Annotated in this window: 33 protein-coding genes and 1 pseudogene (2 of these 34 only partly in view); 7 read left to right on the forward strand and 27 right to left on the reverse strand. The window is 24.7% G+C overall.

The genetic code is table 4. From position 1 onward, the window contains the following. From GE118_RS01835 to metK, 4 genes are all read right to left on the reverse strand, one after another. Positions 1–259, reverse strand: partial view of a DNA integrity scanning protein DisA nucleotide-binding domain protein gene (locus GE118_RS01835; protein WP_158763754.1) — the 5' portion only. Its footprint begins 326 nt before the window's first position; the window shows 259 of its 585 coding nt (coding positions 1–259); its start codon is at positions 257–259; its stop codon lies beyond the left edge, outside the window. Further along, positions 259–495 (reverse strand): hypothetical protein, encoded by a 237-nt coding sequence (locus GE118_RS01840; protein WP_158763755.1) that lies wholly within the window; start codon positions 493–495, stop codon positions 259–261. The genes GE118_RS01835 and GE118_RS01840 overlap by 1 nt, the downstream gene beginning before the upstream one ends. A 71-nt stretch (positions 496–566) precedes the next feature. Continuing rightward, the gene (locus GE118_RS01845) at positions 567–983 is read right to left on the reverse strand and encodes an NUDIX domain-containing protein (RefSeq protein WP_158763756.1); all 417 of its coding nucleotides are present in this window, start codon (positions 981–983) and stop codon (positions 567–569) included. A 36-nt stretch (positions 984–1,019) separates the two neighbouring features. Further along, positions 1,020–2,162: a methionine adenosyltransferase gene (gene metK / locus GE118_RS01850; RefSeq protein WP_158763757.1), complete on the reverse strand. Its 1,143-nt coding sequence runs from the start codon at positions 2,160–2,162 to the stop codon at positions 1,020–1,022. A gap of 677 nt (positions 2,163–2,839) precedes the next feature. Here metK and efp point away from each other — a divergent pair. From efp to GE118_RS01870, 4 genes are read left to right on the forward strand one after another with little or no spacing between them, the layout of a single operon-like run. Next, a complete protein-coding gene (efp, locus tag GE118_RS01855; protein ID WP_158763758.1) occupies positions 2,840–3,403 on the forward strand; it encodes an elongation factor P in 564 nt (187 codons plus the stop codon). Positions 3,404–3,405: 2 nt separating this feature from the next. Continuing rightward, positions 3,406–3,711, forward strand: a complete 306-nt coding sequence (locus GE118_RS01860) for an MMB_0454 family protein (protein ID WP_158763759.1) — start codon at positions 3,406–3,408, stop codon at positions 3,709–3,711. A 2-nt stretch (positions 3,712–3,713) separates the two neighbouring features. Further along, positions 3,714–4,034 carry a hypothetical protein gene (locus GE118_RS01865; RefSeq protein WP_158763760.1) on the forward strand — a complete coding sequence of 107 codons (321 nt, stop codon included), beginning with the start codon at positions 3,714–3,716 and terminating at the stop codon, positions 4,032–4,034. Positions 4,035–4,037: 3 nt separating this feature from the next. Then, the gene (locus GE118_RS01870) at positions 4,038–5,078 is read left to right on the forward strand and encodes an MAGa3780 family membrane protein (RefSeq protein WP_158763761.1); all 1,041 of its coding nucleotides are present in this window, start codon (positions 4,038–4,040) and stop codon (positions 5,076–5,078) included. Between the two features lie 19 nt (positions 5,079–5,097). Here the strand turns inward: GE118_RS01870 and GE118_RS01875 are convergent, their stop codons facing one another. The 9 genes and pseudogenes from GE118_RS01875 to GE118_RS04360 form a co-directional block, all read right to left on the reverse strand. After that, entirely contained in the window at positions 5,098–15,579 is a 10,482-nt protein-coding gene (locus GE118_RS01875; RefSeq protein WP_158763762.1) for an FIVAR domain-containing protein, read from the reverse strand. A gap of 205 nt (positions 15,580–15,784) precedes the next feature. Beyond that, entirely contained in the window at positions 15,785–26,743 is a 10,959-nt protein-coding gene (locus GE118_RS01880; RefSeq protein ID WP_158763763.1) for a GA module-containing protein, read from the reverse strand. 301 nt (positions 26,744–27,044) lie between these two features. Continuing rightward, positions 27,045–28,703, reverse strand: a complete 1,659-nt coding sequence (locus GE118_RS01885) for an IS1634 family transposase (RefSeq protein WP_158763764.1) — start codon at positions 28,701–28,703, stop codon at positions 27,045–27,047. Between the two features lie 282 nt (positions 28,704–28,985). Then, the gene (locus GE118_RS01890) at positions 28,986–30,095 is read right to left on the reverse strand and encodes a hypothetical protein (RefSeq protein ID WP_158763765.1); all 1,110 of its coding nucleotides are present in this window, start codon (positions 30,093–30,095) and stop codon (positions 28,986–28,988) included. Between the two features lie 90 nt (positions 30,096–30,185). Continuing rightward, complete coding sequence (locus tag GE118_RS01895) at positions 30,186–30,737, reverse strand: restriction endonuclease subunit S (protein ID WP_370452055.1); 552 nt, start codon at positions 30,735–30,737, stop codon at positions 30,186–30,188. 5 nt (positions 30,738–30,742) lie between these two features. After that, entirely contained in the window at positions 30,743–31,981 is a 1,239-nt protein-coding gene (locus tag GE118_RS01900; RefSeq protein ID WP_158763767.1) for a restriction endonuclease subunit S, read from the reverse strand. Further along, positions 31,981–33,573 carry a type I restriction-modification system subunit M gene (locus GE118_RS01905; protein WP_158763768.1) on the reverse strand — a complete coding sequence of 531 codons (1,593 nt, stop codon included), beginning with the start codon at positions 33,571–33,573 and terminating at the stop codon, positions 31,981–31,983. Before GE118_RS01905 ends, GE118_RS01900 begins: the two co-directional genes overlap by 1 nt. A gap of 8 nt (positions 33,574–33,581) precedes the next feature. Further along, entirely contained in the window at positions 33,582–34,463 is an 882-nt protein-coding gene (locus tag GE118_RS04355) for a hypothetical protein (RefSeq protein WP_255473583.1), read from the reverse strand. Then, positions 34,449–36,737: pseudogene (locus GE118_RS04360) on the reverse strand (type I restriction endonuclease subunit R); the annotation flags it as partial. The gene GE118_RS04355 and the pseudogene GE118_RS04360, both read right to left, overlap by 15 nt. A 1,308-nt stretch (positions 36,738–38,045) precedes the next feature. On the opposite strand from GE118_RS04360, the gene GE118_RS01925 reads away from it, so the two are divergent. From GE118_RS01925 to GE118_RS01935, 3 genes are all read left to right on the forward strand, one after another. Then, positions 38,046–39,806, forward strand: a complete 1,761-nt coding sequence (locus tag GE118_RS01925; protein WP_158763771.1) for a S8 family serine peptidase — start codon at positions 38,046–38,048, stop codon at positions 39,804–39,806. Next, positions 39,806–40,774 carry a hypothetical protein gene (locus GE118_RS01930; RefSeq protein ID WP_158763772.1) on the forward strand — a complete coding sequence of 323 codons (969 nt, stop codon included), beginning with the start codon at positions 39,806–39,808 and terminating at the stop codon, positions 40,772–40,774. Before GE118_RS01925 ends, GE118_RS01930 begins: the two co-directional genes overlap by 1 nt. Before the next feature lie 427 nt (positions 40,775–41,201). After that, entirely contained in the window at positions 41,202–43,067 is a 1,866-nt protein-coding gene (locus tag GE118_RS01935) for a hypothetical protein (protein ID WP_158763773.1), read from the forward strand. Positions 43,068–43,213: 146 nt separating this feature from the next. On the opposite strand, the gene GE118_RS01940 is transcribed toward GE118_RS01935, so the two are convergent. The 14 genes from GE118_RS01940 to GE118_RS02005 all read right to left on the reverse strand — a co-directional run. Further along, positions 43,214–44,872 carry an IS1634 family transposase gene (locus tag GE118_RS01940; protein ID WP_158763774.1) on the reverse strand — a complete coding sequence of 553 codons (1,659 nt, stop codon included), beginning with the start codon at positions 44,870–44,872 and terminating at the stop codon, positions 43,214–43,216. A gap of 225 nt (positions 44,873–45,097) precedes the next feature. Next, on the reverse strand, positions 45,098–46,585 hold the full coding sequence (locus GE118_RS01945) for a hypothetical protein (protein ID WP_158763775.1): 1,488 nt from the start codon (positions 46,583–46,585) through the stop codon (positions 45,098–45,100). Positions 46,586–46,639: 54 nt separating this feature from the next. Next, positions 46,640–47,728, reverse strand: coding sequence for a ZIP family metal transporter (locus GE118_RS01950; protein ID WP_233262762.1), 1,089 nt, complete (start codon positions 47,726–47,728; stop codon positions 46,640–46,642). After that, the gene (locus GE118_RS01955; protein WP_158763776.1) at positions 47,728–48,459 is read right to left on the reverse strand and encodes a YebC/PmpR family DNA-binding transcriptional regulator; all 732 of its coding nucleotides are present in this window, start codon (positions 48,457–48,459) and stop codon (positions 47,728–47,730) included. Before GE118_RS01955 ends, GE118_RS01950 begins: the two co-directional genes overlap by 1 nt. A 23-nt stretch (positions 48,460–48,482) precedes the next feature. Next, positions 48,483–49,274, reverse strand: a complete 792-nt coding sequence (gene nadE, locus GE118_RS01960; RefSeq protein ID WP_158763777.1) for an NAD(+) synthase — start codon at positions 49,272–49,274, stop codon at positions 48,483–48,485. 85 nt (positions 49,275–49,359) lie between these two features. After that, a complete protein-coding gene (locus GE118_RS01965; protein WP_158763778.1) occupies positions 49,360–50,214 on the reverse strand; it encodes a PTS glucose transporter subunit IIA in 855 nt (284 codons plus the stop codon). Between the two features lie 210 nt (positions 50,215–50,424). Beyond that, positions 50,425–51,882 (reverse strand): cell division protein FtsZ, encoded by a 1,458-nt coding sequence (gene ftsZ, locus GE118_RS01970; protein WP_158763779.1) that lies wholly within the window; start codon positions 51,880–51,882, stop codon positions 50,425–50,427. 1 nt (position 51,883) lies between these two features. Next, complete coding sequence (locus GE118_RS01975; RefSeq protein WP_158763780.1) at positions 51,884–53,122, reverse strand: MAG3720 family protein; 1,239 nt, start codon at positions 53,120–53,122, stop codon at positions 51,884–51,886. Positions 53,123–53,131: 9 nt separating this feature from the next. Then, positions 53,132–54,037, reverse strand: a complete 906-nt coding sequence (gene rsmH, locus GE118_RS01980) for a 16S rRNA (cytosine(1402)-N(4))-methyltransferase RsmH (RefSeq protein WP_158763781.1) — start codon at positions 54,035–54,037, stop codon at positions 53,132–53,134. Between the two features lies 1 nt (position 54,038). Further along, positions 54,039–54,464 carry a division/cell wall cluster transcriptional repressor MraZ gene (locus GE118_RS01985; RefSeq protein ID WP_158763782.1) on the reverse strand — a complete coding sequence of 142 codons (426 nt, stop codon included), beginning with the start codon at positions 54,462–54,464 and terminating at the stop codon, positions 54,039–54,041. Between the two features lie 157 nt (positions 54,465–54,621). Beyond that, positions 54,622–55,302, reverse strand: a complete 681-nt coding sequence (locus tag GE118_RS01990) for a TrkA family potassium uptake protein (protein WP_158763783.1) — start codon at positions 55,300–55,302, stop codon at positions 54,622–54,624. Positions 55,303–55,311: 9 nt separating this feature from the next. Next, positions 55,312–57,039, reverse strand: a complete 1,728-nt coding sequence (locus tag GE118_RS01995) for a potassium transporter TrkG (protein ID WP_158763784.1) — start codon at positions 57,037–57,039, stop codon at positions 55,312–55,314. Between the two features lie 51 nt (positions 57,040–57,090). Beyond that, a complete protein-coding gene (locus GE118_RS02000) occupies positions 57,091–57,384 on the reverse strand; it encodes a YneF family protein (protein ID WP_158763785.1) in 294 nt (97 codons plus the stop codon). 74 nt (positions 57,385–57,458) lie between these two features. Then, positions 57,459–57,671 carry the final stretch of a M20/M25/M40 family metallo-hydrolase gene (locus tag GE118_RS02005; protein ID WP_158763786.1) on the reverse strand. 873 nt of this gene lie beyond the right edge of the window, so the window shows 213 of its 1,086 coding nt (coding positions 874–1,086); the start codon falls outside the window, past its right edge — the gene reads right to left on this strand; the stop codon is at positions 57,459–57,461.

Genomic DNA, 57,671 nt, shown 5'->3' on the forward strand with positions numbered 1-57,671 from the left:
CATCAGTACGTAAGTTATCAATATTATCACTATTTTCAATAGTGATTAATGCACCGATGTTGTTTTTTGATAAATATTCAACACTTTCACGTAATTGATTAATTAAACGAATTTGACTACTTTTACCGAGTTTGTCGTATTTTGATTTTTTAAATTTAAATTTAATTAAGTTGTTTAAATATGATCCTAGATTAACAGATAAAATTACAATAGCTAAGACTAAAATTAAACAACATAATACAATAACAGCAGTTAGCATTAAGCGTTAGCACCTATAAAATAAGCAATTAAAATCAATGATACAACAACTAACAAGGAAATAATAGCACCCATTACATTGCTAAAAATATCTTTTTTATATCAAGGTAATAAAGCTTGTTGTGCCTTATATTCTTGTTTTTGGTTTAATGATTTCTCTTTTAAAATTGCGTGTTCAATTTCTTGCTTACGAAACTCAATTAAATCCACTTTAATTTTTTGGTTTTCATTTGCCATTATCCCTCCTTTTAATATATGTAATTCATTACATATATTTTAGTTTTTTTTATCTTAAATCCAAACAATATCTATGATATTGTGCATTTTTTAAAATCAATTCAAGCATTTTTTAGTATTTGTTTGCTTGTTTTAAAAGTTAAGACATTAATCGCTCTAGAAATTGGATAATATCTTAATTTTAAAAGTTCACTTTCTTGCTTTCTTGGTTGTTTTTTACCATAATCATAAGCTAAAAAATATTTAACATTTTTATTATTACCATTAGCTAATTGGTAATTTGATTCATAACTATAATCAAATAATTTCACTTCAGTTAATGATGTTTCTTCAAAGATTTCTCTTTTAGCTGTATCATAATCTGTTTCATTATCTTCCATATGACCTTTAGGAAATCCTCAATTACCATTAATTTGTTTGATTAATAAAACTTTATAACCTGATTTAAATTTTTTAAAAATAACTGCTCCACGTGAGTATTCTTGCATAATTTTCCTTTAATAAAAAACTTTTAAGACTATAGCTTAAAAGTTTTTTGTATATTTTTGAGCCAATGCTTTAATTTCGCTTACTTTAGATAATGATTCTCAAGGTAGATTTAAATCATCTCTACCAAAATGACCATAATAAGCAGTTTTTTCATAAATTGGTTTTCTTAAATCTAATGATTCAATAATACCTTTTGGTGTTAAATCAAATACTTCATTAATGATTTGTTCAATAATGTTTTTGTCAATGGTTTCAGTATCAAATGTTTCAACCATGATTGATACAGGTTGAGCAACACCTATAGAATAAGCAATTTGAACTTCTAATCTTTTAGCTAATTTTGCAGCAACTATGTTTTTAGCAATTCATCTTGCAGCATAAGCAGCTGAACGATCAACTTTAGTTGCGTCTTTACCACTAAAAGCTCCTCCACCATGTCTTGCAGCTCCACCATAGGTATCTACAATAATTTTTCTTCCAGTTAAACCAGTATCTCCAATAGGACCACCAATAACAAATTTACCTGTTGGATTAATTAAAATATTTGATGGTAAATCTAAATGATATTTAGCTAATACTGGAGTAATGATTTTATCTTTAATGTAACTTTTAAATAATGTTTCATCATACTTTTCTGAATGTTGAATACTAATTAAAATAGTATCAACTTTAACATTATTTGAATCAGTATAATCTAAAGTTACTTGACTTTTCATATCAGATTTAGCATATTTAAATTCATTATTTTGTCTTAAATGCTCAGCTTGTTTTACTAAAGAATGAGCTAAAGTAATAGCTAAAGGCATATATTCAGGTGTTTCATCAGTGGCATAACCAAACATAATACCTTGATCACCTGCTCCAATTTCTTCACCTTGTTCTACACCTTGAGCAATATCTGGACTTTGTTTTTTAATATCAACTAAAAAACTAGTTTTTGGTGTGTAGTACCCTAATTCTTTTAATATGTTAATTGCTATTTCTACTACATTAACTTCAACAATAGAGTTAACTTCTCCAGCAATAATAACATTATGACCACTAGCTAATACTTCTACAGCTACTTTAGCATATGGGTCTAAACGTAGGTATTCATCTAAGATAGCATCAGATAATTGATCACATAATTTATCTGGATGACCTCTACCTACTGATTCACTTGTAAATAATTTTTTCATAATTCTCCTTGTTGCTTTTTGCTTTTTAAAGGAGTGTCGGATATTTTGCATGTTAGTTAACACCCTGACTTTCCACCTTGCACGATTGTGTAGGTTGGCAATGGTTATAGCTGTCAAGCTACCATACTCTTTATGCAATAAAGCCTTTTTATTATAGTAAAAAACTTCAAAAATAAAAGCACTTTTTATTGTTAAAAAGTGCTTGTTTTAATTAGTTAAATTATTAAATTAATATATATTAAATAACTTATTTTAAAATAAAAAAAGCCCAATAGAGCTTCCACTTACCGCTCCCGAATTTACAAATCGGTTAATCGCTATGATGAGTACGGTGTAGTGATTTTTCAATTAGTTTCTAACTGCTTAATTATTATAACAAAAACAATAAATTTTATTTATGTTAAAACTTTAAAAGTTAATCATTTATGAATAAAGATGTTGATTAATTAATCATTTTAAAATATCATTATATAGCTTTAATATTATTTATAATATAAGAGACTTTTGGTATATTATTAAGTAATAACAGTGATATATAACAAAATATAAGCAAAATAAAATCAAAAATATTATGATTTTATTAAATAAAAATAGGTTAATATTGATTTATTCTATATAATAAAATATATTTTATTATATTTATAGTCATAAATTTAGCAATATTTAAAGGAGAAATAATGATTAATGTAAATGAATTCAAACCAGGAATTACATTCCAAGATAATGGTGATATTTTTGTTGTGCTTGAAGCCCAACACTCAAAACAAGGTAGAGGACAAGCTAACGTTAAAGCTAAAGTTAAAAACTTAAGAACAGGTTCTACAACTATTAAATCATATACAGGTGGAGATAAAGTTAAAAAAGCTCACATCGATAAAAGAAGAATGAACTATTTATACAATGATGGAGAAAATATTGTATTAATGGATAATGAAACATATGAACAAGTAGAAATCCCAGTTTCATTAGTAGAATGAGAACTAAACTTCTTAAAAGAAGGAAATGAAGTTTTAATTAGAAAATTTGAAGAAGAAGTTTTAGATGTTGAATTGCCTGCAAGTGTTGATTTAGTAGTTACTGTAGCTCCAGATGCAGTAAAAGGAAACACAACAACTAACCCTCAAAAGAAAATTGAGGTTGAAACAGGTTATGAATTAGAAACACCTATGTTCATTAAAGAAGGAGATGTTATTTCTATTTCTACTGAAACAGGAAAATACGTAGGAAAAGCAAATAAATAAAAATGAATTGATTAAATGTTTCATTTGATTCAAATCAAAATTATGTTGTTTTAGAACAAGCAGTAAATAACGCATTAGATATAGCTTTAAAAAATTACAATATGGTTAGAGTTGTATCAAATAAAGTATATTTTGATGAAAATCATTCAAATGTTCAAATTATTACTCAAATTAAAATCAAAAATAAATATCAAGATAAATGCTTTAATCTTATTAAAGAATTATCTCAAGAATTAGAAGAAGCAATTAAGAGATTAATTGATAAAAAACCTGATAATGTTGAAATTGTACTTAAAGGTTTTTATTAAAAATGGCTAAACAAAATCAAAATATTGATACTTCAACATTTAGAATAATATTTATTGATAGTGTAAAAAAAGAATTAAATAGAAATTTTTGATTTTTAATATTATCAAGCAAAGCAAAACAAGATTATCGTTTGAAATTAAATAATTTATTAATTGAATTAGAAAGCAATAAAATAAAAAATAGTAATTTAGTAAAAAATAAACAGACATTTGATAAAGCTAAAGTTGATTTTTTACTTAGTGGATTAAAGTGATATTTCATTATTTTTGGAATTTTAATCCTTGTTGGTTTATCTATTATTATTTTATTTACCAGAAAATAGATCATGAAAAAAAATAAGAAGTTACTTTTTTGGAATAATTTTAAAGAAATATCTACCTCAAGTAAAATAACCTTCATCTTTGGGGTTATTTTAATATCACTTTATGTTTCAATCACTATAGTAGAATGATACTATCAGTCTTGAAGAACTTTTAATGCATTTAATGTAATAAAAGGCGATATAGATAAAACTTTAACCAACAAGATGGATCAAAATGTGGTTTATCCTAGTGGAGTTAGGTTATTATGAGGTGGTTCTACTTATTGATTTACTTTTATGTGTAATGTTTTTATGGGTGTAATGTTATTAGTTTATCCATTACACAAAAAATCTAAAAAAATTCAAAAGTTTTATTTTGCTTCTATTGTTTATATTTTAATTGTAGTATCTGCTTATTGAACTGGAATAATGATAGTTCCTAGCACTTTTACAGAATTAGTTTTTGATCAAAAAATTAAATCAATTATAATGCATGTTATTGCACCTGTAATTGGAGTAAGTACTATTTTTTGAGAAAGAAAGAGTATTAAAATTTCAAATAAAGATATTTGAATGTATGCTATTTTCCCAAGTTCTTATATGATTTTTATCATTATTAACTATGTGATGTCATATAAATTTATTAAATTTGGTGGTACAGAATTAGATAGAGGAATTGTTATTTATGAACTTGTTAGTTTCAAATATCCTTTAGGATATAAAGGTGAAATTACTTTTATTATAGTAGTTTTAGATTTAATAATGATTAGTTTATCAATATTAACAGCTCCAATTTATGGATTTTTAATGCGTAAATTACTAAGAATTTTAAAACCGCATCAAAGATCATTACCAAAACTGGTATTTAATGCTAATAAAACTAAACCTAAAGAAGATGATTCTAAGAAATTTAAGCTTTTAGATTTACCATTTAACGATACTCAAGAAATTGATTTCCAAAAAGAAATGGAAAGCAAAAACACTACTGAAGAATATCGTAAAATCAATAAGAAGTTACTTAAACAATTTATTAATAGCAAATCAAATAATAATAAAAAAATGTAGTAATTTAATTACTACATTTTTATTTTTTCTTTTTGTGTTTAAAGATTCATAGACCAATTAAGAAGAATAATGAACTAGCAAGTGCTATAGGAGCAAAATATCAATAAGATTTAGCGGTTTTTTGATCACCCTTAACATCATTTATAGCTTTATTTAACATATCAATAGCATTATTAATATCTGTATTATTGCTTGAAAGACCTTTGTTGGTCTTACCTAAGATTTTATTTTGTTTAATAAAGCTAATTGCTTTAGTTAATTTATCTTGCTTATCTTTAGAAACTTTAGCAAATAAATTACTATTAGCTAAGTCATTTGCTTGTTTAAATTTATTAATCAATGTACCATGATGATCATTTAAAGTATCAGTATTATCTTTAAATTTATTTAAACTTGATTGACTATTGAATGATTTAGCTTTATTAGCTAAATCATTAATTAATTCTGGTTCAAGATTTTCTAAGTTATTAATGTGATTAATAGTTTGATCAATTAAATCTTTGATAGATTTAATTGCTTTATTAGCTTTAGTTAATTGTTCTTTAACTTTGTTATTTAATGTGTCTATTTGATCTCTAGCTTGATCTGGTTGATTATTTAAAATATTAACCGCTTGATTTATAGCATCAGTAATATCTTTAATAATAGGATCTTTAATTTCGTTTGGTAAGAAATTAAAGTCATTATTGCTAATTAAATTATTTTTATCAGTATTAGCTTTAGCTATAGCATCTTCTAGCTTAATTTTATCTACTAAATTATTAATATCATCTTTGGCTTTGATGTAATCAGTTGCTTCAGGATCAATAATTGAATTTAAATTAGTATCAATTTGATCTAATGATTGATTAAATTTATCTTTTAAATCACTGGATAAATTAGAATTATCAATAATTAATTTTGAATTTTGTTTAGTATCTAAATATTGTGTTTTAGCTATAGCGTCTTTAGTTTGATTGATTTTGTTATCTAATTGATTAATCAAGTTTGAAATATCAGCTATTTTTGCATTTGGATCATTGATTAAATTATCAATTTGATTAATTAAATCATTAATATCATTAGATAAATTACTTTTATCTAATGAATTAACTGATGAATTATTTAAATCATTTAAAACCGCTTTAGCTTGATCAATAATTACTTTAGCTTTAGTATTAACAATCTCTTTAACTAATTGTTTTGTAGTTTCTTCTACTAATTTAGTATTAGATTTATCAATATTATTAGCTTGATTAATGAGATCTTTGATCTTATTAATTTGATTTGGATATTTATTACTATATTTAGATACTAAATCATTAGCATCAATGATAGCTTTGTCCAATTTAGCATTAGCTAAATCATTAAGTAATTTATTATTGTTATCAAAGATATCTGTTGAATTGTTAATATTTGAAGCATCAGTAGCATTATTAATTGCTTGATTTAAATTATCAACTATAGGTTGATATTTATTATCATCTTTAATTGAATTAATATAATCTTTAACTTTTTTAATAGTTTGATCAATTACAGCATCATTAATAGCTTTATCAACTTTTTCTTTAGCATCTATATAATCTTTTTCACTAGGTTTGGTTTTATTATTTAATTCTTTTTCAATTTGATCAACCTCATTATTTAAAGTGTCTTTAATCAAAGGATCTAAAGATGATTCATCTTTAGATAAATCTTTAGCAATATTAATACTATTATCATATTCAGCTTTTTTAATTTCTTTTCTTGCATCCTTATTTGCTTGAATTAAATCATTAGTTGTATTAACAATATCATTAGAATTATTATTTGCTAAAGCTTCATTAGTTTTATTAATTAAGTTATTTAACTTATTTGTAAGCTGATTTTTTAGATTATTATCTAATGAAGAATAATTAATATTATTAATAATTTCTGTTGCATCTTTAATTACTGCTTTAGCTTTAATTTCTATAAGAGCTTTATTAAGCTCTTTAGTAGCTTCAATTACATCATTGATATTATTTGGATCAATATTATTATTGTTTTGAATACTGTTGTTTAATTGATCTATTAGATCCTGATTTTTTGTAGGATCTTTAGTTAATTTATCTAATAAATCATTAGCATCGATCATAGTTTTATCAAACTTAGCTTTAGCTATTTCATTAATTAACTTATTGTTATCTTGAATGATTTCGCTAGCTGATTTAATATCGTTATCAATTAAACTATTTGTAATTGCATTATTTAAATTATCTAAAATATCTTTATATTTATCATCATTAATTCCATTAATTAATTTCTTAGCATCAACAATAGTTTTATTTAATTTAGCATTAGCAATAGCTTTTTCTAAATTATTAATAGCTTCTTTTTGTTTATTTTTAAGGTCTAAACTAATAGGATCAGTAATTTGATTTGATATTTCTTTTGCATTAGTGATTGCTTTATCTAAAGCATTAACCACTTCTAGATAAGCATTATCATTCATTAATTGATCTTTTAAAGCTTTAGCTTTAATTAGCTCATTGTTTAATTTAGTGTTATCTAAAACATTTTCTAAATCTTTTGCTGCTTGAATAATATCATTTGTTAAATCAGTATTTAACTTATCATTAGCTTTATTTATAGCATTTGAAAGCTTTTGATTAATACCAGAATCTTCAACTGTATTTAGATAGTTTTCTGCTAAATTAATAATATTAGTTAATTGATCTTTTGCATCAGTTAAACTATTTAACCTATTATTTGCATTATTTAATGATTCATTTAACTTATTAATTTCATTATTAATTGATTCTATAGTAGCATTAGCATCATTTAAATGATTTGTTGCATTAGAAGTAGTTGATGGTAAATTACCTTTTAAGTTAGTATCTGTAGCTTTAGTATTGTTATTTAATCAATTATTAGCTTGATTGATTAAATCTTGTAATTGACTTTTAGCTCTAGTTAAAGCTAAATTAGCATTATCTTTTTCAGATTTTGCTACTTGATCACCAATAAGATTATTTCAAGCATCATTTAAGTTATTTTTATAAGTATCTAATTTTGATAAGTAATTATTAAAACTATCAATATTATTAATTAAATCACTATTAGCATTTACAATTGCAGATTTAATATATTGATATAAATCATTCAACTTATCTTTTGCATTAGTAAATGCATTTTTTAATTCTAAAGGACTTAAAAGATAATTATCAGTAGTTTTAGCATCTATATATTTATCTAATGTTGCTTTAACTTCTATATCTCTAGCATTTAATTGATTTAATTTATTAAATGCTAATAATTTATTTTCAAAAGTATGATTTGGATCTTTGATATAGCTATCAAAGATTGAAATTAAACTTGAAGGAACTGCAGTTTTATTGGTAATAGCTTTAGTTAATGCAGCTAAAGCATTAGCTAATTTAGTTGATAATTCATTAACTTTTGCATCAATATTATCTGCAGTATTACCAACTGCTATTAAATTATGAACTTGATTTTTAACGTCATTTAATTCATTGATACTATTAGTTAAAGCTAAATTAGATTGATCATTAATGATGTTATTTAAATCATTGTTATAAGCATTAGTGATCTTATTTAATACTTTAGCAGCATCGATTTTCTTTTGATCAATATTAGTTCATTTATCTAAATCATCTAATTTTTCATTAATCTCTTGAATTTTAACTGCTGTTTGTAAACTAGCTTGGACATTAGCCAATTTCGCTTCCAATTCATTAGCTAAATCATTTAAATTTAATCTTTTAAGCTCTTGAATTACTTTTTTAGCATTAGCAATATATTGATTAGATTTAACTTCAATTAATATTCTATTTAAATCATTAATCGCATTATTTAGCTCATTAACTGTATTAGCAGTATTTTTAGCTGCTTCTGCAGTAGCTATAGCATTAGTTAATTTAACTAAATTATTGTCTTTGATCTTATTAGTATTTTTAATTCCTTTAGCTAAAGTGATTAATTTAGTTAATTCATCTTTAACTAAATTAACTTTAGCATTAGCTTTTAAATTACTTATTGCTTGATTTAAATTATTTTTAGCATCATTAATATCACTAGTATTTAAACCATTGTAATTAGAATTTAAAATTTGATTTACCTTAGCTAATGCATTATCAAATTGATCTTGAGATGCTTTATTAGCATCAATATAGCTTGAAGCAGTTTTGTCAATTAAATCATTAGCTACTTTAGCTAAAGTATTTCTTAAATCACCCATTGTATTATTTAAGATTTTAGCTTTAATTAAAATAGTATTATTAGATGAAGCGTTTGCATTATTAACTGAATTAATTTCACTTAATAATGAAGCATTTTGAACTTCATTTTTTAAAGCAGTTTTTTGACCAATAGTTAAATTAGACAACTGATCAATTTCGCTATTAGTAGTATTTTTTAAACTATTTAAACGATTATTACCATCTAAATTATCTAAAGCAGTTTTTAAATTGATTATTAAGATTGAAATGTTATCTAAATCAATAGATTTACCTTTTAAATGATTAATATCATTAATATTTTCAACTTTAGAAGTATTATTAACTGCATTATAAGCTCGTTTTAAAGCGTTTTTAGTTGATTCTGAAGAGTTAATAAACTCTTTAGAATCAAAATTATTTCCAGCTATAGTATTTAAATTATTTAATACATCAATTAACTTTTTATATTCTTTATTTAAAGTATTTGCTTTAGTTGTTATATGAGCTATTTGATCTTCTTTTGCGTTATTAATTGCTTCTTTTAATTCATCCTTAGCAGAAGTAGCTAAATAATTTAATTGATCAATTTGATCTTTTGCCATAGCTTTAATATTATTTAATCTTGCTTGAATAGCATCTGATTTAGCTTGTTTAATTGCATTATCTAACTCTATTGCTGCTTGCACTTTTGCTAAATCAGTAATATCTGCTTGAGTTTGTTTAGCTTTGGCAGTAGCTATAGCTTGATCTAAAGAGTTTTTAATGTTATTAGAGAAACTAGATTTATATTGATCATTATCATATTCTACATTTGTATTTCATTTATTTAATTCAGCTTCAGCATTCGCTATAGCTTCAGCTAAAGCAGCATCTGCTGCAGCTTTAGTTTTAATAGGTAATTGATTATTAAATGATTCAATTTTAGTTAATTTATCTTTAGTATTAATATTAACTATTAAATTAGTATCTACTGAATCTTTAGAATTAATACTTCCATTAACTATTACTGAAGGATTGGTACTTACAGATATAGCATTAGTAATTTCAGTATCTAATGAATCGTTTTTAGTTAAATCATTATTAAGATCTTTGATTAAATTATTAATTTCAATTGCTTTTTTAAGTTCTTGAATAAATAGATTTTTAGCATTTTCTACATCAGCCAAATTATTTAACTTATTATATTCAGTAGAAAGTTTATTTAATTTAGTTTCTATATTACTTAAATAACCTGAAGCATCAGTAACTACATTATTATTAAATCCGCTATTAGCTGAATTAGCTTTATCATCTAAAGAAATTAAATTCTTAACTGCAGATAATGCTGTTTTATATTCTTCTCCTGAAGAAGATAATTTAATTTTTTCTTCATCATTTTCAGTATAAATAGGAATACTGGTTTTGATTTTACTAAATACTTTATCAATGGTAGTAGCATTACTATAAGCTTTAACTACTAGGGTTAAATTATGATTTGGATCTTGAATATAGTTTTTAAAAGCATTAGACATAGTAGTATCTAAATTAGTTAAAGAATCTATTTCTTTAACTAATTGTGCTCTAGCATCATTTACTTTAGTAGTTAATAAATTAGCTTTTTGATTAATAGTTTGATAAATATCTTTAGTAGTACTTCAATAAATAGCATCTAATTGACTTCTAGCTTCATCTACTAAATTTAAAAGATTTTTTAGGATATTATTGCTTGGAAATTCATTAACTAATGATGAAACTCTATTGTTAATACCATCTCCCATTTTATCTTTAGCTAATTTAGCGTTTAATCTAGCTTCTTGAAGTTGCATTTCTTTAACTAAAACATTATTTTTTATCTCTTTGATTGAATTTGCTGTAGATCCAGCTCTATTAATTTCATCTTTAACTCTATTAATCATTCTTAATAAAGTAGATGATTCTACAGTTAAATTATTAGCATCTAATTTAGTTTTTAAAGCTTGTGCTTCATAAATTTTTACTAAAGCTTGGTTAATTGCATCTTGCTTTCAGTCAGCAATATTAATTACTGATACTAAAGCATTTATATCATTAGTTAAATCATTTGCACTATTAGCATGAGCTATTTTATTAGCTTTTGCAGTATTTACTGATGATTGAAGGTAAGCATTTACATTATTATTGAATTTACCTGTAGCAATTGATTTTTCTACTAAACTAATTATGTGATCCAGTTCATTAATTTTATTACTTAAAATTAAATTACCATCTAATGCATTAATTGCATTAGATATTCTAGTAGCATGAGCTTCTAAATCTAATCTTGCACCATCTAAAGCACCATTTGATGTTATAGTAGTAATATTATTAGTTAAATTTCGTTTAATATTTCCACTATCATCCATATTTGATAATAATGCAGCTTTAGCATTTCTAAGTTCTTGTTTTAAATTAGATGAAGCGTTATTATAGTTATTTCTTTGATTTTGATCTAATACAACATTGGTAATTAAATGATTAGCTTTAGTCATTAAATTAAAAGTTGTGGTTGCTTGAGCATCTATTGCTTGAAGTTTAGCTACATAGTTATTAATATCGCTTACACTATCATTATCATTAATTCGTCTTTTAAAGTTATATTTTTGAATTTCATCAAAGTGAATTAAAGCATCTATTTCAGCTTTTTTATTATTAATAAATACTTCTTTACCATTTAATCCATCAATATAACCTTTTAAACTTTTGACTAAAGGTTCAAAAGTTCTTTTGCCTAAATCTTGATTAATAATAAAATCATTTATTGATCTTAAATCATTGATGTTAGTAGTTAATCAAGAATTAATTCTATTAATAGTATTATTTAACTCAGTTTTAGCAACATTATTAGCTAAAGTATATACAACATCATTTTTTATTGCCATATATCTTGCAATTTGTTCTTTAGCTTCATTTGCAAGTTCATTAATATCACTTAATTCTTGAATTAAATCTCTAGCTCCTTGATTAAAAGTTTTACCGTGTCTAGTTCATATATTATTTTGTCAATGACTTGAAGTTAAATTGTTTTTATATCTATTTTTAAATCCGCTACTAAAGTTATTAAAGCTATCAATTGAAGCTTTTAAGTTAGTTAAAACACTTTCACCATTTAATGCTTGTTTAGCATTAGCTAAACTTCCATAAACCATACTATTATCCATAAAGTTATCAATAGTTTCTTTAGAGGTTTGATTTTTAAAGGTTTTAGGATTATGTTGAATTTTAAGTTTATATTGTCCATTATCTTGTCTTTCAAATAATGGTTTGAATTTTTGGTCTACTAATGTATCAAATTCAGTTTTATATTCAGCATCTGAATATAAATATCTATTACTTCTTCTTATAGTATCATCAGTGTTATCTTGTAAGTATTTAATTGCTTTATATAATGCAACATTATCTCTATTAGTATCAGGATCACCATTAAAATCAATTAAATATCTAATAAGATCTTTAGCTTGATCAAGGGTTTCTTGATTATAAACTTCTTCAATATAAAATGCTTTTAAAGCATCATCAAATAAATCTAATCTCTTTAATTTATCAAAATTAGTTAAATTGGTCAATCCATTTAATGAATTGTATTTAGCATTTAAATCAGTAATATCGCTTTTAAGATGTTCTATTACACTATTAAGATCATTAGGTACAAAACCATTAGCATTATATGCATCATGTTTTAATAATCCATTAGTAAATTTATTAGTTAAATTATTAAATGCTTGATCAAAAGCATCTTTATTTTCTTTTGAAGCAAATTTATATTTTGCTAAGGTTTCTTTGTTGCTGGTATTTCTTATTAAATTACCAATTTCTTTAATTCCTTTTAAAGTTCCATCACCATCTAAAACCTTTTTAGCAGTTTCGCTTAATTTTAAAGCTTCATTAACAATAATTCCAAACGCATTTTGTCTACGTTGTCATTGATCTGTAATAGTTTTATTATAAAATGCTTCAATTGATTTTTTTCTATATTGATTTCTAATATCATTATCAATATAACTTGAATGTAAAGCTAATAAAGCTCCATGAATAGCTTGGTCAAATAATTTATCAACTTTATCAAATGAAGCTTTAATTTTTGTTACATAAGAATCATAATTATCAGTTTTGTATGGAGCTACTATATATCTACCATTATCATTGTTTAATATCGTAGTTTTATCATTAGTGGTATAAATAGCATTTGTATTGAATTTAGTTTTATCTTTTGCTTCAGCAACATAATCTTTAAGTATTTGATTACCTTCATTAACAATAGCTGTAATATCTTCTTGTCTTAATTGAGCAGCGTTAGATTTAATATAGTCATTTAAACTAAATACTTCTTTAAATAAATCATTTCAATCAAACTCATAACCATTAAAAATATGAGGATTATTGCTATCAAAGAAGTTTTTCTTATAAGTATTTTTATCATCTTTAGAAATTGCTATCAACACATTATTTCAATCTAAACTATCTAATTCAGTTACATTAAACCCAATAGAATTACTATCTCCGAAGTTATTTCTAGATATAGTTCATTTTCTAGAGTTATTTGAAATGCTTGAAGGAGCAGTAAAAACAAAGTTTTGTCCTTCTAAAGGATTTAGCATACCAAAACCATAACTTGTATTTAATCAATTTACTCTATCTACATCTCTTGCAGAACTTGCATGAAATGTGATACCTGATTTTTGATATTCATTTAAATTATTATTGCTATTTGCATTATATACATCTTGATTTGGATCTTTTACTCTACCTTGAACTTCAATTAAGCTACCATTATCTTTTTGATAATATTTATAATCTGCAATAGGTAAAGAGAAATTGATTTTAGTACTATTCTTTTTGTAAGAATTAATTTTTACTGGAAGTGGTCTATTGGTTGTGCGTTTATGAACTCAGAAATTACCTACAGCTAAATTACCTCTTTTACCTTGACCTGAAAGCACATTAGCATCAAAAGTTAAATAATTAGTTGCTCCTATATATGATGCATCTTGATTTCTTGAAGCTGAAGAAGGTTTTCAAAAATCTTTCTTTTTGAACTTCATTTCAATATAAATATGAGTACCTGATTGATCTGAGGGTCTAATTTCTCTAGCATTTCAACTAAGTTGTAATGCATTACCAAATGTTGAAGCTAATGAATTTAAATCTCTAATACCAGAAGCTATATTTGCTGCATTACCATAAATATTTTGATAAGAGTGTGATTGACTTAAAAATTGTCCATTAATTCCTGCAGATAGCATTCCTGTATTTAATCCATTGGTGTTAGTATGATTAATATCTTGCTCTAATAATCTTCAATTACCTACTATTTTAGGATAACCAAATGATAAATTAGTTCTTCCAGCATCTCAATATACTGCATCATATAAAGATCTTAAAGTATCATCGCTATTTCCATATCTTCTAAAAATTGGTAATCCACTAGCATTATTTCCAATACCTAAAACAGTATTTTTAGAGTTGAAATTGATTTTATGATGCTTTAAATTAAAAGTAAATTCTTTAGTTCCGATGTTGCTTCTAAAATTATTATCTTGAGCAACTCAAGTTACTTTAATATCTTGAGTTCTTCCTTGAGAATCAGTAGTTACTGGTTCAAAATCATCTGATCAAACGATGTTCATTCTCATTAAGGTGTTTCAAATATCAGGTAAACCACCTATTCAAGCTACGTTTTGAGGATCTTGTAGATTTTGCATACCAAATTCAAATCTATAAGTTTGCTCTTTTGCATCTAATCCACCATCATCAACTCTAACTACTTTAACAAATTGCTCAGCTCCACCTTTTCTTGTTGTTATAGTTCTAAAAAGTGAATCAGGAAACTCATTACTTTTACTTACAATTAAATATTTGTTTTGATTATTAAACTCATTAACTCTATCAACTAATAAACTATTAGTTAAATTAGTTAAATTACCTGAATTAAAATCATTTAAGTATTGAGTTTGAGAATTACTATTATTTAAAACATCAGGTTTATAGTAAGAATAAATACCATTTTCACCATATCTTACATAACGCTTACCATTAGAGTTTTGTAAATTAAATCTTGAATTAAACAATGTTGAATAAGTTGAATTAAAATCATAAAATGTGTTATCTATAGTAAAATAATCACTGTATTTAGCAGTGACATATTTATTAATAGTATCTTGAGTGAAAAAATATTGTTGATTTCTATTGCTTTCTATTCTAGTTGGTAAATGATCTTGATATTTTTGATTATTATTTGAATCTGATGCAGCTACTGAAGTTAATGAAGCAACAAGCGTTGTTGATGCTATTACCATAAATGGTACTTTTGTAATCTTTTTTCTTTTCATATGCTCCTTTTTATATAGTTTTTTAATAATTTCTAAAATTGATAATTGCACAAATTATATATATATATATATATAATCAGGGTGTAATTGAATACTTAGATAAATATCAAACTATAAAAGTTTTTTATTTATCTAAATTTTTTTAATTTTTGAATAAAAAATAAAAATTCCCAAGTATTATACTTAGGAATTTTGAAAAAATGAGTTATTTTTTCTTTCTTGTAAATATTGCACCCACTATAAATGCTAGTGAAGCAATTAAAGTAATTGGGAATAAATATCAAGCGGCTTTATTAGTTTTATTTGCTCCATCAATATCATTGATAGTTCTATCTAATAATTCTATAGCAGTAGTTATTTGATTATGATCGTTGGTTAAACCTTTATTGCTATTACCTAGAATTTTATTAGATTTAATAAATTCAATAGCATCAGTTAAATTATTTTGTTTATCTGGATTAGTTTTAGCAAATAAATCACTATCAATTAAATCATTTGCTTGATTGAATTTATTAATTAATTCTCCATGTTTATCATTTAACGCATTAGAATCATCTTTTAATTGAATTATACTTGATTCATTGTTTAATGTTTTAGCTTTGTTAGCTAAATCATTAATTAATTCAGGTTCAATATTTGGTAAATTGCTAATGTGATTTATAGTTTGATCAATTAAATCTTTGATTAATTTAATTCCTTTAGCAGCTTTATTGAATTGTTCTTTGATTTTATTGTTTAATTTTGTTATTTGATCTTTAACTTTAGCTGGATGGTTATTTAAAACATCAGTTGTTTGGTTTATAGCATCATTGATTGCTTTAATAATTGGATCTTTAATATTGTTTGGTAATAAAGTAAATTCATTATTATTAATTAAATTATTTTTATCTTTCTTAGCTTTGATTATTGCATCTTCTAATTTAATTTTATCTACTAAATTAGTAATTTTATCTTTGGCTTTAGCATAATCAATCACTTTAGGATTCTTGATTTTATTTAATTCTTTATCGATATTATCAACTAAATTATTAAATTTGTCTTTAAGATCATTAGATAAATTAGAATTATTAATTTCTTTTTTAGCTTTTTGTTTGGTATCTAAATAATTTGCTTTTGCTATAGCATCTTTAACTTTATCTACAGCTTTATTTAGTTGATTAATTAAATTATTAATATCATTTTCATTAGCTTCTTTATCGTTGATTAAGTCATTAATTTGTTTAATTAAATCCTTGATTTCTTTTGATAAATTGATTTTATCTACTGGATTAACTAAAGAATTATTTAAATCTTTTAATACATCTTTAGCATCTTTAATCGCTACTTTAGCTTTGGTATTAATGATTTCTTTGACTAATTCTTTAGTAGCTTCTTCAACTAATTTAGTATTAGATTTATCAAGTTTATTTATCTTATCAATAAGATCTTTGATCTTATTGATTTCATTAGGATATTTATCTTTTAATTTATTAATTAAATCATTTGCATCAATAATAGTCTTATCTAACTTAGCATTAGCTAAATCATTGAGCAATTTATTATTTTTATCAAATATCTCTTTAGAATTATTGATATTTGAATTATTAGTTGTATCAGTTATTGATTTATCTAATTTATCAACTATAGGTTGATATTTATTATTGTCTTTAATTGAATCAATATAGTCTTTAACTTTTTTAATTGTTTTATCAATTACAGCATCATTGATTGCTTTGTCAACTTTTTCTTTAGCATCCTTGTAATCTTTTGCTGAAGGATCAGTTTTATCTTTTAATTCATTTTCAATTTCATTAACCTTATTATGTAAATCTTCTTTAGTTTTTGGATCTAAGGTTGAATCATTTTTAGATAAGTCATTAGCAATATCAACACTATTATCATATTCAGCTTTTCTAACTTCTTTATCCGCTTCTTTTATACCTTTATCTAAATTATTAATTGCTTGATTGATATCTTCTTTTGAAGAATTATCATTAATCTGATCTTTAACTTTATTGATTAAATTATTTAGATTTTCTTTAAGTTCATTTTTCTTATTGTCATTTAATATTGAATTATCAATATTATTAATTATTTCATTAGCTTCATTAATTTTAGTTTTAGCTTTGGTGCTATTAATATCGTTGTTTAAATTACTTGTAGCTTGATCGACTTTAGATGTATCATCTTTATTAATATTGTTATTGATGATAATACTATTATTTAAATTATCAATTAACTCTTTATTTTTATTAGCATCTTTTGCTAATTCATTTAATAATTCTTTTGCATCAACATTTGCTATATCTAATTTAGCTTTAGCAATTTCGTTGATTAGTTTATTGTTATCTTGATCTATTTTTTTAGCAGATTTAGTATTGTTGTTTAACAAACTATCTTTAATTGCTTGATTTAACCCATCGTTGATATCTTTGTATTTATCATCGCTAATTTCTTTAATTAATTCTTTTGCATCAATGATAGTTTTATTTAATTTAGCATTTGCTATAGCTTTAGTTAAATCTTTAATAGCTTCTTTTTGTTTATTTTTTAAATCATTAGTAATAGGTTGGTTAGATATTTCATCAAGTACATCTTTTGTATTAGAAATTGCTTCATTTAAATCACTAACAACATTATTATATAAATCATTATTTTCTAAACTGTCTTTTAAATCTTTAGCTTTAATTAGCTCATTCTTTAATTTAGTATTATCTAAAACATTTTCTAAATTATTAGTTGAATCAATAATATTATTAACCATATCATCATTTAATGCTGGTTTAGCAGCTTCAATTGCATCTAAAAGAGTTTTATTTAGATCACTATCATCTACTGTTTTTAAATATTTTTCAGCATCATTAATAATATTATTTAACTTATCTTTAGCTAGATTTAAATCGTTTAATCTATCTATGGCATCAGTTAATGATTTAGTTAATTTATCAATATCTGTATTAATTGTATTTAATGTAACATCATTATCATTTAAATTATTAGATACTTCTGTAATTACCGTAGGTAAATCACCTTTTAAATTAATATCAGTATCTTTAGTATTGGCATTTAATCAATCATTTGCTTGATTGAGTAAATCTTGTAATTTATTTTTAGCTAAATCTAAGTTTAATTTATTATTGTTGTTTTCTAAATTAACTTTTGCATCACCATTTAACTTACTTAAAGCATCATTTAAGATGTTTTTAGCATCATCTAATTTAGATATGTAATTATTGAAGTTATTATCATTAACTACTAAGTTGCTATTATTGTTGGTGATATTTGCTTTATTGTATTGGTATAAATCTTGTAATTGATTTTTAGCATTATCAAAATTATCTTTTAATTCATTATCACTTAAAAGATAATTATTAGTAGTAGCAATATTAGTTAAGTTATTTAATAAATCCTTAATTTCGTTGTATTTATTATCTAATTTATTTAATTTATTAAATGCTTTAAGTTTATCTTCATAAGTATTATTAGTGTTTTTAATGTAATCTTTAAATAAATCATCTAAGTTTGAATCTAAATGATCTTTAGCATCAGTAGCTTTGGTCAATTCATTTAACGCTTTAGTTAATTTAGCTTCTAAATCACTAATTTGATCATTGATATTAGTTGCTTCATTATTTACTGGCATTAAATTATTTAGATTATTTTTTGAGTTATTTAAATCTAAAATAGCTGCTTTTAAATCATTATCAATAGCACCTTCAATAATAGTAGTTAAATCTTTGTTATAAATATTAGTTATTTTATTTAATAATTTAGCTGCTTTAATTTTATCTTTATCAATTTCGGTTCATTTATCTAAATCAATTAATTTACTATCAATATCAGTAATTTTTTTAGCAGTTAATAAACTAGTTTCAACATTTGAAACCTTAGTTTCTAAACTATTAACTAATTCAACTAGATTTAAATCTCTAAGTTGATCAATAACTTCTTTAGCATTATCAATATATTGTTTAGATTTATGATCAATTAATGATTTATCTAAATCATTAATTGCTTTATTTAAATCATCAATGGTACTTGAATTGTTATCTTTTATATCACTTGCAATTTTAATATCAGCAATTAATTTGGTTAAACTATCACCTGTGATCTTATTAGAATCTTTAAGATTATTAGCAATTGTAATTAAGTTATTTAGTTCATCTTTAACTAATTTAATAGCTGCAGAAGCATCTAATTCTGCTATTGCGTTATTAAATTCATCTCTAGCGTTATCAATAGCAGTTTCATCTAAACCATTATAAGAGTCATTTAAGATATTATTAACTGTATTTAATGCATTATCAAATTTTGCTTTTGAACTATCATTTGCATTAATATAACTTGAATCAGTTTTATTTCTAATACCAATATTTGAAGCTTCAAAGGTATCTTTTAAGCTTTCCATAGTGTTATTTAATTTGTTTGCTTTATCTAATATAGTTCCATTACCCAAATTATTAATATCATTATTAGATGTAATTTCATCTAATAATGATGCATCATCTATTTGTTTTTTAAATGCAGTTTTTTGACCGTTAGTTAAATGAGATAAGGTTTCAATTTTTGCTTTAGCATCATTTTTTAAATTATTCAATCTAGCATTTCCATCTAATGCATTAAGTTTAGTTTCTAAATCATTGACTAATGTAGTAATGTTATTTAAATCAAGTGATTTACCTTTTAAATTATTAGCATCATTAAGGTTTTGAACCTTATCTGTGTCATTTAAAGCATTATAAGCTTGTTTTAAATTGTTTTTAGCTGTTGTTGAAGAGTTTGTAAACTCATTTCCAGTTCAATCATTTTTAGCTTTATCATTTAAACTTGTTATTAAGTTTGCAAGTTTTGTATATTGATCATTTAATGATTTAGCCTTAGTAACAATATTATCAATATCAGCTTCATTAATATTATCTATTTCACTATATAAAGTATTTTTAACAGTATCTGATAGTCTATTAAGCTCTTTGATTTCATTTTTCTTTTTAGCTTTATTGGTATTTAATTGAGTTTCTTTTAATTTTTTATCTAATTCTACTGCTTGATTTGCTTTATCAACACTAGATATATTTGGTTGAGTATTTTTTATTTCTGCAGCAGTTATAGCATTTTTTAAACCATCTTTAATACCATTAAAGAATTCTGTTGTATAAGCAGGGTTATTATATTCACCATTAGCATCTTCTCATTTTGCTAATTCTTTTTTAGCTTCTTCTATAGCTTTTGTTAATGCATTATTAGCAGCTATAGAAGCTTTATCAGCTAGTTTTAAATCATTTAGTTTATTTAATTCAGTAGTATCAGCTATGTTAATGGTTAAGTTTGTATCAACTTCATTTTTAGTTTTTGGTTTATTACCAATAATTTGTACAGCTGATGGTTTATTATTACTAATTGCTTTTTCAATTTCTGCTTCTAGTTCATTATCTTTTAATAAATCATTTCTACTATTGATTAAATTATTAACTTCTAAAGCTTCTTTAAGTTCTTTAATAAATTTATCTTTAATAGCTACTGAATTTTCTTTTCCATTTAACTTACTATATTCAGTTATAAGAGTATTTAATTTAGATTCTAAACCATTGATAAAAGTTGTAGGATCAGCTACATCAGTATCATTAAATCCAGTAGTTGTAGCAGTAGCTTTATTATTATCATCTATTAATTGTTTTACTGCATCTAAAGCAGTATTATAAGCATCTTTATTAGTTGAATTATTAATATTTGTAGCATCACTTTCAGTAAGTGAAGGTAATTGAGTTTTAATTTTAAGAATTTCTTTATCAACTTTAACAGCGTTATTATAACCTTTAATTACTTCAACTAAATTAGCAGCTTCAGTTAAATGTTTTTTGAATTTATCTTTAATTGAATCATCAATATTAGCGAAATTACCTACAGCTTCAATTAATTTCGCTTTAGCTTGATCAATTTTATTTTTAAGAGTGTCTTTATCTCTTAAAATGTCATCCTTGTTATATCTTCTATATGAATTATCTAATGTAGCTCTTGCGGTTTCTACTTGATTTAATGAATCAGTTAAAGTATCAGGATTTGGCAAATCACTAATTAAGTGTTTAATTCTACTATCGCTAGTACCCATTTTATCTTTAACTAATTTTGCTTGTAATCTTGAATCTTGAAGATGAACTTCTGCAATAAGTTTTCCTGAGTATGTAGTTAGTGTATTTTCATCGCTATTATCATTTATTTTATTTCTTAAATCAGTAATTTTATTATTTAAAATTCTTGATTCTTCATTTAAATGATTTGCATCTAATTGATCTTTTAATTTATTTGCTTTAAATATCTCGTTATTAGCTATAGCAACAAATTTCGCTCTATTAATTTCTGCGATATCATTTCTTAATTCAGCAATTGTATTATGAGCGATTTTATTTGATTGAGCTTTATTTATATCAGCTAATAAACCAGGTTTAACACTATCATCCAAATTGCTTGAATTATATAATGCTTGAGCTTCTGTTATTTTTACTTCTAATTCTCTTTTTACTGCTTCTAAGTTTTGAGTACCATTTAAACCACTTATAGCATTTTCAATATTGCTAATAGCTGATCTAATAGTATTTTTAATGTCATCTTGGTTTGAATTAACAGTGGTAATAGTATTAGTACTATTAGGTTTAATATTTCCACCATCATCCATAAAACTTGATAAATTTATTGAACTTCTTAGAGCTTGTTTTTTATCTTCGGAAGCATTATTGTAATTATTTCTTTCTTCTTGAGTTAATGAATTATTATTAGTGATTAACTTATTAGCTTTTTCTTTTAATCCCAATACTTTTGCTGCTAGATTATTAATTTCTTTTACACCTTCAACAAAATTATTTACACTAGTAACAAAATCATTAGCTCTAGCCACAAAAGAAGCAAGCTTATCTTTTGTATCAGCATTAGTTGAGGTATTTAAGTTATAAGCAGCGTCAGAAATAGCTTTTTGGAATTTTCTAATTTGAAATGGTAAGTGAGTTAATAATACAATTTCATCTTGTTTTTCTTTAATTAATACATCTTTACCATCTAGTGCATCAATTAAGGTTTTTAAATCATTACCTCAACCAACTACTTGACCTTCATTAACTAAATTATTAATTTTTAATCCATTAATTGAACTTAAATTACCAATATGAGTTAATAAATTACCATTAATTTGAGATATCTTGTCATCTAATGTACGTTTATTTGAAGCTTTAGTGTAAATAACTGTCTTTTTGATTTCTAAGAATCTTTCAACTTGATTCTTAAAGTTATTTGCTTGATTATCAATTCTTTTTAGTTCATTAGTTAAATCAGTAGCTCCATCATAATGAGTTTTCTTTCTTGAAGGTCAATCTCAAGCAGTTAAGTTATTTTTATAAGCGTCTTTTATGCCGTCTGAGAAATTATTTAAATTATCAATCTCTCTTTTAAGATTATTAAGAACTGTATCACCATTTAAACTAGCTGCTGCATTTTCAAGATTATTTAATACTGTTGAAATTTTTTCTTTAGTAGTTTGGCTATTTAAATCTCTAGGATTTGTTATTAATGATAATTTATTACTTCCATTTTCTACACTTAAAAGAGCATCAAGTGCATTGTATGCATTTGTATATGTACTTTGATTATTTGCGTATTTATATTTGTTAGATGATTCTACTTCTCTTTTTTTATTATTATCTAAATATTTAATTGCTTTATATAATGGTAAATTATCTCTTGAAGTATTAGGTGCTCCATTTAATTCATATAAACGATTAACAAGAGCTTCATTTTCTACTTCATTATTATTGCTATTAACTAAATCAATATAGAAGTTTTTTAAACTTGAACTAAATAAGTCTAATGAATTTATTTTGTTTATTTTATTAGCTTTATTTAATTTTGCTAAACCATTTAATTGATCTGTAGCAACTTTAATTTTTCTTATATAGTCTTCTATGGTTTCTTTATTAGTTTGATTATTTAAATCACTAGGTGATTTAAGAGCTAATTTATATTTACCACCTTCAGATACAAATAAATTCTTAAATCCTGCTAATAAGGTGTTATACGTATTTTGTTTATCACTATCAGCATGAATATAATTATCACTAGCTTTAACCTTAGCTTCTTGACCTTCATTTAAATATTTTGTTGCTAAATACAATGCAATATCATCTCTATTTTTAGATGATTCTCCATTTAAATCAACCAAATTATTCATAAACTTTTTAGCTTCATCTAGATTGTTCATTTTATAAAGTTCATTTTTATAAAAATCTTTTAAGCCTGAACTAAATAAGTCTAATGAATCTATTTTATTAATAGTTGCTAAATTAGATGAACCATTTAATGCATTATATTTAGTATTTAAATCAGCAAGTTCGCTATTAAGACTATTTCTTACATTATCTAAATCAGTATGTTCATAACCTGAAGCTTTATAAGCGTTATATCTTAATTTATAATCACTTGAATTAAATCTACTAAGTAATTTATTATAAGCATCATCAAATGCTTTTTTAACTTTCGGTGTTGAGAATTTGTAATTAGCCAATGTTTCTCTATTTCTCTCAGTTCCATTGACTAATGATGTAAGTGTTAATAATCCTTTTGAAGAACCGTTATCTAAAACAATAGATTTAGCAATAGTGTTTATTCCTGAAGTACCCACAATATCAGTAGCTATAATTCTTAGAATATCTTGCGGTTTATCTCTAAAGTCATTTAGTAAGTAAGCTTTATAGGTGTTTTTGATTGAATCATCGATAAAATCTAATCCACCAATAGTATTAATTAAATTCTTAACTCTTTCTCCAAGTCCATTATCTATTTCATTGGTTAAATTTTTAATTTTTTGAATATATTGGTCATAATTTATGGTTTTATAAGGAGCAATTATGTATTTTCCACTATCATTGTTTAATATTGTATTTCTATCATTAGTGGTATAAATTTCAGTAGCTAAGAAATTGTTTTTATTCATTGCTTCATTAGCATATTCTTTTAATATTTCATTACCCTTTGCTACAATCGCTTTAACTTGCTCATCATTTAATTTTGATTCTTTTAAGTATTTATTTACTTGAAATACTGTTTTAAATAAATCATTTCAATCGAATTGGTATTCATTGAAAATTTTTGGTTCACTATTACTAAAGAAGTTTCTACTATAAGTGTTTTTATCAACTAAAGAGGTTGCTATCAAAGCATTATTTCAATCTAGATTATCTAAATCTACTAAATCTGTACCTATAGCATTTGTGCCAAATCTTTCTCTAGGTATTTTTCATTTTCTATTTTGATTAGTTATATTTGAAGGAGCAGAAAAAACAAAATTATTACCTTCAAAAGGATTTAACATTTTAAAATATGTTTTTCAATTAACACTAGCTACATCTCTTGCAGAACTTGCATTAAATACCATTCCAAATTTTTCGTATTCATTAATCTCTAAATTATTTGTTGCGTTATATACATTTGTATTTGGATCAGGATTAACTCCTTGTACTTCATATAATTTATTATTTTCTTTTTGATAATATTTATAATCAGCAATTGGTAGGTTAAAATCAACAGCTAAATTATTTGCTTTTGTTGATTTTATTTTTATAGGAATAGGTCTATTAGTTGTACGTTTATTAACTCAGAAATTAGCAGCAGCTACGCTACCACCTCTTCCTTTACCTGTTATGTCATTACGATCAAAAACTAAACGATTAGTTGCTCCGACATATGAAGCATCTTGGTCTCTTTCAGCACTACTTGGTTCTCAAAAGTTATTTTTTTCAAACTCCATTTCAACATAAATTGTAGTACCTGCATGATTAATTCAAGCATTATCTGAAAATGTTCAGTTAAATTGTAATGCACTACCAAAGGTATCTGATAAAGGTTTTAAGTCACTTATCCCTAAAGGTAGATTGGTGATTTTACCATATTCATGACCAAATATACCTTGTTTGTTTGAAGCACTTAAAAAATCACCTTTTAACCCTGCAGAATATCTTAAATATTCAACATCATCAATAGCTCCACTACTATTTTTATGTGGTGGATAAGCTAAACCATTGTTAGGTAATGTTCAAGGTATTCTTTTGGTAGTGCCATATATATTACCTTCTAATAATCTTGGGTCTTTAATGATTTTAGGATAACCAAATTCGACTTTAGGATATTTAGAAGTTGTTTTATAAGCAACTGTTAATTCATTAACAAATCCACTAAGTGGATCAAACGGTTTAAAACCATTTGATTTAACTCTATCATGATAGAATATGTCATATCATTGACCTAATGTATCTTCTTTAAGATGGTATTCATAATAAGGTACCTTTAAATCAAATTCAAGTTTTTCTTTATATCTTGGATCATTTTGATAGTTATTATGATTTCTAACTCAATAAATTTTTAATGGTTTATCTACAGGTTGAAAATCCTTAGATCATACAATATTCATATTAGTTCATCATTCAGCAGCTAAATTTGCATTGTTAGCTCCCTCTCAAGATGATGTACGCTTTTTATTTGGGTTAATACCAAATTCAAATCTATATTTTTGTCTTTTAGCATTTAATCCACCATCATCAACTCTAATAACTCTTACTAACTGTTCAGCACCATCTTGATTATTTTTATTCAAAGTATCAAATAAAGAATTAGGGAAGTTATCAGTTTTATGTAAAAGTGTGTATTTATTTTGTTTATTAAACTCTCTAATAGAACTAACACCTACTGAATTACCACTATTATAACCATTTAAATATTGAACTTCAGAATTACTGTTGTTTAATAAATCCGGTTTGTAATATGAAGCAATACCATCATCTCTACCATTTCTTGCATTATTCTCTAAATACTCAATATAAAATTTATTATTATCAAATTTATCATCAAAATTTGAGTTAAATAAACCTTTGTAAGTACTATTAAAACCATAAAAAGTATTGTCAATGGTAAAAACATCCCCACCTTTTGGTTCAGTATAGGTATTAATTAATCCAGTGTCAAAGAAAAAATGCTGATTATTTGTACTTTGAATTCTAGTTGAAACACGATCGGTATATTTTTTGGTTCCAGCATTATAATTTGAATCATTAGAATTGCTTGAAACAGCTAGCGAAGTAATAGAAAATAAAATTCCTGTGGTTGAAAGTACCATAAATGGTACTTTTTTTAGTTTATTTTTAATACGCATAAATGACCTCTTTTAGTATATGTGTAAATAATTGCACATTTATTATAGATGCAACAAATTATATATATATATATATAAGTTAGGTGTTTTTGAATGTTTAAATAAATATCAAACTGTAAAAGTTTTTAATTTGTTTAAAATTATTTATTTCATGAATAAAAAATAAAAAAATTCCTAAGTTTTATCCTTAGGAATTTTAAAAAAACTAAACTATTCCTGAGTTTCCAAGTTTTAACAAAAAACGATAAAAAGAGCATTTTATTGCTCTTTTTTCAACTTTTTCAAAAATTTACATTGTAATTTATGGTTTTTGAGTTTCTAATATCTTTTTGATAATAACAAAATCATTTAAATGTTGCATATTATCTTTATTTTCTATTAATTTTTCAGTGATAATTTTTGAATTTATCACTTCAACATATTTATTAGCACTTAAAATTGCTTTTATTAATCTTGTGTTAGTAAATCTTTCGTTTTTAACACCTAATACAGGTTCTAAGTTTTTATTTACTAAAGTTAGTAAATATCTCATAAGAACTAATGATATAAAGCATAAAAGGAAATATCCTTCAATGTGTTTATCACTCCGCACATACACAGGTCTAATTCTTAAAGCGTTTTTTAAAGTTCTGAAGTTTTCTTCAACTTGTCATTGTTTTGCATATAAATCAACAACATCTTGAACTGTAAGATCGTGTCTTGATGTTTCGTAAGCGTATAAACCATCAAACTTTTTATCTCTCTCGATTTTTTCATAATCTAACTTGTATGAAGTTGTTTTACCATTTTCAATTTCTTTAAAGAATTTGTATTTTTTACCAGCAAGCAAATCAGCTTGAGCAACAATACCATTTTTAGCTTTTTTATTGAAATTATCAATAAGAATTTGTCTATCTTGTTTATCTTTTTTAGCACGTTTTTCACTATAAGTTATTATTCTACGTCTAGTTCTTCCATTTGGACGTTTTTTCTGTCATAGTGATTCATAAGCTTCTTCTTTGAATTTAAAATTATCTAAATCTACATATCCTTCAGGATCTTGAGCAAATAATTTAGTTCTTTTGGTAGCGATTTTTAATCTGTAAGAGATTATAAAATCTATATTATTTTGTTCTAGAAATCTGATGTTTTTATTGGTACTCATTCCTCTATCAGCAATTATTGTAACCATTCTAAGGTTGTAAATTTTCTTGATTTCGTTGATAAATGGAATGAAAGTATTTGGGTCAGCTGTATTGCCTTTAAATAATTTGTAATGGATTGGAATACCATTTTCATCAGTGATTAAACCTACTACAATTTGATCTTCTTTGAATTTTCCATCTTTTGAATATCCTGGATGTTTAAGTCCTAAACTTGTAAAAGTCTCAAAATATACAGTTGATGAATCAAATCACATTACATCAACAGATCTTAGGTTTTTAGAAATTAACGAATTATTGATGTTTTTTAAAATAGTTGTTTTATTGTCTGAAAGATAATCTAAAGAGTTGTAGAATGTTGTCTTTTTTGAATCAAATTCTATTTCATAATCTGGGATACTTTCAAAAGTTTTAATAAGACTTTGTTGTTTTAAGATACGTGTTGAAATTATAAATTTCAATATTTTTATTAATTCTTTTGATCTTGTTTCTTTAGTTTTCTCAAAAATATCCAAGTCATCAATTGTGTTAAATAAAATCTGATGACCATAATTTACAACTTTTGATTCAACAACTGAATTTTTAAGAACTCTATTTACTTCTTGCAAAATTTTATCTTTAGGTCATTCAGGATCTCAATTAACACAAGCTTCTTTTAAGAGATTAATTGGGTCTTTTGTAGATTTTTCTAATTTTTCTAAATTACCTAAACCAATACTTCGCTTGTAACCTCTAGCATGACCATTTGAGATAGCTGCTGTGATGTAGTATGTGTCTTTTCTTTTACTTCTAACAATAATCCACTTTTCTTTTTTCATACTCCTAATTATACCATAATTACAATGTAATTATGTGGAAAAAATAATTTTTTTACTATACGTAGTATAGTAAGTATGGAAAAGTGTTAAAAAATTGGTCAAAACTTGGAAACACAGGAAAAATGAAGAATAATAGTTAATTTTTATATTTGTAAAATCACCTTTAGAATTTTAAAATAAGCAATAACAAACTAGATAATAAATAATTCACTTGATTTTTAATTTTAGGTATAAGTGGGAAATAAAGATATTGTCACAATTAAGTTAAATAAAAAATGGCTCTTAAGCCATTTTTGTTTTACATTGTTTACCCTTAAAAAAGATATTGATTAATTTGTTAATATACTTGATATTAACAAATATAACTAAACTTAATGAAGTAATAAATAACATTATTGCAATAATCACTAAAGCATAAAAAGCATAAATCATATGTGGTTGGAAAAATAATTCTCCAAACATAATAGTTCCTGTAGCTGATACACTTGCGGGGAAAGTTAAAGAAGTTCAAGAGAAACTATATTGGTGTAATTTAAGTGATTTAATTAAGATTGATAAATATAAACAAACACTTAAAGCTGCTCAACAAAATAAAATAATAGCAATTATTTGATAAAAAGGTTGATAGTTAAATATTGTACCGTTATATCTTTCAGGATCAAATGCAACTAAAAAACCAACACTAAGCATATTTGCAGGAGATGCATAAATTGCCATTGATGGGATGTTTTTATGATCTTGATGTGGCTTAAATAAGAATTTATATAAAACCAAAGGATACATAATAGCAAATATAATAAATCCTAATCATCAAATAGATTGTCAATATCATAAAGGTAAAATATTATCTAAGTTATTAATGTATGCTACTGAAATAGCTAATCCCACTAATGGTACAAACCATGAAGCATAAGCTTCATTTTTAAAATACTTAGGTTTAAATAAAATGTTCTTTAAAAAGAAAACTAAATATATTAATTGCAATGAAATAGCAATAAAAATATGAATATTAGTAATGATAAATAAAATATATCTTAATTGATTATCAGGAAGAAAATTGGTGTAAATTCAACCAAATGAATTACTTAAGATACATAAGCATAATAAAGTAACACCAACAGAACCTACAGATTCAGGATCTTTAATCTCTTTTTTTAATTGTGTTATTTTTAAACTAAAGTATCTTAAGAAAATTAATGAAACATAAAAGATACAAAAAGCAATGCAAAATATTTGCAATGCTAATAGATATCATTTTAATGTTAAGAAATTGTTCTGGAAAAAAGTTGTAACTATAAAAGTTCCAGTAGTAGCAATTCCCATAGTTCCTAAACCTACAGCATTTAAAGCTAAAGGTATGGATTTTATTTTATTTCAAAAAGAACAAGACATAGTTTCAATTTTAGAACTTTTTAGCAATTACAAAATATCATAATTATCTTTTATAACTGAATGTGTGAAATTATTTTACTATTAGAAATATTACTTATTTTCTAAGAGTTTAAATAAGTAATTTCGATAATAGGTGTATTGCTTAATAGTTAATGTGTTTAATAATGGAATACAATCGTCTACATTATTTACTAAATCATTAAAAATATCTAGTTGATTAGATATTTTTTGTTGATTATTTAATGAAGTTATAGTTAAAGGCAATTGTTTTAATTTATCAATAGGTAAATGACTAGGTATTGCATCTAATACAAAAGAATTTATTGTGTTCTGATTATTTAACAATAGATGATATAAATATCTGTTATCAATAAATTCTTTTGGTTCGATAAGATATACAACATCATTAGCTCAAAATTCTTTAGTTTGAAAGCCTATAAATCCTGCAGAACCATATTTTGCTATGGTTATAGTGTTTGATTTAGTATTAAACTTATCATAATAACCAAATATATTCATTCCACCACTGATTACAGGATGACCTTGATCTAATAATTCTCTTTTGGTTATTCTTTGACCTGTTTTAATGTCAGCAATATCTGATAAACAAACTTTAACTTGATCGAAGATAAATAATAGTAATCTAACTAGATTGAGTCTCTCTCTCTCTCTCTCTCTCTCTCTGCTCTATCAACAAAACCAGTATTTAGGTAGTTAAAGATTTGATCACGGTAATATTCGTATTGTTTTGTTCTTAACTCGCTTTCTTTTGGTAAACCGATATTTAAATCAAAAGATATTGTTTCGAAATTATCCAAGAAATAAATAATTTTTCTTTGTATAGAAATAGAAGGTATTTTAATAGTTATATTTTCAATGTCTTTATTATAAAGTCTTTCAATTGTACTTGTTTTACCTATACTTCAAGGTTTTGTTTTTAAAAAATAGTAGAGATACTTGTTTAAAATATCCTTTTCATCATTTTCTAATCAAACAATATTTGAATCTTGAAAGTATTGATCTTCACCATCAAATTCAAGAATTTTGCCAATTGTTCCAGAAGTAGAGATTAATATTTGACCTTTTGAAGGGTAAGAATATTTGTTTCTTAATTCATTAAATAATTCATGTGAAATGAATTTATTGCTTTTTCCTCCTATTGTGGAAATTGTGTGAAAAGGGATACCGCTAATATCGTTAGTATCTCTACTTAAAACTCTTTTACACATTTTTACAGAACAAAAATCACCTAATTTTTTAATTTTTATTTCTTGATTTTCTCGAAAATCAAGTAACCTATCTCTATAATAGACATACTGAGCTGAACGTAAGTTAAGCTCAGCTGTAAGCTCAGCAAAGGAATCTAGTACACTTGCAATTTCTTCTTGTATTTTTAATGGTGGAATAGGTATTTTGATTCTTAAAATATCAGGCATACTTGGGTGTTTGATTCCGCCACCCCTATAAAATGATTCGATTAATTCTTTCTTTTCTATTAAAAAATAATATAAATATTTTGTATTTAAAATAGTTTTGTCTTTGCTAATACCAATGATGTTGCCACAATTAATAAAATATCCATTATGATATTTGATATTAGCTGAACCACCTGAAGGAATAGTTATAACTTCAGAATTATAAATATAATCTTCATTACCTTCTTTAACTGTATAAAGATCTTTTAAACCTGTTGTTATTATTTTTACATTTCCGTCATCAGTTGCTATTTCATTAGCTATCTTACTTAAGATATCAGGGATTTTTATAGGTTTAAAAATATTATTGGCATCTTTAAAATTTTTATTTCAAACAACAAGATCTTCTAATCTCTTATACTCTACTCCATTAGGACAAAGTTCATTAATCAATTGTTGAATTTTGTTCATTATTTTTTGCTTTCTAATTCTTTTACAATTTCATCGATTTTTGCTCTAAGTTCATTAACTCTTAAAGTTGTTTCTTTTATTTGTTTGTTTAATTCTTCAATGTTAATAACTTCCTTAGTTGATTTTTCTTCAACATAAGTATTAACTGATAATGATCAACCATTTTGCTCAATTTCTTGAATTGAAGCTAATTTAGAAAAGTGCTCAATTTCTTTTCTATTAATAATTTCATCTAAAATTTGATTTTGATTTTCTAAACTTAATTTATTTTTAGCATCACTACGTACAAATAATTCTGAAGCATTAATGAATAATACTTTATCATCATTTTTACGGTTTTTTCTTAATACTAAAATACAAGTAGCAATAGAAGTTCCAAAGAATAAATCACTAGGTAATTGAATAATAGTGTCAACAAAGTTATTAGTTATAAGGTATTTTCTAATTTTAGCTTCTGCTCCAGAACGATATAAAACTCTAGGAAACTCAACAATAGCTGCAGTACCTGTTTCATCTAAATAATTAAGCATATGCATTGTAAAAGCTAAATCAGCTTTTGATTTAGGAGCTAAAACTCCTGCAGGTATAAATCTAGCATCATTAGCTAATACAGGATTATCTTTACCTTCTCAGTTAGTTGAATAAGGAGGATTAGATACTATAGCATCATATTTATAATTAGCCAATTCTCTATCAGGGTTAGTTAAAGTATCACCTAAAGCTATTTTGAATTTATTAAATGGAACATCGTGTAAGAACATATTAATTCTTGAAAGGTTGTATGTAGTTAGATTCTTTTCTTGTCCAAAAAATCCATCTCTAACATTTTCTTTTCCTAAAATTTTGGCATATTTTAATAATAATGATCCACTTCCACAAGTTGGGTCATAAACTCTATTAACACTAGTTTTATATTTATGATCTTGATTTAAGTTATTAAAATCAATTAAAGTAATTTTAGCTAAAAGCTCACTAACTTCTTGCGGAGTAAAAAATTCTCCACCACTTTTACCAGCGTTTTTAGCATACATTGTCATTAAAAATTCATATGCATCACCAAATGCATCAATACTGTTATCTCAAAATTCACCAAAGCTAATATCTGAAATTTTAAGTAATGTTTTTGATAAAACACTATTAATTTCTGCAACACTTGATCCTAATTTATTATCATTGAATTTCAAATCATCAAATAGACCTTTAAAATCTTCTTCTGAAGGTAATCCTTTGGTTGAGTTTTCAATATCTCTAAAAATATTATTTAAATCTGTATTTAAATTTTCATTAGTTAAACAATTTTTAGTTACATTACAAAATAAGTTTTTAGGACTAATGTAAAATCCAATTTTTGATTTTAAATCATAAAGTGACTCTTCAGTTGCTGTTGATTCATCTCAGTTAGTAAAATCAAATTCAGCTCCCATGCTTTCATTGATTTTGTTAGTTATATTTTCTGAAAGGAATCTATAAAACAAAAATCCTAAAATATAGCTTTTAAAATCTCATCCATCTAAACTTCCTCTAAGATCATCAGCGATTGATCATATTTTTTGTAGTAAACTTTTACGTTCTAGTTCTCTTTGGTTATCCATAATTCTCCTTAATTAGATAAGTTGGTTTCGTTGAATAAATCAATTAAATCATCAAATGCCTTATCTTCTGTTTCTCTTTTTTTATCATAGTCATTATCGTTAAATCCTTTAATAGCAAGTAAAGGGATTTTGAATTTAAATAATGATGAAAATTCATTACCACGTCTTGAAAATTCACCTTTATCAATTGAAAGGTTGAAAAATACATTTAATTTATCGATATCCATATTGTATTTTTCTGCAATTTCTTTTAATTTAGCATCTCGATTTTGTTCCACATATTTTTTAAATTCACATTCTAAATCAAAGCAATTACTAAATGATGTAGGGTCAAAGTTTTGAGAGTTAATAAACTCTAAAATAACTTCTTTTTTAGGCCTAAGTATAGTTGAACTACCAATAGCTCTTTCGATTTCGTGTAAGAAATTCTTAACAAAATCAGTTTTACTTTTACCTTTAATTTGAGAAAAAATTAATTCAAAAATATAATCTAAAGTATATTCTTGAGATTTAATTAATTCTATTTCAAATGTTAAATCATTTGAAATGTCTTCAAGCTTTTTGGTTTCTTTAGTTTGATCTTTAAAATCTAAATAGTAAGATTTATAATCTTGAATTTCAGCTTTTTTAAGTATCATTTTTTCATCATCAAATTCATCAAATGAAATAAGAAAATGATATAGCTTTAATCATTTACTAAATGTCTCAATAAAATCCTTTTTTTCTTCATTTAGCATAATATCACATAAAGTATCATTTGGGAATTGAGTTTTAAGTTTATTAACAATAGGTAAATAACCTTCAGTAGTTTGATCACCATTATAATAAGCATCAAAACCTTTTAATAATAAAGTTTCAACAGCTGCTTCTTTATTTGAGAATAATTTAATTGCATTTTCAAATTGTTTAACAATATTTCTAAAGCATACTACATTTCCATAAGCTTTAGTATCATCAAAAATTCTATTAACTCTTGAAAATGCTTGAATTAAACCATGATCTTTTAAGTTTTTATCAACTCAAATTGTATTTAATTGTGGTGCATCAAAACCTGTTAGCATCATATTAACCACAATTAAAAGATCAATTAATCCATCTTTAGTTTTTGCTGATACATCATTATAGTAGGATTTTAAATGATCTATTGTGAAACTAGTATCAAATAATTTATTGTAATCATCAATAGCATTTTCAAGAAATTCTTTATCATCATTACTCATATGGTTATCTAATTCTTCAGGGTTTTCATCAACTAAATCATCAAAATCTGATTCTTTATTAGCAAAGTTATAAACAATAGCAACATTTAATTTTTTCTTAGGATCAGTATTTTCTTGTAATTGTTTAAAGAATGAATAATATAACTTAGCTGCAGGAATTGAAGAAGCTGCAAGCATACTATTAAATCCAGTAAGTGCTGAACGATATAAACTAAATGCTTTATTATATCCATATTCTTCTATTAATCTAGCACGATTAATATAATACATTTCGTTTCTTAAAGTCTTTTTATCAAAGTTATTTAAGATAAATTCTGCGATTGATTTAATTCTTTCAGGTTTTTCTAATGTCTTTTTAGCATCAACATAAGAACTTATTTCTTTATTACTGTCTTTAACTTGTTCAGATTCTTTTAAAGTATTAACATAATCAACTTTAAAATGTAATACTTTTTTATCATCTAAAGCATCAACAATAGTATAAGAGTGTAATGGTTTTGAATTACCAAATAAATGAGCTGTAGTTAATTTATTACCATCAAGTGATTTATTTGAATTTTCTTCAAAAATAGGGGTTCCAGTAAATCCAAACATCATTGATTTTTTAAAATATTTAGTAATATCAGTGTGCATTTTACCAAATTGACTTCGATGACATTCATCAAAAATGAATACAATTTTGCTATTTCTTAATTCTGTGCCAACAAATTCATTATTGTAGCGATCAATTAATCTTGTTAATTTTTGAATTGTAGTAACTATGATTCTTTTGCTTGGATCTTTAAATAACTTGTTTAATTCATTAGTGCTTTGAGCATTGGTTGTAGAACCTTCTTGGAATTTTTCATATTCACATTGAGTTTGATAATTTAAATCCATTCTATCAACAACAAATATAACTTTATCAACTTCATCAATTAAGCTAATTAATTGAGCAGCTTTAAATGAAGTTAAAGTCTTTCCACTTCCTGTGGTATGTCATACATAACCTCTTGAAGGACTTTTGCCTAAGTGCTCATTATTATTAATGGCATAAGCAACCTTATACATAATTTGCTCAACTGCAGCTATTTGATAAGGTCTCATTACTAATAAATCTTGATTACTATTAAAAACACAATACTTTGTTAAAACATTTAACAAAGTATATTTGTTTAAAAATGAAGTAGTAAAGCTATCTAAATCTTTGATTTTTTTATTATAAAAATCAGCTCAATAAGAAGTTTGTGAAAATGAATGAAGCTCTTTATTTCTATTTGAATTAATATTTTTTAAGGTGTTGTTTTGTCTAATTGTATTTGAATAGTATTTTGTAATACTTCCATTAGAAATAATAAATAATTGAACATAATCAAAAATTCCATTAGTATTTTGAAGCGAATTATTTCAATAACGATCGATTTGATTAAAAGCATTTTTAAGATTTTCACCACGATTTTTTAACTCAATATGACATAAAGGTAATCCATTAACTAAAATAGTGACATCATAACGATTTTTAGATCCTTTTTATGGATTAACATTAAATTGATTAATTACTTGTAAAGTATTTTTATACAAGTTATTTTTATCAATAATAACTAAATTAATTGCTGAATTATCATCTCTAATCAAGGTATATCTATTAGCACCTTGTTTTTGTAAAAGTTCTGTTTTTTGGATAAAGTTGTGATTTTTATTAAGTAAAAAATTATCACAAAATCTTTTTCATTCATCTTTTGAAAAAGTTATATTATTTAACTTTTGCATTTGAATTTTTAAATTTTCTTCTAATTGTTGAACTGTTTTAATATCCTTAGCATATTCATAACCTAATTTAATTAAATTATTAATTAAGTTATCTTCTAATTCCTTTTCAGTTTTGATTTCTAAGTTTAGTGATTTCTTAGGTCTTTCAAAAGCAATTACTTTATCTTTTTCTTCTAAAATATGTTTAATTTCCATAAATATCCTTAAAATTATTTTACATTAATTATTAATATAGTATAAGACATAACTATTTATAAAAAGTTATTTATAGTTTTTGAACTAAACATCAATCAAACAAATATTTTGATTGATTTATTAAATAAATAATTTTAAAAAGATACTTAATCAAAATTAGAAATTTTTAAAAGAAGCTAGACCATACAAAAAAATTGTGGAATATTATCCACAAAATGATCGAAAAAGCTGATAAGTGATAAAATTAATAGCTATTTTGATATTATTAAAGTGTGGAGGGTTTTTACCAAAACAATACACACAATTACAAATAGCATTTATTAGTGTTGGAAAGTTTGATAAATTCCCTAATTAAATCTCATTAATGCAATCTCCAACATTTAAGGACAACTTATTGCTTTTGGTTTAGCAATAAATAAATTAAGTGGTTTTTAATCACTAAATTAATAAAAAATATTTGATCAATAATGATTGAGATTATATTATTTAATATATTTTGATTTTTATAAATGTTCTTATCCCGAAAGAGAGATACTTAAAGTTTGATAATCTTACAAATCAAGATGATTATCAGCAATGAATTAACTATCAATAATTTAGTATATATCTTAATTTTGCTAAAATTTTAATTTTCAATGTAATACTTATTACACAATTAAAAGAACCTATTTTTTAAATAAAAATAAGTTAAATAAAAAATCGATATATCTCTACCAATAAATGACCTTATTATAATGTAGGTCTTCAACATAATAATAAAAATAATTGAATCATCAAATAAAAACAACTTATATAAAACATAGTCATTTTGTATAAATTTAGTTATTTCATAATATAGCTAGATATAGATATTAGTAATTTTTCATACTAAAACCATTATAGTCTAGAGAAAAACTAAGATATTCACCTATTCATAATTATTGTTTATTTGATAATTAATTTATTTTTAAGATAAATACATTAACAAAATAATTGTATATAGATTATTTAAACGAAAATAAAATAATGTATTTGTTTGATTTTATTTGTTGTATCCAGGATTTAAGCACAACGACACAACAATAATGACAAAAAAACACAAGCAAAGGAGAAAAAAATTTTTCTTAAATTCGTTTAAGAAAATGGTGCTTAATATATATTTTTCTATTTATGCAATATTATTCATTTGTGTAAATAAATATTTTCTTTATTACTTTTAAATTTCCCCCAAATTTTAATTTATTAGTCCGTTGAGTAATTTATTCTTTAAGTTACGTTCAATGAACCTATCATAATGCTATTGTAAAATAATTAATTTAGGAGAAACTCATGAAACATTTAAAGAAAAGAATATTTGCTATATTTTCACTAGTTAGTGTATCAATGGTACCAATTATAGTTGGTGGAGTGGCTAGCAATCAAAAACTACATAATAATACTTTTGATAAAATATATGTTTATTCAAAGAATGTAGTAGCACCTTCAAGTTTAAACGGTTCATATAAATTAATACATAAAATAAATGACAAAAATACTATTTCATATGAATTATCTGTTATGCAATTTGATTATGAATTTTATTCATCTAAAAATCAACAAAAAAGAGATGAATTAGTTCATTATTTATCTAATAACATCAAAGGTAAATTCAAAATTACCAAAAGCGAATTCACAAACTTTATTTTTATAGAATTCGAAGAGTTAAATGAAAAAGATAATAATAGTAATTTAATATTATTAAACTCATTAGAAGCGATAAGAAGCGTTGGTGTTAACGATGATAAAACATTACGTTCTATGGAGAAATCTTTAGATAACAAAATTAACATTTTAAAAGAATCAGATGACTATGCATCTAATTTTAAGTCAAATCGTTTTTATAAAGAAGATAGAAATAAAATAATTGATTTATATAAAAAAACAAAACAAAGAGGGAAATTAGGAATTTGAGAACCTGGTGGTCTAGTTAATAAATATGATAAATCCGTTTTCTTGAATGATGAAAACCTTGATGTTCATAAAGTGTACAATGATTGAGGATGATGAATTTATTATAATGATCATGCCACAAAAGTAGCGGGTGTTGCTTCTGGAAAGAATGGAGTAAATCCCTTTTTAAATATATATGGAAGAAAAATATGAAATTATAAAAATGATGTAGAGTATTATGCTTCTAAAGGAGTAGAGGTTATTAATGCTTCATTTGGTTTTAAAGGTGAAGATGCCAAAAATCATGAAGAATATAATATGAAATCTAGATATATAGATGAATTTGTAAGAATTAATCCTGAACATATTATTGTATTTGCAGCGGGTAATGAATCAACCAAATTAAATGGACATCAGCTATCATATAACTCAATTGTTGTGGGAGCAAATGATATTTGAGGATATAGAGTACCATTTTCGAATAAGGATTCTAACACAGGTAGATACCCAACTTTGTTAGCTAATGGTTTAAATTACAACTTTGGTAAAGAATTAGTTTCAGGAACAAGCTTCTCAGCACCTCTTATAAGTTCTATATTAGCTTCTTCGTTGATTACTCATAAACATATTTATGATAAAGGTAAAAATATAATTATTGCAATATCTGCATTATCAAGTTCTACATATTCAAAGAATAAATACGATTCTGGAGAATTAGACAAAGAATATGGGGCGGGTATATTTGATTTTCAAAAATGATTTAATTCATTAGAATCTTTAGTATATTTCAATATAAAAGGTGATAGCAGAAGTACAAAAGTGCCAATTACCTACCCTGCGAAAAAAGAACAATTAATTAAAATCAAAGATGTTTACGTTCAAAAAGATGAAGTGTTAAGAGGTTCATTGGCTTGATTATTTTGGGGACATTACACTAATAATAAACTAACTTTACCAAAAGTAACAGATTTTGATTTAATCTTAAAAGACGAACAAGGTAATACCGTTATGTCTTCAGTAAGTGGTTCAAGAAATATTGAAATGATTAAGTATAAAGCAAAAACAAGTGGTAAATATTCATTTTATGTTAAACAGTTTGCTGATATCCCGCATAATGAATCATATGATTTAGCATTCACAACCACCAAAGGATGAGACTAATGAAACATACACAAAACAATGTTAATAATCTAAATAAAAAAATAATAAATAACAAGAGAATATTTTGGATAATAGTTTCTGAAGTCATTCTATTTGTTATTTTTCTAGCTATTACAAAGTTCTTAATGCCTAATATGGAGGTAGCAATAGACACTAGTTATACTAATCTTGCTAATGTTTCAGATAAAACTTTATACACAACAATAATTAATGATTTAGTGTTTATTTCAATATTTGAAGTATTATTTAATTTAATCATATGAATGCTATGACATACTAATTTAAATAAAGAAACAACAAATAATCAAAACAATTTTAATAAATTAATTATTTATTGAATATTATTCAATATAGTTTTAATCACAGTTTATTCACTAATGATGTTATTGTTTGAATATAAACCAAGTATTTTAGGTTTAAGTTATAGAGCGTTTATAGGGAACGATATCAATAGATTTTATTTTTTAATTAGTAATGTTGTTATTATTTCTTTTGTAATATTAATCATTACTAATATTAGTAAATATTTAGTAATGCGTAATTTAAAGGATAAGTTTTTTAAAGTTATTATCTATATATTTGCTATAACTGCTCTTATACCACTTGTTTTAGTAATACCATTTTTCACAAGTGTTTGATCTATTAATGGAGATGACAAATATAACTATATTGTTTACCCTAGTTTAATTACTTTTGCAACAATTTCTCCAATTTTAACTTTAATAAATCCTTTTTATTCATTAATTAATGCATATTCATGAATCTCTTCTAATGAAGTGTTTGGTTATATGCATCTTTGAACTAAAGTCCCAACCACATGATTTACCATTAATTTGATATGAAGTTCCTTATGCTTGATAAGTACAACATTAATAACTTTTTATATAAATAAGAAATATTTAGTTAAGAATAAGAGTGATTTAATTATAAATACCAAAAATCAATTACCAGATAAATTTATTAACTAAATTCAAATAAAATATAGTATTAAACACTAATATGTTTTATCAAATAGTTTCCAAGTTTTAGTAAAACATCATAAAAAACATAATTTAAATACTACTTTTCAACTTTTTCAAAACATTACATTGTAATTAATATTTTAAAAGTCAGTGAAGTATTTATATTTATTTTGATTTAAAGAATAACATATATAAAGACAATGAATTATGTTTTAATTAAAAATAATTTCAATTTTTCATTTTTAGAAAATAATGTATTAATACTATATTTTTATTATTGACACAACTATTTATATAAAATATTGTATTTTTGATTCTTTATTTACATTTTATACAAGAAAATAACCTAGATATGAATATAAAATAATATATAACAAATAACTTGTTTTCACATTTATAATAAGTTTTTATATATCAAATAAAGGAGGAATATATGAAAAATAATCTTAATAGCTTTAGTAAATTTATAAAAAATAATAAAAAAATCTTTTCAATAGTATTTTTTGAAATTATTTTATTTATTATTTTCCTAGCAATTACAAAGTTCTTAATGATTTCCACCCAGGTATCTGGTGGGAAACTAGTTAATGATAGTGGAGAGCTAGGATCATCCTTAGGTGAAAATATCATTAAATATGGAACAATAACTAATGATTTGTTGTTTATTTCGATATTTGGAATATTATTTAATTTAATTACATGAACACAGTGACATAGTTATTTAAAACAAGGTCTAATTAATAACCAAAAAGTTTTAAATAGATCAACTATGTACTGAATATTATTTAATATTGCTTTAGTTGCAATCTATTCATTAACAATGTTGTTATTTGAACATAAACCACGTATTTTAGGATTAAATAATAATCAGCTTTCTAATAGCGAAATTAATAGATACTGATTCTTAATTGGTAATGCTCTTATAGTATTCTCTACTATTTTAATTATTACTAATATTAGTAAATATTTAGTAATGCGTAATATTAATAATAAGTTTTTCAAAATTATTATTTCAATATTTGCTTTAACAGCAATAATTCCTGTTACCTTAGTGATACCATTTTTTGTAACAGTATGAAAACCTAGTTTTGGTGATAAGTATAATTATATTTTCTATCCTAGTTTAGTTACTTTTGCAACAATTTCTCCAATTTTAGCTTTATTAAATCCGTTTTATTCATTTATTAGTGTGTATTCACTTATTGCTTCAAAAGAAGTTTTTGGATATATGTATCATTGAACAAGTATTCCAACAATAATATTCATTATTAATGTAGTATTAAGTGGTTTATTCTTAACAGGTATGACATTTATAACCTTTTACACAAATAAAAAATACCTAATTAAAGAGCGAAACAATGCTATCGTAGATTTTCAAGATGATTCTACAAACAAATTTACAAATAAATTAAATAATTTAGTAACTTTAATCAAGAAAAATAAAGCATTAACCTTTGTAATTATGTTTGAAATAATATTATTTACAACATTTTTAGCTATTACAAATACTTTAATTTCAACTAACTATGAACTTACTTTACTTGTGCCTACAATAATAGGTTGAGAACCAACGCCAGGTAATGATTTTATAATTAACGATTTAGTATTTACTATACTTTTTGGCGGTTTATTTAATTTGGTTATTTGAGTAATCTTGCACTTTAAATGAAAAGTTCAAGGTGTAAAAAATATCATTTTCTCAACTATCAAATGAACAGTATTTAATTTTATACTTTTAGCAATTTATTCAGTTGTTATTATTTCAAAAGGTCTAAGAAATAATTATTCATTATTAAATCCATTAATGTTTATTGGTATTAATGTTATCGCAATTGTTTTTGGAGTTTTAATTGCAACTAACATTAGCAAATTTTTAATATTAAGAAATTCAAAAAGTATATATTTTAAAATTATTGCTTTAGTAGCTATTGTTAGCTTTATAATAGGAGTAGCTTTAACAACATCTTTATTAATCAATGCAAATTTAAATAGAGAAAATAGCTATGATAAATACAAAGAGTTATACATAACTTATGGATTTGTTTCACCTATTTTAACAATCTTAAATCCGTTTTATTCATTTATTTCTTTATTCTCAACCCTTTCATTAAGAAAATTAATCAATTTTGAAATTTGAGGTTGAAATCTAATTATTATATTATTACTTATTAATTTAATAATTAATACCTTATATTTAATCTCATTACCTACAATTCTTTTTATCTTAAACTATAAAAAAGAAAACAAGATTAAACAATTAAATTCTAACGAAATGATGTTATTAAATAAAACAAATTAAACTTAAACAAAAAAATATGAGTACATAGTACTCATATTTTTATTTTTTACCTGAGTTTCCCCTGAGTTTCCAAGTTTTAACAAAAAACGATAAAAAGAGCATTTTATTGCTCTTTTTTCAACTTTTTCAAAAATTTACATTGTAATTTATGGTTTTTGAGTTTCTAATATCTTTTTGATAATAACAAAATCATTTAAATGTTGCATATTATCTTTATTTTCTATTAATTTTTCAGTGATAATTTTTGAATTTATCACTTCAACATATTTATTAGCACTTAAAATTGCTTTTATTAATCTTGTGTTAGTAAATCTTTCGTTTTTAACACCTAATACAGGTTCTAAGTTTTTATTTACTAAAGTTAGTAAATATCTCATAAGAACCAATGATATAAAGCATAAAAGAAAATATCCTTCAATGTGTTTGTCACTTCGCACATACACAGGTCTGATTCTTAAAGCGTTTTTTAATGTTCTAAAGTTTTCTTCAACTTGTCATTGTTTTGCATATAAATCAACAACATCTTGAACTGTAAGATCGTGTCTTGATGTTTCGTAAGCGTATAAACCATCAAACTTTTTATCTCTCTCGATTTTTTCATAATCTAACTTGTATGAAGTTGTTTTACCATTTTCAATTTCTTTAAAGAATTTGTATTTTTTACCAGCAAGCAAATCAGCTTGAGCAACAATACCATTTTTAGCTTTTTTATTGAAATTATCAATAAGAATTTGTCTATCTTGTTTATCTTTTTTAGCACGTTTTTCACTATAAGTTATTATTCTACGTCTAGTTCTTCCGTTTGGACGTTTTTTCTGTCATAGCGATTCATAAGTTTCTTCTTTAAATTTAAAATTATCTAAATCAACATATCCTTCAGGATCTTGAGCGAATAATTTAGTTCTTTTAGTAGCGATTTTTAATCTGTAAGAGATTATAAAATCAATATTATTTTGTTCTAGGAATCTAATGTTTTTATTGGTACTCATTCCTCTATCAGCAATTATTGTAACCATTCTAAGGTTGTAAATTTTCTTGATTTCGTTGATAAATGGAATGAAAGTATTTGGGTCAGCTGTATTGCCTTTAAATAATTTGTAATGGATTGGAATACCATTTTCATCAGTGATTAAACCCACTACAATTTGATCTTCTTTGAATTTTCCATCTTTTGAATATCCAGGGTGTTTAAGACCTAAACTTGTAAAAGTTTCAAAATATACAGTTGATGAATCAAATCACATAACATCAACAGATCTTAGGTTTTTAGAAATTAATGAATTATTGATGTTTTTTAAAATAGTTGTTTTATTATCTGAAAGATAATCTAAAGAGTTGTAAAATGTAGTCTTTTTTGAATCAAATTCAATTTCATAATCAGGAATACTTTCAAAAGTTTTAATAAGACTTTGTTGTTTTAGGATACGTGTTGAAATTATAAATTTCAATATTTTTATTAATTCTTTTGATCTTGTTTCTTTTGTCTTCTCAAAAATATCCAAGTCATCAATTGTGTTAAATAAAACTTGATGACCATAATTAACAACTTTTGATTCAACAACTGAATTTTTAAGAACTTTATTTACTTCTTGCAAAATTTTGTCTTTAGGTCATTCAGGATCTCAACTAACACAAGCTTCTTTTAAGAGATTAATTGGGTCTTTTGTAGATTTTTCTAATTTTTCTAAATTCCCCAAACCAATACTTCTCTTATAACCTCTAGCATGACCATTTGAGATAGCTGCTGTGATGTAGTATGTGTCTTTTCTTTTACTTCTAACAATAATTCACTTTTCTTTTTTCATACTCCTAATTATACCATAATTACAATGTAATTATGTGGAAAAAATAATTTTTTTACTATACGTAGTATAGTAAGTGTGGAAAAGTGCTAAAAAATTGGTCAAAACTTGGAAACACAGGATAATCGAACTTAAAATTTTAAGACTACCATATTTTGGCAATGATCTAATATCTAATACTTTTAATATCTTTTCTAAATTCTTATCCATTTTTAGTCTTAAAAAGTATTATTTATTCTCTTTTCATACAATGACTGTAGCTTTTTCATTTAAAATTTTCATAACTTTTGATGCATCAAAATATTTATCATTTTTTTCGAAATTTAATGTTTCACTTAGGGAAGATACTAAGTATCTTTGAATAAATAAAGCGATGTATCAAATTATAAAATAACCTAACATATATTCTTGTTTTCAATCATAAGTAGATTTTGTTTCAAATTTAGTAAATAATAATCTTAAATATTCTTCAATGTTTCATAGTTCTTTTATTTGTTTAATAGTTTTTATTAGTTTATCTTCTTTGATATTAGTTCTAATTCCATAAAATCCAATTGTTTTAAAATTATCATTATTTTGTTTTTGGTTATTTAGGTTGTTAGATTTTAATTTTTTAACATTATTTAAATCACATTCAATCCTATCGTATGAATAAATTAATATAATGTCTTCTTCTAATGAATAGTCTTTTGTGTTATTGTTAATAGAGTCTATTACAGGTATTCTTTTAACTCAAAAATTATCTATAACTTCTTCAAAAGTATTTAAATCAAATGTATTAGATATATGTTCATCTGGGAAATTTATTTTTTCAGTAATTATATAGTTGTAATCCAATTTTTTCATTTCTAATAGGTTAGTTTTAGAATTTATATCATTATCAAAAATAATTGTACTATTTTTAAAATTAAAATTCTTTTTTAATCTTTTTAAAAATGGTAGGAAGGTTTTGAATTTATTTGTGTTTTCTCAAAAAACTTCAAAATTAATAGGTATACCTTTATTATCTACTGCTAAACCTAAAACTATTTGTGTTTGATCAGGTTCTAAGTCATATGATAATTTATAATTCCTTAAATCATTCACACTAATACTTTTAAAATAAATAGTTATTTCATCATAATAATCACTTAAATCATTGATAGATAACCTTGATAATTGTTTATTTAAATGACTTATTAAATTAGTTTTTTCTTTAGCTATTTTTCTTAATGATCTATAAATTGAATCTAAAGGAAAATTATAATTTGCTAAGTATTTTTCATTTAGATTTAAAATTTTAAACGATTCATTTGGTCTTAAACTGATTGAAGTTATTAAAAATTCTACAATATCTACTAAAGAATATTTTGTTTGATAGTTTTTATTCATTTTGTTGAAAAACTTATCCAATTTAAGAGTGTTAAATATCTTTTTATAGATTAAATTTCCATAACACTTTGTTTCTAATGTTTCATTATCTGCAAGAAGCACATTATGAATAAGTGAATCCATAACATCAGATACTAATTGATTTGCTTCTGATATTTTTGCTTTTGACTTTTTACATTTTTCTTTTAATTTTTCAATAGCAAGTGGGTCGTTTGCTATTAAATCTTCTTTTTTACCTAATCTTTGTACAACTTTATGAACTGCTTTCTTTTTAACTTTGTCTCATTTTGATTCCACTAGTGTTACATATTCAACACCGCTTACTTTACTAATTTTTACAAACATAGTGTAATTATACCTTTTGATAATATAAGAGATATAAAAAACTTCTTAATTAAATTAAGAAGTTTGACTAAATTCTATAACTTTAGTTATTAATTGATGAGTATGTTCATGTTCAGAATGTTCATGTAAGTGGAACGTAAGAATTAATACAGAAAATACAACTCCAAGGAATAATGAAATAATTGTAATAATTCATCTTCTTTTTTCCATATCAACATGGTAGAATTCTGGGAAAAATTCTACCAATGATGTAAATAAGAAAATTCCAGCAATTGCTGCAATTAATGCTGCTTGAGCAAAATTGTGTGCATCAATTCATGAACCTATAAAAATACCAATTAACATAAATGGTAAAAATAGCATATCCATTAAAGTTGAAATTAATAATGAGTTTCATCTTCCATAACCTGAGTCTCTTAATCGATAGTAAAAAACTAATTCTTCAGGTATCATATGTAAAATCAATGAAACAAAATATGCTACTGTTAAATTATTAGCACTACCTTGAATTGCTAAGCTTAAGTTATATCCAATAAGCATTCCTTCAGGAATTCTATGGGTTAATAATAAAGCTAAAGCAACAATTTTAAGTTTAGCACTAACTTTTTCACTTAAAGCTTCTTCAGCTAGGATAATACTATCTTCTTGATTAAAGATGTGATCAGGATGCGAATGAGAATGTAAATGACCTTCACTAGAGTGATCATGCACAAATATACTAGTTTTTTTATTAGTCATTAATTTTTTATTGATTCTATAACTAATAACAAATTTAAGAATAAATGAAAAAATTATTCCACCTAATACTCCACCAAAAACTGTAGCGATATTATATCCATATTGACTTCATTCACTTAATTCCTTACCTTGATCTTCAAGTACTTCAATCCCTTTTGATGATTGCTCAATTGCTTCTCTTAAAAAACCAAAAGTAGCAAGAATTAAGAAAAATCCGGTTGAAAAAGCATAAAGGTATACTTTAGTTTGATGGTTTAATTTACTTTTAAATAATGGGAATAAAAAAGAAATAAAAACCGGTATAAATAACAAAATTAATAAAGCAATCAAAACAATTACAACTCTAGCAGCTGCATCTGAATGTAATTGATTTGATAAACTATTAAATATTTGCTGAATATCCATTAGTTATATTTGATTTCGATATTGTGATAAACTTCTTGAATATCGTCATCATCTTTTAATTTTTCAACAAATTCAAGTAATTTTGTTTCTTTTTCTTGATCATATTCAACATACATATTAGGTACATATGTTACTTCACATTGAACGAAGTTTTCAATGTCAAAGGCACTTTCAAGTTCATTTTTAACATCAGTGAAGTTTTCAGGAGCAGTAATAACTACATAAGTATCATCTTCAACTTCGATATTTTCAGCTCCATTTTCAATTGCTAATAACATTAATTCTTCTTCGTTAGCTAATGATTTATCAAATTCAATAATTCCTTTTTTATCAAAAGCAAATGGAATTTGACCTGTTTTACCTAATGAAGCATTTTGTTTTTTGAAATACGCTTGTACATTTGAAGTAACACGATTAATATTGTCACTTAAAGTAACAACAATAAAACTAGCTCCACCACTTACAGTAGCATTAAAAATTGTTTCTACAAAGGCATTAGCATTTTTATCACCTTTAGCTTTTGAGACAGCTCTTTCAATGTTGTCCTTTGGCATATTTTTACTTTTAGCTTTTGAAATAGCTAATTTTAATGCTGGATTAGTTTCTGGATCTGGTCCTAATTTAGCAGCTACATAAATTTCTTTTGAAAGTTTTTGAAAAATTTTTCCCCTAGCTGCATCTTGAGCACCCTTACGGTGCATAATATTGGCTGCATGTGAATGTCCGGCCATAAATTTCCTCCTTGATTATTTAATTAAATTGGTTTATTTGGTTGATAAGCAGTATCACGCTTATGTTGTGTAGAATTATGTTTGTGTTGAATTTTAGCTATTGTGTCTTGAGATAAAGTTTGATTAATTAAATCTAAATTATCTAAATTATTAATATAAAAATCTAAATCTTTATAACTAAATCCCAATTCAACTTCATCAGTTTGACCATCTCACAATCCTGCAGATGGTTTTTTATTAATGATATCTTCTGGCACATTCATTAATGATGCAAGATATCTAACTTCACCTTTAGTTAATTGACTAATTGGTAATAAATCAGCTCCTCCATCACCAAATTTTGTAAAGTATCCAATGTATACTTCACAAGCATTATCTGTACCTAAAACTAATGCTTTATTATTTTGAGCATAAGCATATAAAGTGATCATTCTTAATCTTGGTTTAATATTAGCTATAGCTAATTCATTAGTTACATTAAAAATGTTTTTAAGTTCTAAAAAACCATTAGTTAAATCTTGATAAATAAATTGGTCATTAAAGGTATTTTCTAACTGCTTAATATGATTTAAATCACTATCTGTCATTGAAATAATTGGCATTACTATTGCTGTTACTTTATCTTTAAATACACTTTTAGCTAAAGCATAAACTAAAGCTGAATCAATACCACCACTAATACCAACAACTACTCCTTTAGCATTAGCGTTAGCAACTTTAGTTTTTAAAAATTCTTGAATTGTTTTAATATATGATAAAGCAGCTTCTTTATCATATACAGGTTCACTACCTTGATATTTTGTTATTTTACTCATTAGTAATATATACCTCTCATTAATTATACTTAATATTTAAAAATTAAGTTATTTTTTAAAAATAAAACTCACTAAGTGAGCTTTATTATTTACATAATTTAAATAATACTTCACCCGCTAATGCTTTATCAGCCATAGAAGTAACATTTTGTAAAACTGAATCATTTGTAGTTGTGATAATAATGTGTTTGTCAATGTTTTCTTGATCAAATTTGTTTAAGTTTAATTCTAATAACACTTCTTGTTTTTTAACATTGTCATTTAAATTAAATTTAGCATCAATACCAATTCCATCAAGTTTATAACTGTTTAATCCAGCAACAATAACAACTTCAATTCCTTCGTGTGATTTAAAAATAATTTGATTTTTGTTAGCAGGCATCATCATAATTTTTCCATCAAATGGAGCTAAAACTTTAGCAGTTGAACCACTAACTAAAATAGCAACTCCATTACCTACTAATTTCTCTGAAAAAATTCCATCATTTAATTTTTCTAACGCAACAAGTTCTCCACTAACTGGAGCAAGAACATCAAATTGTTCCACACATTGAGCTTCTTGTTTAACTGATGAAGTTTCTTCTTTAGTTGCTTGAGCGTTGTCTGTTGTTTCTTCTTTTAAGTTGGGTACATAAAGTTTAACAACTTCGTTTAATTGATCAACACCACAATCAAAAGTAACTTGAACATAGTTTGAAGCATCAAAAACTTCAACTTTTTTAGCTCCAAGTTTTTTTAATTCTGCTTCATTAATTAATGATACGTTTTTTAATCCATATCTTAATTGTGACACACTATTATTAAATGAAAGAATGTTATTTGCTCCACCTAAAGCATTAATTAATTCAACTACTTCAACTGGAGTTGCACATGTGCATTCTTGACATGAATCATTCTTTTTGTTTGCTAATAATTCACAAGATTTTTCTACTAAATTCATTTTGTCTCCTTATTTGAAAAATGTTATTTTAATTTTACATTATTAATATTTTTTATGGTACTATCGAAATTTATTTTAATATTTTTTATGGTAAAAATACCATAAAATAAAAAAGAAGCTTGTTAGCTTCTTTCTTTTTATATTTAGTTTCAAAATCTAAATTTGATTTAATAACTTGTTAAACAGATTTATTTTTCGTCAACATCAAATTTATCATGCTCAACGATCGTTATCATCTACATCATCTTCAGGTTTTTCATCATAAATATCGTTGTAGTTTTTTGGTTCTTCTTCAATATCAAACATAGAGCTAATTTCGATTGTATTAACACCATCATTCATTGATTGTTCTATTGGTTGATGTTGAATTTCATTAGTTTTAACTAATGTTTCTTCTTTTTTTACTGTTGTTGAAGTTTGAGTTGGATTAAATGTATTTGTTTTAGTTTGGTTTAATTCAACTGTATTAGTTTGTTCATTTTTTTCTGCTAAACTTGAAACAATGTGTTCAGCAGTTTTTTGTTGATCAAATAATACTTGTTTTACATTTTCACTTAATGTGTTGTTATCGTTTTTAACAACTTCTTTACTGATGAAGTCTGTTTCAATAAATAAATCAGAGACTTCTCCGTTATTATAATCTTCAGCAGTAGAGTTAATATCAGCACCACCAGCAATAATTGAAATTTTGAAAATTTCTGAGTTGTTGTTTGTTTCAACAGCTTCTTGTCCAATAATGCACTCATAATCTTCTTCTTCACGGTTTTGTGCTAGAATTTCATGAACTCTATTAACAGCTTTTTTAATCTCAGCTAAAGTTGCTTTATTATCATATTGAATGTTAACTAAAATACGTTTAGCGGTTTTAATATCATATTTATATAAATTTTGTTCAAATGCTTTATCTACAGCTTTAATAGCACGGTCTTTACCAGTTGATTGTCCTATACCCACCACAGTTAGTCCAGCATCGGTTAAGATTTTCTTAGCATCAGCATAGTCAATATTTATATTTCCAATACGGTATAAAATATCATGAATTGCAAGAATAATGTTTTTTAATGAAATGTTAGCTAATTTAAACGTATCAGCAATTGGTAAGTCACCGTAGTTATCAGCTAATTTTTCATTTGAAAGAATTACATATGAATCAACATGTTTCTTAAGTTCTTCAATACCTTGATTTGCAATTTTTTTTCTTTTAGGACCTTCGTATTCAAATGGTGTAGTAATAATAGCAATTGTTAAAGCACCATTACTTTTAGCGATTTCAGCAACAACAGGTGCAGCTCCTGTACCAGTTCCTCCACCAAAACCAGCAGCGATGACCACCACATCAGCACCAGCTAGTTCTTCTTGAAGTTCCATAGTACTTTCTTTTGCAGCACTAGCACCAATTTCTGGGTTACTTCCAGCCCCTAATCCACGTGTTTCTTTACCTAATTTAATTTTTTTGCCACATTCAACAGTTGCTAAGGCCTGTGCATCTGTGTTTGCAACAACAAAATCAACATGAGTAAAACGTTCTTGAAGCATTGTTTTGACAGCATTGTTACCACTACCCCCAACACCGATTACTTTTAGGGTAATGTTAGCAGTGTTTTTATCAATAATTTCTTCATTTTCTTTTTCAATATTTTCAATCTTTTGATCAAATAATTGACTCATTTTAATTTACTCCTTTTCATTTATTAAAAATTTTCTTTAGATTTGAATTTGTATTATCAAATTCTTTTAGATTCACATCACTAGTTCCTGGTTGTATTGGTTTGTTATTATTGAATCAACTAGTTAGTGTAAGTGCTTGTTTAATTACTTTATTAGCATCACTACCAAAGATATATCTTTGGTTTGTTTGGTTTATGAATACAGGTTCTATTTTTGCTTTATTTACTTTTTTAAACAATTGCATTAAATGGTTAATAAATCAATCTAATTCACCACTAAAAGAAAGTTTATCAAATCCATTATACATATTGTTTAAAACATAAATGCTAACAAAATTATGAATTTCTTTGGCAATATTGTTGTTAAAACGTTCCATTTGACTCGCAAAATACTTTAAGTTATTATCTAAAGCTAATGAATTGTCTTGGTAGGAATATGCGTTTTTAGCAACATATCTTAAACGATTTAAAATTTGGCTTTGGTTTAATTTAGTTTCTAATGTTAATTGTTTGATTAAAGAACTAGTCCCCACTAACAATTTCTTATAACCAATAATTACTCCATTTTGGACTATATTAAATGAACAAAAATCGCTTGATAAATTAACTAGGATATTAATTCGTTTATTGCTAATAAATTCACTAGCTATAACTTGAGATTTTAATCAATAGTTACGTTTTTTGGTTAATCCAATATTATCTAAAAATTGTGTTATTTTGTTAAAAGCAAGTTCGTTTTTATTAATTGCAATAAAACTAGAGTATTGAGTAATTAAGTCTCACTCAATATTTTGGTTTAATTTAGTATATTCTTTGCTTATCCCTTGGTAATGGACAACAAATTTATATGGTTGATTAATTACTATATTGGTTTGGTGATCAATTAATTCTTCTAAATGTTTTTTAGTTTTATCATTAATAAGATTTTTAAGATCTTTAAGAGTTAAATCGCTATTTTGGATTTCACTTTTTTCTAGATTTATTTCAAGTTTATTAAATTTAATATCTTGAAATAAACTGTCTTCAAAAATAATGTTACTTGCGATTATGCTGTTATTATCTAAATTACTAAAAATATCTTTAAGTTGCAATGCTTTGATTTTAGATTCACTTTTGCTTCTGTAATCAAATTCAAAATTACAATTATTTCCAGCACTAACTAAAATGCCATCCACATCCTTAATTAAACTAAAACTAATTGTTTTTGAGCTAATGTAAAAATTAGCATAGTATTTCAACATAAAGCTCCTTTATAATTTGGTAATAACTCTTAACTTCGCAGTTCTTGAACGATTATTTTCTAAAATTTCATTTTTTGATGGTTTGATTTGTTTTAAGCTAAATTTTTTAACTTCTTGAACAGGCATCTTAATAGGTAAATCGCTTTTGGTAATGTTTTTACAAAAGTCTTTAACTATTTTGTCTTCAATTGAATGAAATGTAATTATAGCTAAACTAGCTTGTTCTTTTAATAAAGATAAAGCATCATTTAACATAATTTTTAAAGAATCAAGTTCATTGTTAACTTCAATTCTAATTGCTTGAAATACAGCCTTTGCAGGGTTTTTGGCTCTTAATAAAGCTGCAGGGTAAGCAGATTTAATAACTTCAACAAGTTGCAATGTTGAATAAATTGGCCTATTTGCTACAATAGCTTTCGATACTTTTTTATTAAGTTTGACATCAGCATAATTTCATAACAATTGTGCTAATTTATCTTCATCGTATGTATTAACTACTTCATAAGCAGATAAATCTTGTTTTGTATCCATCCGCATATCCAATTTTGCATCTTTATTATAGCTAAATCCCCGCTCAGCTTGGTCAATTTGAGGTGATGATATTCCTAAATCAGCTATCATACCATCTACTTGATAAATACCAAGTTCATTTAATCTTGATTTAATATCACTAAAATCACTTTTGATTAATTGAAAATTTGGTGAAATTGCTTTTAATCGTTCATTTGCAGTCGCGATCGCAAAATCATCCTTATCAAAAGCAATTAATTTACCTGTAGTAAGGTGTTTTAATATAGCTGCAGAATGTCCACCCATTCCAAGTGTAAGATCCACATAAATTCCATCTGGTTTTATTTTTAAAACATCAATGGTCTCTTTAAGCATTACAGAGTAATGTAACCTACTTTGTTCCATTTTACCTTTCTGAAAGCATTTGAGCTAAATTAATAAGATCTTCAGAGCTGTATTGATTTTCAAAAGCTTCGAATTTTTCGCTAGATCAGAGTTCAACAAATGAACCAACTCCAACAAAAACTACTTCCTTTTGGATAGAAAGCTTAGAAACGATATGTTTTGGCAAACTAATACGATTTTGGTTATCCAGCGCAACTTCGAATGCGTTTCCTAAGATAATACGTGTTATATCTCTAACCCTTTTATCAAAGAAACTTTTATCTTCTAGCATAGATATGTAGTTTCTAAAGTTGTCTTGAGATCTAAGTTCTGCATTTCCATCAAACCCTAAGGTGATGTAAAAAGTAGAACCTAGTTCTTCTTTGAAAACAGGCGGTAGAACTACCCTTGATTTATCATCAAGGTTTCGCTTATGTTGTCCAAACATTACCACTTCCTCCCACTATCCACCATAATTTTACCCAAAAATCGTTATATTATTTTAAAAAAATTTTTTTTCATTATATTTAATATTATTTATGCAAATTTTTTTATTTTTTTCCACATTACTGAAGCTTCATTAAATAAAAAATACAAAAAGAGCACTAAGCACTTTTTGTATCATTACATCATTTTAAAGCATCAGTTACATCATTAATTTCACCAATCAATGTAACTATATCATCAATTTCTAATTGCACTTGTCCTGTAGCACGCTTAGGAACCCCATTACGTTTAATTAAAACAATTGTAATACCTCTATCATTAAAACCTAATTTACTAATTGGTTGATTGGTTAATGATGAATTTTTAATAGTAGTATTTCCGATAACAAAATTTTCACTAATTTCTTGAATCCCTTCAGAATAACGTACAAAATTTTTGTTAGCTGCAATTAATGCAGTTCTTACTCCAGCTTCTGTTTCAGGGTTAATAATAACATGAACTCCAATTTGTTTTAAAACTCTAGCATGTCTTCTACTTTTGGCTCTTGCAATAATGTTTTTAACTTTTAACTCTAATAAAGCTGCAATAATTTCAATATTATCACTAATTGCTACAACTACAGTTTCAATTTGAGCAATCCCAATAGCTTTTAATGCTCTCATATCTGCAGCATCTGCAATTACTATTCGTTCAGCTTCTTGTTCATATAATTTAGCATTTTCATCATTTTGATCAATTATTAAAACATTTTTATCCATTTTTAATAATTGATCAATTACAGCTTGACCAAATCTACCAACACCAATAACAGCGATGTCGTCTCTATATTTCATTTTCATAATTAACTCCTATCCAATAGTTAAATCACCATCAATATATTCATATCTTCGATTGTTACTATGTTTTCTTTTTCAAACTAATAAGGTTGATGAAATTCCAAATTGTCCAATGAACATCACTATTATAATAGCTACTTTAGAAGCAAAATTTAAACTTTTAGTTAATCCTGTAGATAATCCTGTAGTACCAAAAGCACTAGCTACTTCAAATAAAACATGTTCAGTTCCATAAGGTGTATTATGGGTTAAAAAATTCTTTAATTGTGGGAATTTTTGATAAAGTTCTAAATTGGTTTGATAATCGACTAAATTAATTTTTCCATTATAAGTGTTAAAGCTTGTATAACAAATTAATGTCGCTATTAAAATAACAACTAAAGCAATAGCTATCACTTTAGCAGACATATCTACTGTTTCTTTGTTGATTGAACGCTTAAACATTCTAATTCTTGGTAATCCCATTAACATCGAAACAATTGACATTATAAATAAGGCAAAAGTGGTGGTTCTAATTCCTCCACCTGTAGATGCAGGAGCAGCCCCAATAATCATCATAATAGTAAATACAAAAATACTTCCTGAAGTTAAATCTTTTAAATTAATTGTTCCAAAACCGGCACTTCTAGTTGAAAGTGAGCTAAAAAAGATAGCAAATAATTTTTGATTTACTCCACCATAATAATAATATTGTTCTAAAGCCACATATTCTTTAGATAATTTAGGTAATCCTTTAGCTAAATATTGATTATATAAGCTTAAATGTTGTTGATTTTTACTTAAAGCTTCTAAATCCATTTTATTTCAAAAGCTAAATGGATCATGACTTGAAATTTCTAATGATAAAGATAAAATAAACCCAACAATAAAAACCAATAAATAAGTAACTAAAGAAACTTTAGTGAATAAACTAAATTTATATGAATGTTTTTTACGTTTAATTTTATGTTGAAAATATGAAACAATATCATATAAAGTAGGATAACCTAATCCACCAATAATTAATAAAATAATAAAGCAACTTTGTAAGAAATAATCACTATAATAAGGCATTAATGAATTACCTGAAATAATATCAAATCCAGCATTATTAATCGCAGAAATAGTGTGAAAAATTCCAAATCTTATTGCTAATAATCAATTGTGATGTGGATTTTTATAATTATTATTTAAATCTTTTTTGATTGCTGCTGTTTGAAAATTTTCAGGACTTGCAAAATAAAAATAAATACTTAAAATAATTGAAAAAATAAAAATTGCTACTAATAAAAATTTAACAGAATCAATAATTAATTTTGAAGTTTTATTTGCATCAACTCCTCCACGTTCATCTTGGAGTAATTTCATTTCTCCCAAAGTGGATTTTTTTACACCAAATAAATAATTAATCAAGAAGAATTTTAATGCAAAAATACCAATTCCTCCTGCAAGAATTAATACTGCAATAATTGCTTGACCAAATCAATTTCAATGACTTCAAGTATCAACTACTACTAATCCTGTATCACTAAAAGCACTAGCGGTAGTAAAAACTGAATCAACATAACTTATAGCATTATTAGGATCATTTTGGGTAATTGGTGAATAAAGTAATAAGCTTGATGCTACTACAATTACAATGTATCAAAATAGCAAATATTTTAATTTTGAAACATTATTTTTTCATAATCAAAACCTATTTCAACCACGACCAAGCCAACTTTTTTTAATATTTCTTAAAGTTTTTTGTCATCAATTCATTTTATCCTTTATCAAATTATGAAAATAAAATTCACTTGCATGAATTTTATTTTACACATCTTTTTTCTTTGCAGCATTCATTGAACGCATAATTTGTCTAATTTGAGTTTCGCTTGCTTTACGACCCATTTGTTGGAACATAATACGAATCATTTTTTCATTTACAGGTGGATTTTCTTTTAATTGTTTTTCAAACATTTTTTTAGTTACAAAAAATGTAACTAAAGCAGATGCAAGACCAACAAAAATAACTACTGTAACAATAATAATAGCTAATGTACCACCAGTTATATCTAAACCTTTTGAAGCACTATCAGCTAAAAGATTAGTAGTTGATAAAATCATATAAAACTCCTTACATTTAAAATTAATTATATTATTGTAATTATAAAGAAAAATTAGTTAATTTATAAGTTAAATTACTTATATTTAATTTGATCATACTTATTGTGATCAAATTCCTTACAAAATTGTGAAATTAAATCACAAGCAGCTAATAAATCACTAATTGAACATACTCCTATTGGACTATGAAGATATCTTTGAGGTAGTGAAATAGTTAATACCGCAGCTCCTCCTTGAGCAAATTGTAGTTCATGAGCATCAGTACCTCCACCCATAGCTACAAACCT

Origin of the sequence: Mycoplasma sp. NEAQ87857, assembly GCF_009792315.1 — a bacterium.
Classification (GTDB): Bacteria; Bacillota_I; Bacilli_A; order Mycoplasmatales; family Metamycoplasmataceae; genus Mycoplasmopsis.